The 57,671-nt window shown below is 69.1% G+C and carries 45 protein-coding genes (2 of these 45 running past the window's edge); 15 read left to right on the forward strand and 30 right to left on the reverse strand.

Features of this window, described 5'->3' with window-relative positions; translation table 11 throughout:
- From BMY69_RS14695 to BMY69_RS14715, 5 genes are all read right to left on the reverse strand, one after another.
- On the reverse strand, positions 1-50 hold the 5' portion of the coding sequence (locus BMY69_RS14695; RefSeq protein ID WP_090057352.1) for a PA2169 family four-helix-bundle protein. It extends 385 nt beyond the left edge of the window; the window shows 50 of its 435 coding nt (coding positions 1-50); the start codon lies at positions 48-50; its stop codon lies off the left edge, out of view.
- 66 nt (positions 51-116) lie between these two features.
- Positions 117-872, reverse strand: coding sequence for a DUF2884 family protein (locus BMY69_RS14700; protein ID WP_090179639.1), 756 nt, complete (start codon positions 870-872; stop codon positions 117-119).
- Positions 873-933: 61 nt separating this feature from the next.
- On the reverse strand, positions 934-1,476 hold the full coding sequence (locus tag BMY69_RS14705) for a hypothetical protein (RefSeq protein WP_090179641.1): 543 nt from the start codon (positions 1,474-1,476) through the stop codon (positions 934-936).
- A 2-nt stretch (positions 1,477-1,478) separates the two neighbouring features.
- Positions 1,479-2,006: a peroxiredoxin gene (locus BMY69_RS14710; protein ID WP_090057358.1), complete on the reverse strand. Its 528-nt coding sequence runs from the start codon at positions 2,004-2,006 to the stop codon at positions 1,479-1,481.
- Positions 2,007-2,301: 295 nt separating this feature from the next.
- A complete protein-coding gene (locus BMY69_RS14715; protein WP_090057361.1) occupies positions 2,302-2,754 on the reverse strand; it encodes a hypothetical protein in 453 nt (150 codons plus the stop codon).
- 218 nt (positions 2,755-2,972) lie between these two features.
- Here BMY69_RS14715 and BMY69_RS14720 point away from each other — a divergent pair, with 218 nt between their 5' ends.
- Positions 2,973-3,386 carry a universal stress protein gene (locus BMY69_RS14720; protein ID WP_090057363.1) on the forward strand — a complete coding sequence of 138 codons (414 nt, stop codon included), beginning with the start codon at positions 2,973-2,975 and terminating at the stop codon, positions 3,384-3,386.
- Between the two features lie 72 nt (positions 3,387-3,458).
- Complete coding sequence (locus BMY69_RS14725) at positions 3,459-4,280, forward strand: ferritin-like domain-containing protein (protein WP_090179644.1); 822 nt, start codon at positions 3,459-3,461, stop codon at positions 4,278-4,280.
- 36 nt (positions 4,281-4,316) lie between these two features.
- Here the strand turns inward: BMY69_RS14725 and BMY69_RS14730 are convergent, their stop codons facing one another.
- Entirely contained in the window at positions 4,317-5,024 is a 708-nt protein-coding gene (locus tag BMY69_RS14730; RefSeq protein WP_090179646.1) for a hypothetical protein, read from the reverse strand.
- Positions 5,025-5,135: 111 nt separating this feature from the next.
- Between BMY69_RS14730 and BMY69_RS14735 the strand changes: the two genes are divergently transcribed.
- The 4 genes from BMY69_RS14735 (at position 5,136) to BMY69_RS14750 (ending at position 8,900) form a co-directional block, all read left to right on the forward strand.
- Positions 5,136-6,395, forward strand: coding sequence for an MFS transporter (locus tag BMY69_RS14735; protein WP_090179649.1), 1,260 nt, complete (start codon positions 5,136-5,138; stop codon positions 6,393-6,395).
- Between the two features lie 62 nt (positions 6,396-6,457).
- Positions 6,458-7,762, forward strand: coding sequence for a thioredoxin family protein (locus tag BMY69_RS14740; RefSeq protein ID WP_090179651.1), 1,305 nt, complete (start codon positions 6,458-6,460; stop codon positions 7,760-7,762).
- A gap of 44 nt (positions 7,763-7,806) precedes the next feature.
- The gene (locus BMY69_RS14745; protein WP_090179654.1) at positions 7,807-8,478 is read left to right on the forward strand and encodes a glutathione S-transferase; all 672 of its coding nucleotides are present in this window, start codon (positions 7,807-7,809) and stop codon (positions 8,476-8,478) included.
- Between the two features lie 98 nt (positions 8,479-8,576).
- On the forward strand, positions 8,577-8,900 hold the full coding sequence (locus tag BMY69_RS14750; RefSeq protein WP_090179655.1) for a hypothetical protein: 324 nt from the start codon (positions 8,577-8,579) through the stop codon (positions 8,898-8,900).
- 67 nt (positions 8,901-8,967) lie between these two features.
- Here the strand turns inward: BMY69_RS14750 and BMY69_RS14755 are convergent, their stop codons facing one another.
- The 3 genes from BMY69_RS14755 to BMY69_RS14765 form a co-directional block, all read right to left on the reverse strand.
- A complete protein-coding gene (locus BMY69_RS14755; protein WP_090179658.1) occupies positions 8,968-9,300 on the reverse strand; it encodes a DUF4377 domain-containing protein in 333 nt (110 codons plus the stop codon).
- A gap of 123 nt (positions 9,301-9,423) precedes the next feature.
- Entirely contained in the window at positions 9,424-12,117 is a 2,694-nt protein-coding gene (aceE, locus tag BMY69_RS14760; protein ID WP_090057380.1) for a pyruvate dehydrogenase (acetyl-transferring), homodimeric type, read from the reverse strand.
- Between the two features lie 288 nt (positions 12,118-12,405).
- Positions 12,406-14,706, reverse strand: a complete 2,301-nt coding sequence (locus BMY69_RS14765; RefSeq protein ID WP_090057383.1) for an NADP-dependent malic enzyme — start codon at positions 14,704-14,706, stop codon at positions 12,406-12,408.
- Positions 14,707-14,931: 225 nt separating this feature from the next.
- On the opposite strand from BMY69_RS14765, the gene BMY69_RS14770 reads away from it, so the two are divergent.
- Together BMY69_RS14770 and BMY69_RS14775 are read left to right on the forward strand one after the other, a co-directional pair.
- Positions 14,932-16,779, forward strand: a complete 1,848-nt coding sequence (locus BMY69_RS14770; protein ID WP_090179659.1) for a reprolysin-like metallopeptidase — start codon at positions 14,932-14,934, stop codon at positions 16,777-16,779.
- A gap of 99 nt (positions 16,780-16,878) precedes the next feature.
- A complete protein-coding gene (locus tag BMY69_RS14775) occupies positions 16,879-18,888 on the forward strand; it encodes a reprolysin-like metallopeptidase (protein WP_090179661.1) in 2,010 nt (669 codons plus the stop codon).
- An 8-nt stretch (positions 18,889-18,896) separates the two neighbouring features.
- Here the strand turns inward: BMY69_RS14775 and BMY69_RS14780 are convergent, their stop codons facing one another.
- Together BMY69_RS14780 and BMY69_RS14785 are read right to left on the reverse strand one after the other, a co-directional pair.
- The gene (locus BMY69_RS14780) at positions 18,897-20,177 is read right to left on the reverse strand and encodes a flavohemoglobin expression-modulating QEGLA motif protein (protein ID WP_090057391.1); all 1,281 of its coding nucleotides are present in this window, start codon (positions 20,175-20,177) and stop codon (positions 18,897-18,899) included.
- A 31-nt stretch (positions 20,178-20,208) separates the two neighbouring features.
- Complete coding sequence (locus tag BMY69_RS14785; RefSeq protein ID WP_090179664.1) at positions 20,209-20,955, reverse strand: FAD-binding oxidoreductase; 747 nt, start codon at positions 20,953-20,955, stop codon at positions 20,209-20,211.
- Positions 20,956-21,037: 82 nt separating this feature from the next.
- On the opposite strand from BMY69_RS14785, the gene BMY69_RS14790 reads away from it, so the two are divergent.
- Genes BMY69_RS14790 through dbpA form a run of 4 tightly spaced genes read left to right on the forward strand, consistent with a single transcriptional unit; the run spans position 21,038 to position 24,894 of the window.
- Positions 21,038-21,970, forward strand: coding sequence for an ABC transporter ATP-binding protein (locus BMY69_RS14790; RefSeq protein WP_090057396.1), 933 nt, complete (start codon positions 21,038-21,040; stop codon positions 21,968-21,970).
- On the forward strand, positions 21,967-22,740 hold the full coding sequence (locus BMY69_RS14795; RefSeq protein ID WP_090057399.1) for an ABC transporter permease: 774 nt from the start codon (positions 21,967-21,969) through the stop codon (positions 22,738-22,740). The genes BMY69_RS14790 and BMY69_RS14795 overlap by 4 nt, the downstream gene beginning before the upstream one ends.
- Positions 22,741-22,750: 10 nt before the next feature.
- Positions 22,751-23,470 carry a pseudouridine synthase gene (locus tag BMY69_RS14800; RefSeq protein WP_090179667.1) on the forward strand — a complete coding sequence of 240 codons (720 nt, stop codon included), beginning with the start codon at positions 22,751-22,753 and terminating at the stop codon, positions 23,468-23,470.
- Positions 23,471-23,517: 47 nt separating this feature from the next.
- A complete protein-coding gene (gene dbpA, locus BMY69_RS14805) occupies positions 23,518-24,894 on the forward strand; it encodes an ATP-dependent RNA helicase DbpA (RefSeq protein WP_090179670.1) in 1,377 nt (458 codons plus the stop codon).
- A gap of 20 nt (positions 24,895-24,914) precedes the next feature.
- Here the strand turns inward: dbpA and BMY69_RS14810 are convergent, their stop codons facing one another.
- From BMY69_RS14810 to BMY69_RS14940, 17 genes are all read right to left on the reverse strand, one after another.
- Entirely contained in the window at positions 24,915-25,835 is a 921-nt protein-coding gene (locus tag BMY69_RS14810; protein ID WP_139206118.1) for a hypothetical protein, read from the reverse strand.
- A complete protein-coding gene (locus tag BMY69_RS14815) occupies positions 25,832-27,085 on the reverse strand; it encodes a hypothetical protein (protein ID WP_143070487.1) in 1,254 nt (417 codons plus the stop codon). The genes BMY69_RS14810 and BMY69_RS14815 overlap by 4 nt, the downstream gene beginning before the upstream one ends.
- 177 nt (positions 27,086-27,262) lie before the next feature.
- Positions 27,263-29,773, reverse strand: a complete 2,511-nt coding sequence (gene hrpB / locus BMY69_RS14820; protein ID WP_090179676.1) for an ATP-dependent helicase HrpB — start codon at positions 29,771-29,773, stop codon at positions 27,263-27,265.
- Positions 29,774-29,811: 38 nt separating this feature from the next.
- Positions 29,812-32,022: a type II secretion system secretin GspD gene (gene gspD, locus BMY69_RS14825; RefSeq protein ID WP_090179679.1), complete on the reverse strand. Its 2,211-nt coding sequence runs from the start codon at positions 32,020-32,022 to the stop codon at positions 29,812-29,814.
- Positions 32,023-32,059: 37 nt separating this feature from the next.
- Entirely contained in the window at positions 32,060-32,830 is a 771-nt protein-coding gene (locus BMY69_RS14830; RefSeq protein WP_090179681.1) for a hypothetical protein, read from the reverse strand.
- Positions 32,827-33,423, reverse strand: a complete 597-nt coding sequence (gene gspM, locus BMY69_RS14835) for a type II secretion system protein GspM (protein WP_090179683.1) — start codon at positions 33,421-33,423, stop codon at positions 32,827-32,829. Before gspM ends, BMY69_RS14830 begins: the two co-directional genes overlap by 4 nt.
- Positions 33,410-34,669, reverse strand: coding sequence for a PilN domain-containing protein (locus BMY69_RS14840; protein ID WP_090179685.1), 1,260 nt, complete (start codon positions 34,667-34,669; stop codon positions 33,410-33,412). Before BMY69_RS14840 ends, gspM begins: the two co-directional genes overlap by 14 nt.
- Entirely contained in the window at positions 34,666-35,523 is an 858-nt protein-coding gene (locus BMY69_RS14845) for a type II secretion system minor pseudopilin (protein ID WP_090179688.1), read from the reverse strand. The genes BMY69_RS14840 and BMY69_RS14845 overlap by 4 nt, the downstream gene beginning before the upstream one ends.
- Positions 35,520-36,185 carry a prepilin-type N-terminal cleavage/methylation domain-containing protein gene (locus tag BMY69_RS14850; RefSeq protein WP_090057428.1) on the reverse strand — a complete coding sequence of 222 codons (666 nt, stop codon included), beginning with the start codon at positions 36,183-36,185 and terminating at the stop codon, positions 35,520-35,522. Before BMY69_RS14850 ends, BMY69_RS14845 begins: the two co-directional genes overlap by 4 nt.
- Positions 36,182-36,604: a prepilin-type N-terminal cleavage/methylation domain-containing protein gene (locus tag BMY69_RS14855; protein WP_090179690.1), complete on the reverse strand. Its 423-nt coding sequence runs from the start codon at positions 36,602-36,604 to the stop codon at positions 36,182-36,184. Before BMY69_RS14855 ends, BMY69_RS14850 begins: the two co-directional genes overlap by 4 nt.
- Positions 36,601-37,041, reverse strand: coding sequence for a GspH/FimT family pseudopilin (locus BMY69_RS14860; protein ID WP_090057433.1), 441 nt, complete (start codon positions 37,039-37,041; stop codon positions 36,601-36,603). The genes BMY69_RS14855 and BMY69_RS14860 overlap by 4 nt, the downstream gene beginning before the upstream one ends.
- A 26-nt stretch (positions 37,042-37,067) precedes the next feature.
- Complete coding sequence (gspG, locus tag BMY69_RS14865) at positions 37,068-37,493, reverse strand: type II secretion system major pseudopilin GspG (RefSeq protein WP_090179692.1); 426 nt, start codon at positions 37,491-37,493, stop codon at positions 37,068-37,070.
- Positions 37,494-37,519: 26 nt separating this feature from the next.
- Positions 37,520-38,737, reverse strand: a complete 1,218-nt coding sequence (gene gspF / locus BMY69_RS14870) for a type II secretion system inner membrane protein GspF (RefSeq protein WP_090057438.1) — start codon at positions 38,735-38,737, stop codon at positions 37,520-37,522.
- Positions 38,738-38,749: 12 nt separating this feature from the next.
- Positions 38,750-40,447 (reverse strand): type II secretion system ATPase GspE, encoded by a 1,698-nt coding sequence (gene gspE, locus BMY69_RS14875; RefSeq protein ID WP_175472881.1) that lies wholly within the window; start codon positions 40,445-40,447, stop codon positions 38,750-38,752.
- A gap of 228 nt (positions 40,448-40,675) precedes the next feature.
- A complete protein-coding gene (locus BMY69_RS19700; protein ID WP_177191192.1) occupies positions 40,676-47,473 on the reverse strand; it encodes an ESPR-type extended signal peptide-containing protein in 6,798 nt (2,265 codons plus the stop codon).
- Positions 47,474-47,702: 229 nt separating this feature from the next.
- Positions 47,703-49,670 carry a PA domain-containing protein gene (locus BMY69_RS14935; RefSeq protein WP_090179695.1) on the reverse strand — a complete coding sequence of 656 codons (1,968 nt, stop codon included), beginning with the start codon at positions 49,668-49,670 and terminating at the stop codon, positions 47,703-47,705.
- Positions 49,667-50,104: a post-PEP-CTERM-1 domain-containing protein gene (locus BMY69_RS14940; protein WP_139206119.1), complete on the reverse strand. Its 438-nt coding sequence runs from the start codon at positions 50,102-50,104 to the stop codon at positions 49,667-49,669. Before BMY69_RS14940 ends, BMY69_RS14935 begins: the two co-directional genes overlap by 4 nt.
- Before the next feature lie 582 nt (positions 50,105-50,686).
- On the opposite strand from BMY69_RS14940, the gene BMY69_RS14945 reads away from it, so the two are divergent.
- On the forward strand, positions 50,687-51,472 hold the full coding sequence (locus BMY69_RS14945; protein WP_090179698.1) for a TatD family hydrolase: 786 nt from the start codon (positions 50,687-50,689) through the stop codon (positions 51,470-51,472).
- Positions 51,473-51,511: 39 nt separating this feature from the next.
- On the opposite strand, the gene BMY69_RS14950 is transcribed toward BMY69_RS14945, so the two are convergent.
- A complete protein-coding gene (locus BMY69_RS14950; protein ID WP_090057451.1) occupies positions 51,512-53,170 on the reverse strand; it encodes a Na+/H+ antiporter in 1,659 nt (552 codons plus the stop codon).
- Positions 53,171-53,632: 462 nt separating this feature from the next.
- Between BMY69_RS14950 and BMY69_RS14955 the strand changes: the two genes are divergently transcribed.
- Positions 53,633-54,307 (forward strand): response regulator transcription factor, encoded by a 675-nt coding sequence (locus BMY69_RS14955; protein ID WP_177191193.1) that lies wholly within the window; start codon positions 53,633-53,635, stop codon positions 54,305-54,307.
- On the opposite strand, the gene BMY69_RS14960 is transcribed toward BMY69_RS14955, so the two are convergent.
- Positions 54,280-55,674 carry a sensor histidine kinase gene (locus BMY69_RS14960; protein WP_090179702.1) on the reverse strand — a complete coding sequence of 465 codons (1,395 nt, stop codon included), beginning with the start codon at positions 55,672-55,674 and terminating at the stop codon, positions 54,280-54,282. The two genes, BMY69_RS14955 and BMY69_RS14960, sit on opposite strands and share 28 nt — an antisense overlap.
- 211 nt (positions 55,675-55,885) lie before the next feature.
- Between BMY69_RS14960 and BMY69_RS14965 the strand changes: the two genes are divergently transcribed.
- Positions 55,886-57,671, forward strand: partial view of a YadA-like family protein gene (locus tag BMY69_RS14965; protein WP_090179704.1) — the 5' portion only. It continues 629 nt past the right edge of the window; the window shows 1,786 of its 2,415 coding nt (coding positions 1-1,786); it begins with the start codon at positions 55,886-55,888; its stop codon lies beyond the right edge, outside the window.

The raw sequence follows: 57,671 nt of genomic DNA on the forward strand, positions 1-57,671 counted from the left end.
ATCACTCGCCTGATCAGGCCATTTACCACTCGGGTCGAAGTGCGTTCCATGGGCCAGACCTTAGACCCACGGCACTTAGCCGGTCCTAAACGTCAGGGATTCCGGTCAGCGGGCGGTCATTCACCGAGTTCGAGTAACTGCAACGGCCGACCCGACGCATCTTTCAGGCCCGACTGCAGGTCCACCAGTTCCTGGATCGACGGGCACAGCGCCTGGATACGAGGCTTCAGCGCCGCCTGCAGCCTGGCGACCACGCGAGCCTGACCGCCCGTCGATACCGAGGCCACGCGATCGCGCAAGGCGGCCGCGCCTTGCAGGTCGCCGCTCATGGCCAGCTGCATCGCCTCGCTGCCCACGTCCTGGGTCAGCACGGGGCCGACGTCCGCGACGATCTCCTGCGCGTAGGCGCGCATCGCGTCCTCCTGCCAGTCGCGGGTGCTCTGACTCGCGGCGATGCGGCGCTTGATGTCAGCCACGCGCGTGTCGAGCACGCGGTCGAGCTCGCCGCTGGCCACCGCGTTCGGAGCGGCCGTCGCCGCCTCGTCGCGCACGGCGCGGGCGGCGAGATCGACCCCGTCGTTCGCGATCGCCTTCGCCCTGGGAACCAGGGCGCGGACGCGGCTTTCGAACATGCCCACGCGATCCTGCTCGTCCGGACGTAACGTCACCGCACGGCCGTCGGTGCGCAGGGCGCCGTCGTGCATCGACACGCTGCGGGGCGCGCCGTCGGCGCGGTCGAAGAGCAGGGCCTCGGGCTTCACGGTCAGGTCGTAGGTGCTCGCCACACGGCACGTCGTGGCGAGATCCTGGGCGGAAGCGGCGCACGTGGCGCCGATCGCGATGGCGAAGGTCAGCAGGCGGCGTGCGTTCATGGATGCCCTTCCGGAAAACCCTTCGATAGCGGCCGGCGCGCGAATAGGGGCTGAACCGCGCTCAGAGGGAAGGTGCCGCGAACTGCTGACGGACGCGGAGGGTGCCGAGCACCCATGCGAGCCAGGCGAGCACCGGTATCGAGACGAGTTTCAGCACGACGCCGGCAAGCAGGATCGTCCGGCGGCGCGTCCACTCGGCCAGGTCGTCCGCCGAAAGCCCCGCCTGGGCCAGCACCGCGCCGACCTGCTTCCACTGGCCGAACTCGATCCAGGCCGTCCAGGCGAACCAGACGGCGAGCACGAGCGCGATCACGCGCAGGACGGAACGGCTCCAGGCGCGCCAGCGCAGCGCCGACAGCGTGACGGCGATCGTGACGAACGCGGCGAGCGCATAAGCCAGCGACCACATCAGCCGCACGCGCGGGTCGGGCACGCCGGCCGCCAGCGCCTCGGTGCTCACCGCCCCGATGGCGCCGGCGCTGACCACGGCCGCGAACGCATGGATCACGAAGCCGACCGCGGCGAGCAGCATCATGATCCATACGACGATGCGCCAGAGCGCGAAGGGCCGCGTACGCTTCGGCCCCCAGATGGCGACGGGCACGATCAGGCACCCGCCTTCTTGAGGGCCGCGATGTCGGCGAGCACCTGGCCGGAGTTCTTTTCCGGATCGACGTCCTTGTAGACCTTGACGATCTTGCCGCTGGGGTCGATCAGGAACGTCTCGCGACGGGCGTACTTCTTGCCGGTCGGGGTCGTGGTCAGCACGTCGTACTTCACAGCGACCGCGCTGTCGGCGTCGGAGAGCAGCGGGAACGGCACGTGGTACTTCTCGGCGAATTCGGCGTGCGACTTCACGTCGTCGAGGCTGACGCCGAGGACCACCGCGCCGGCCTTGTGCAGCTTGGCGGTGTCGTCGCGGTAGGTGCAGACCTCCGTCGTGCAGCCGGCCGTGAAATCCTTCGGGTAGAAGTAGAGGACGAGCCACTTGCCCTGGTGGGTTTCGAGCGTATGCCAGTCGCCCTTCTGGTCCTGGAGGCGGAAATCGGGGGCCTTGTCGCCCACGGCGGGGCCGGCGGCCCAGGCCGAGACGGTGACGAGGGACAACGCGATGAGGCTGAGGAGGCGACGCATGGGGAACCTCTGGACGAGTGGAATCGCGTGAGTGTACTCGCCGTGGCGACGATGGGATGGCGCGCACGAAAAAGCGCCCCTGGGGGCGCTTCGGTGATCGGTTGGAGCGGACCCGGCCGCGATCGTCGAGACACTAAAAGCTATCGCGGCCAGGTCCGCTCCTACACGTAAGGCGCCTTTGGCGGGTTGGCGCGGCCTGAAAGCAATCGTTCAGTGGCGCGATGTCGGTCCTTGAATGCTTCGCTAAAGCTATCGCGGCCAGGTCCGCTCCTACACGTAAGGCGCCTTTGGCGCCTTACTTGAGACGCTCGATCTCGAACTTGCTCAGGTCGACGCCGAGGTTGAAGCCGCGGCCCGTGCCGGTGACGGCCAGGGACACTTCGCCCTTGGTCATCGCGGCGCTCTCGGCCGACTTCACGATACCGGCGTTGGCGCCGCCGCTCGCGTATTCGCCGTAGATCTCGCTGATGCCCTTGACGTTGGTGAACTCGCCCTTGCCGCCTTCGATGCTGAACTTGCCGGCGGTGAGGCCGCCGCCACGCACGTGGATGATCACGTCCGCGCTCTGCCCGTTATCGCAGCGGACATGGCCGCGGCCGTCGGCCTTCTTGTAGATGGCGGCCCAGCCCGTGGTGCTGAACGTCATGTGGCACTTGGTCGCGGCCTCGGCGGCAGCCGACGGCTGGGCGGCGAAGACGCCCGCGGCGGCCAGGACGACGGCGGCGATACCCGTGATGCGCTTGATCATGTGTGGTTCTCCCTGCTTTTGAGGTGACGACGAATGGCGCGGCATGGTGGCTCGCAACCACTTACGGGGCGGATTCTCCGCTCACGAATGTGAAGAAACACGGAGCGTCGCGAGGGCCGTTCAGCGAACGAGAGGGTTTGTCGGACGGTTCGTGAAGCGCCCTCGCCGACACTTCGGGCTCGGCCTAAGATCGACCCAACCCCCAGGAGGCCATCCCCATGCCCAAGAACATCCTCGTCGGCTACGACGGTTCCGCGACCGCCCGCCGGGCCTATGGTTTCGCCCTCGAACTGGCGGCCTGCGCCGGGGCGAAGGTCCACGTGATCCGGGTCGAACAGCTGGAGAACGGGGCGGACGTCTCCGCCCTGCTCATGACCGACAACAGCGACGATCGGCTGCGCGCGCTGCGGGACGAGGTCGCCGGCCTCGCGCAGGGTGGCGGGGTGCCGGTCGACGTCGAGCTGCTCCAGGGGAGCCCCGGGGATGCCCTGCTCTCCTATGTCGCCCGGCACGGCGTGGATCACATCGTGATCGGCCACAGCGAACGGGGCGCCCTGGCCCGCTGGCTGGTCGGTTCGACCTCGACGGACGTGCTCGCGAAAGCCCATGTGCCGGTCACCGTGGTGCGCTGACGGCCCGCCTTTGTCACAATCCGGTCATTGCCCGAAGGGGGCGCACGACCAAGTGATCGAGGAACACCCGCAGTGAGCTATGCCGCCACCTTGCCATGGACGCTCGAAAAACTGGACCTCTCGCGCATCGAGATCGAGAAGGTCAGGGCCAACGAAGACCTTTTCCTGCTGCTCTGCAGCTCGTCGTTCGTCGAGAGCGGGTCCGATCTCTACACGCACAACCTCGTCGACCATTTCGCCGGCGACGACGAACTGCAGGGCTGGCTCCGCGATCATTGGGAGCACGAGGAACTCCAGCACGGCCGCGCCCTCGCGGCCTACGTGAAGCACGTCTGGCCCGAGTTCGACTGGGATACCGGCTTCCGCAACTTCTTCGCGCATTACGGCTCGGTGTGCACCGCCGAGGAGCTGGAGCCCAACCGCGGCCTCGAGCTCGCGGCGCGCTGCGTCGTGGAGACGGGCACCGCGAGCCTCTATCGCGCGCTCAACGACGTCACCGACGAACCCGTGCTGCGCGAGCTGACCAACCTCATCAAGAGCGACGAGGTGCGTCATTACAAGCATTTCTACCAGCACTTCCGCGTCTATCGCACGCGCGACCGCATCGGCCGCCTGAGCACCTTCCGCACGCTGCTCAAGCGCCTGCGCGAGATCAAGAACGAGGACAGCGACATCGCGCTGCGCCACGTGTTCAACGTGCGCTATCCGGAAAAGGCGCACGACGACGCGGAGTTCCGCCGGATCACGGCGCGCGCGGAAGGCCTGCTCAAGCGGCACATCCCCGCGGAGATGACCGTGAAGATGCTGCTGCGTCCGCTGGATCTTCCGCCGAAGCTCAACGCGATGCTCGAGTGGCCGCTGACGCGGATCACCGAGAAGCTGTTCCTGCACTGATCGTCGTACCGGCCCTCGCCGGTGCGACGGTGCGGGTCATTTCTTCTTCGGCAGCGCCGTCCACTTGTCCGGATCGAACCCGCCGGTCTCGAACGTCAGCGTGGTTTCGCCGCGGCTGATGGTGACCACGTCGATGGTCAGGCGTTTCGTTTTCGCCAGGTCCTTCAGGAACTGGGCGTCGTTGCGGAACAGCAGCGCCGGTTCGCCGGTCGGCGGCCGGAACGCCTTGATCGTCTTCGTCTTGCCGTCGAACGTCGCCTTCAGCGAGCAGTCGCCCTTGCAGACGAAGCCCTTCCCGCTCGTGGCATAGAGGAACACGCTCTGCCCCCAGGCGGTGTGGCGGCGCAGGATCAGCCGTACCGTCTGGTCGCCGGTGGGCCGGCTCGACTGGATCGTCGCCGTGCTCTGCGTGCCGCCCTGCATGGGCGAGGTCTGGTAGAGCCACAGCGCCGCCAGGCGATTCTTCTCGCTCGTGGCCTTGTAGTTGGCTTCGAGCCCGTCGAGCGTCTTCTTCACCTCGGTCGCCGCCGGCGTGTCCGGATACTTGTCGACGATCTCGTGGCCGAGCTGCACCGCCGGGCCGTCGTTGTGCAGTTTGACGAGCTGCTGGTAAGTCTCGAGCTTCTTCGCCGCTTCCTCGGCCTGGTTGTTCGCGGCGGGCGCCTGCGCGGCCTGCTGGTCCTGCGGCGACGAACAGGCGGTGGCGAGCGCGGCGCTGGCGAGAAGGATGGCGATACGGCGCATGATCTTGCGAACCCCCGGCAGGAAAGGACCTAGCTTCGCCGATAGGGCCGCGCCGATCAATTTCGCGCGGCGGCCGGGAGTAAAATCGGGGATCGCCTCAAAGGAACGCCCATGCCGCCATCTTCCCCCGGAGCGGTGTCGCTGCTTCGCTATCGCGCCTTCGTGCAGTTCTGGTTCGCGAAGAACGCCTCCAGCTTCGGCTTCCAGATGATGTCGGTCGCGGTCGGCTGGCAGGTCTACGAGATCACCCACCGTGCCCTCGACCTCGGCCTCATCGGCCTCGCCCAGTTCATTCCCTCGGTGCTCCTCGCCCTCCCCGCCGGTCACGTCGCCGACCAGTTCGATCGCCGCCGCATCGTCACGGTCTGCCAGGCCGTCGAATGGATCGCCATCGCCCTGCTCGCCGGCTTCAGCCTGTCGGGGCACCTGAACGAAGCCGGCATCCTGGGGCTGGTCTTCGTCGTGAGCACCGCCAAGGCCTTCGAGTTTCCGGCGCTGCAATCGATGCTGCCCGCGCTCGTGCCGGCGACGGTGCTGCCGCGTGCGATGGCCGCGAACGCCGCGGCCGGCCAGGCCGCGATGATCGCCGGACCGGCCCTCGGCGGCCTGCTCTACGTCGCCGGCGCCGCGACGGTCTACGGCGTATCCGCCCTGCTCTACCTGGTCGCGCTGGCGCTGATGACGCGACTGGCGTACGACCACCTGCCGCCGCGCCGCGAACCGGCGACGCTGAAAACCCTCTTCGCGGGCGTGCATTTCATCCGCCATCGGCCGGCGGTCTTCGGCGTCATCTCGCTCGACCTCTTCGCGGTGCTGCTGGGCGGCGCCACGGCGCTGCTGCCGATCTTCGCGAAGGACATCCTCCACACGGGCCCCTGGGGGCTCGGCGTGCTCCGGGCCGCTCCCGCCGTGGGCGCCCTCCTCATGTCGCTCTGGCTGACACGCCATTCGCTGGAACGCCGGGTCGGCCCGATCATGTTCGCCTCGGTGGCCGGATTCGGCGTGGCCACGCTGGTCTTCGCCCTGTCCACCACCCTGTGGCTTTCGGTGACGGCCCTGTTCGCCCTCGGCGCGTTCGACATGGTCAGCATGGTCATCCGCGGCGCGCTCGTCCAGCTGGAAACCCCGGACGACATGCGCGGCCGCGTCAGCGCGGTCAACGCGATCTTCGTGAACACCTCCAACCAGCTGGGCGAGTTCGAATCCGGCCTGCTGGCCGCCGCCCTGGGCGCGGTCAACGCGACCCTGATCGGCGGCATCGGCACCCTGGTCGTGGTGGGCCTCTGGATGTGGTGGTTTCCCTCGCTGCGCCGCCGGCAAGGCCTGGTATCCGACCCGGAGCCGGTCGAAGGCGCCACCGGCACCATCTGACACGGACGAAAAAACGTGCTATTGGTTGGCCGTCTATACCTCCAAAAGGGGACGGTATCACCATGAAGCGCCTGCTCGTCGCCATTCTCGTTCTCACCGCCGCGCCCGCGTTCGCGGCGCATACGTCGCCCGCCAGCCTCGACGCCGCGCTCGCCCAGGGCAAGCGCGAGAACAAGCCGGTCCTCGTCGATTTCCAGGCGGTGTGGTGTTACTCGTGCTACTTCATGGCGAGCCACGTGCTCAACGGCAAGGAGTGGGACGACCTCAACAGCAAGGTCGTGTTCTACGAGGCGGATGCCGACAAGCCGGCCGACAAGGCCTGGATGACGAAGTGGAACGTCCACTTCCTGCCCACCTATGTCGCCATCGGCCCCGACGGCGAAGAGCTCGGCCGCATCCTCGCGGAGCGTCCGCGCGACACGTTCTACAAGGAGGTGGCCGGCATCCTGTCCGGCGACGCGCGCCTGTCGAAGCTGAAGGCGGATGCGGCGAAGGGCTCGATGGCGGCGGTCGCCGACGTGCTCGATACCTACCAGCTGCACTATGCCGGCAAGGAGGGCATGGCCTGGTTCGCCACCCTGCCGCCGATGGTGCGGAACGTGTCCGACAAGGACAAGCGCGTGGCGTTGGCGAAGCAACGCCTCCTGCTGCTGCAGGCGAAGGACGCGAAGGACGACAAGGGCATCGTCGATGCCGCGACGAAGGTGCTGGCCGGCGACATCGGCTGCGAGCGTCCCTACGTGCTCGACGACCTCGTCGGCGCCAGCAAGTCGCAGCCGGACGCCGATCGCAAGACACTGCTCGCGCCGCAGAAGGCACCGTACGAATCGTTCCTGTCCACCCAGGTCTTCACCGCCGCGCCCGCGTGCGCCGATCAGCGGAGCGCGGTACTCACCGCCGCTGACCTCGACGCGGCCCTCGGCGATACCGCCGGGGAGCAGGCGGTCCTGCGCAAGGCCATCGATCTCAGCCGCGAGAAGCTCCACGGCGATCTCCGCAGCGACCGCAACCTCGCCGACAACCTTCGGGTCTACCTCGTCCGCGCGAAGGCCGGCGATGAACTCGACACGCTGGAGAAGCAGCTGATCGCCGCCTGGCCCGACGACTACGTCTACAACTATCGCTACGGCAGGCGCCTGGTCGAAAGCGGCAAGGCGGCCGAAGCCCTTCCCTATCTCGATGCGGCCGCGAAGAAAGCCTACGGTGCGAACCGCATCGTCGTCGCGACCTACCAGGTGAAGGCGCTGCGTGCCACGAATCGCGACGCGGAGGCGAAGAAGGTGGTCGCCGCCACCACGGCCGCCGAAGGCAAGGCGTTTCCGGATCAGGTGAAGAAACTGCAGGCATCGTTGACGTCGGCCGGCTGACCGCACCTGTTACGCTGCCGGCTCCCTCATGAGAGAGCCGGCACATGATCGTCGTCCACCACCTCAACAACTCGCGATCGCAGCGCGTGCTCTGGCTGCTGGAAGAACTCGGCCTCCCCTACGAGATCGTCCGCTACGAGCGCGACCCGAAGACGATGCTTGCGCCGAAGGCGCTGCGCGACGTCCATCCGCTCGGCAAGTCGCCAGTCGTCGTGGACGGGGACGTGACGGTGGCCGAGTCCGGCGCGATCGTGGAATACCTGGTCGACCGCTACGGCGAAGGGCGGCTCAGGCCCGCGGCCGGGACGCCGGAAGCGCTTCGCTACCGCTATTTCCTGCATTATGCGGAAGGCTCGGCGATGCCCCAGCTCCTGCTGAAGCTCGTCTTCACCCGCATGGAGACCGCGCCGGTGCCGTTCTTCGCCAAGCCGATCGCGCGCATGCTCGCGCGCGGGGCGCAGAAGACCTTCGTCGACCCCCAGCTGAAGCTGCACCTGGATTATCTGGAATCGCAGCTCGCCGACGCGGACTACTTCGCGGGAGACACCCTGACCGCGGCGGACATCCAGATGAGCTTCCCGCTGGAGGCCGCCGCGAGCCGTGCCGGGCTGGACGCCTCGCGGCCGCGCCTGAAGGCGTTCCTCGCGCGGATCCATGCGCGTCCCGCCTATCGCGCGGCGCTGGAGCGCGGCGGCGAGTACGCACTCGCACGCTGAATGCCTGTTCAATCCGGCTTCCCACGTTTACATCGTACTCACGGCAGCGAACGCAAAGTCGGGACCCGTCAGTAACGAGCTTCACAGGGAGCCTTCCGATGAGCAGAAATCGCGAATTCGCACGTCAGGTGGAGAGCGCCGTCAACGGCGTTTCCGGCCGCGTCCGTCATTACGCCGACGAGGCCACGGGTGTCGGCAGCGACCTGCTGGAACGCAGCCGGCGCGTCACCAACAAGCTCGCCAGCCGCGGAAACGGCAAGCGCGTCCGTTACCTCGCCGAGGACTTCGCCGACGAGGCGACGTACCAGTACCGCAAGCTGCGCAAGCAGGTGCGCCGCAATCCGGGTGTGACCATCGGCATCGCCGCCGCGGCGATCGGGACGTTCCTGCTGATCCGCCACGCGCTGCGCGACGACGATTGAAGCCTCCTGCAGGGCAGGGCGAAGCCGGGAGCGATCCCGGCTTTTTTTTGGCCTCGCGAAACGCGCGTCAGGGAACGGGGTGCTGCTCGACCACCTTGTCGACGTGCCATGTCACGCGGGACGCGTCCGCAGGCGCGTCGCTGGCGTGCACCTCGGTGATCTTCAGCAGGTACTCGTTGCCCTGCTTCCATTCGAACCCTTCCACGGGCGCGTAATTGAGCTGCCAGGGCTGCGTCGGCTCCTCGCGGTACTGCAGGCATTCCGTCTTCATCACACCGTTCGTGCACGGCGCCTTGGTCGATGCGATGTAGAGCAGCCGCGAGCGCGAGCCATGCTCGACGGGACCGGTGGCACAGGCGGTGATGGCGAGAACGGCGATGGCCGGAAGTGCGATGCGCATGACGGAGCGACCCTTGAATCGTTGTGGCACAGGTAATAGCAGCCGCAGTATGGACGAGGCGTGATGCGAAAACGACGAAGGCCGGATCGCTCCGGCCTTCGTCGCGTCAGCATTCGATGGCGGTCAGACCGTCATCGGGTTCGGCTTGTCCATGTCGAGCTTGTATTCCTTGATGGCGCGGCTGACGTCCTTGGCGTTGACCTTGCCTTCCTTCGCGAGGGCGGCGAGCGCGGCCTGGGCGATCCAGTAGCGGTCGACCTCGAAGTGGGAACGCAGGTTGGCGCGGGTATCGCTACGACCGTAGCCGTCCGTGCCGAGCACCGTGTAGCGCATGCCGTCCGGCATGAACGCACGGATCTGGTCGGCGAACTCGCGGACGTAATCGGTGGCGGCGATCGCCGGACCCTGGCGATCGGCCAGCAGGCCGGTGACGTACGGCACGCGCTGCGGGCTTTCCGGATGCAGACGGTTCCAGCGCTCGGCGTCGAAGCCTTCGCGACGCACTTCCGAGAAGCTCGGCACCGACCAGATGTCGGACGTGACGCCGAAGTCCTTCTCGAGCAGCTCCGCCGCGGCGATGACTTCGCGCAGGATGGTGCCCGAGCCCATCAGCTGCACGCGCGGCTCGTTCTTCTTCGCCTTGCCGCCGTCCTTGAACAGGTACATGCCCTTGACGATGCCTTCCTCGCTGCCCTTCGGCAGGTCGGGGTGGGCATAGTTCTCGTTCATGACGGTGATGTAGTAGTAGACGTCTTCCTGCTCCTGCATCATGCGGCGCGTGCCGTCCTGCAGGATCACCGCCAGCTCGTACGAGAACGTGGGGTCGTACGACACGACGTTCGGGATCGCGCCGGAGAGCAGGTGCGAATGGCCGTCCTCGTGCTGCAGGCCTTCGCCGTTGAGCGTGGTGCGGCCCGAGGTGCCACCGATGAGGAAGCCGCGCGCGCGCATGTCGCCCGCCGCCCAGCACAGATCGCCGATGCGCTGGAAGCCGAACATCGAGTAGTAGATGAAGAACGGCAGCATCGGCGTGTTGCTGACGCTGTAGCTCGTCGCCGCCGCGAGCCAGGCGCTCATGCCGCCGGCTTCGCTGATGCCTTCCTGCAGCACCTGGCCCTTCTGGTCCTCGCGGTAGTACAGCAGCTGGTCGGCATCCTGCGGACGGTACTTCTGGCCGAACGGCGCGTAGATGCCGATCTGGCGGAACATGCCCTCCATGCCGAACGTGCGCGCTTCGTCGGCGACGATCGGCACGATGCGCGGACCGAGCTCCTTGTCTCGGAGCATGAGGTTCATGCCGCGAACGAGCGCCATTGTGGTCGAGATCTCGCGATCGCCGGAGCCCTTGGTGATCTGCTCGAAGGCGTCGAGCGACGGCGCCTTGAACGACTGGTCGGCCTTGCGGCGACGCTGCGGCAGCGAACCGCCGAGCGCGCGACGGCGCTCGAGCATGTACTGCACTTCCTCCGAGTCCTTGCCCGGATGGTAGAACGGCACGTCCGCGAGCTTGTCGTCGGGCACGGGGATGTTGAAGCGGTCGCGGAACGCGCGGATCGCCTCGTCGTCCATCTTCTTGGTGTTGTGCGCCGGGTTCTGCGACTCGCCGGCGGCGCCCATGCCGTAACCCTTCACCGTCTTGGCGAGGATCACGGTCGGCATGCCCGTGGTGTTCACGGCCGCATGGTACGCCGCGTACACCTTGTGCGGATCGTGGCCGCCACGGTTGAGGCGCCAGATGTCGTCGTCGGACATGTTGGCGACGAGCGCGGCGGTCTCCGGGTACTTGCCGAAGAACTTCTCACGCGTGTACGCGCCGCCGAAGGCCTTGCACGCCTGGTACTCGCCGTCGACCGTTTCCATCATCAGCTGGCGCAGCTTGCCCGAGGTGTCGCGCGCCAGGAGCGGATCCCAGTAGCTGCCCCAGACGACCTTGATCGCGTTCCAGCCCGCGCCGCGGAAGACGCCTTCCAGCTCCTGGATGATCTTGCCATTGCCGCGAACCGGACCATCGAGGCGCTGGAGGTTGCAGTTGATGACGAAGATCAGGTTGTCGAGGCCCTCGCGGCCGGCGAGCGCGATCGCGCCCAGCGATTCCGGCTCGTCCGACTCGCCGTCGCCCATGAAGCACCAGATCTTGCGATCGGTCTTCGGCATCAGGCCACGGTGCTCGAGGTACTTCCAGAACTGCGCCTGGTAGATCGCCTGGATGGGACCGAGGCCCATCGAGACGGTCGGCGCCTGCCAGTAGTCCGGCATCAGGTACGGGTGCGGATACGACGACAGGCCACGACCCTTGCCGGCCACTTCCATGCGGAAGAGGTCCAGCTGGTCTTCGCTCAGGCGGCCTTCCAGGAACGAGCGCGCGTACACGCCCGGGGCCGAGTGGCCCTGGTGGAACACGAGGTCGCCCGGATGGTCGGCGCTCGGCGCGCGCCAGAAGTGGTTGAAGCCGACGTCGTACAGCGTCGCCGACGAGGCGAAGCTGGAGATATGGCCGCCGAGGTCGCCCGGCTTGCGATTGGCGCGCACGACCGTCGCCAGCGCGTTCCAGCGGATCAGGGAGCGGATGCGCCATTCGATCGCGGCGTCGCCCGGGCTGCGCGCTTCCATGTGCGGCGGGATGGTGTTGACGTACTCGGTGGTCGGATCGAACGGCAGGTAGCCGCCGGCGCGACGCGTGGAGTCGACCATGCGCTCCAGCAGGAAGTGCGCGCGCTCGGTGCCGTCGTGGTTGATGACGGCGTTGAGCGACTCGACCCATTCACGGGTTTCGGTGGGGTCGAGGTCCTGATTCAGGGAATCGTCGATCTGGTCCATGGATGCTCCGCTCGCGCGTGACGCGCGCTCATGGGGACTGAAGGAGGCCGCTGGGGTGGCGGGAAAACCTTTCCATGATAGCGCAACGTTTCCGGATACGCGGCCGTATGGCGGTTTGGATCGTGTCAAACCCTACCCAGCCGTGACCTTCGTAGGAGCGCGCCCTGCGCGCGACCGCTCTTCGCCCCTGTCCTCAAGGCCGGCGCGCCAGCTCCGGGCGCCGGCCTCGAAACATGTCGAGCGCAGGGCGCGCTCCTATCTGAGGAGCACGCCGGTCAGCATTTCAAATCAATCGGTTACGACGGTCCGGGGCTTGCCTGCGCGGATCTGGGCTTCGACGCACGCCACCGAGGTCATGTTGACCACGCGACGGACCGTGGCCTGCGGCGTCAGGATGTGCGCCGGCTTGGCCACGCCCATGAGGATCGGGCCGATCACGACGCCGTCGCAGAGGACGCGGACCATGTTGTAGGCCGTGTTGGCGGCATCGAGGTTCGGGAAGACGAACACGTTGGCCTTACCCTCCAGCCGCGAGTTCGGGAAGATCCGCTCGCGGAGCTCGGGGGTGAGCGCCACGTCGGCCTGCATCTCGCCCTCGACTTCCAGCTTGGGCACGCGCTCGCGGATCAGCTTGAGCGCCTCGCGCATCTTGCGCGAATTGCGCGTCTCGCGGCTGCCGAAGTTGGAGTTCGAGAGCAGCGCGATCTTGGGCTGGATGCCGAACAGCTTCAGGCGGATGGACGCCTGGAGCGTCGCCTCGGCGATCTGCGCGGCCGTCGGGTCCTCCTGCACGTACGTGTCGAGGAAGAAGAACGTGCCCTTCTCGGTGGCGACGGCCGCCATGGCCGAGGCCTCGGCGAGGCCCTCGTCCAGGCCGATGATGTCGCAGATGTAATCGAGCTTGCTCTGGTACGTGCCCACGAGGCCGCAGATCATCGCGTCGGCCTCGCCGCGCTCGACCATCAGCGCCGCGATCACCGTGGGACGCGAGCGGACCACGGCCTTGGCCGACGCGGGCGTGACGCCGCGACGCTCCATGATCGAGTGGTAGAGGCGCCAGTAGTCCTCGAAGCGCGGATCCGAGTGGATGTTGCACATCTCGAAGTCGACTCCGGGCTTCATGCGCAGGCCCGCCCGCGCGATGCGCTTCTCGATGACGTCGGGACGGCCGACGAGGATCGGGCGCGCCAGCCCTTCGTCGACGACGGTCTGCACGGCGCGCAGCACGGTCTCTTCCTCGCCCTCGGCGTAGACGACGCGCTTCGGATCGGCCTTCGCGCGATCGAACACCGGCTTCATCAGCAGCCCGGTGCGGAAGACGAAGCTCGTCAGCTTCTCGATGTACGCCGGGAAGTCCTCGATCGGACGCTCGGCCACGCCCGAGTCCATCGCGGCGCGCGCGATGGCCGGCGGCAGCTGGATCAGGAGGCGCGGATCGAACGGCTGCGGGATCAGGTAGTCCGGACCGAAGCTCGGCGGCTTGCCGCCATACGCGCGGGCGCTGACGTCCGACGACTCGCGACGCGCCAGCTCGGCGATGGCCTGCACGCAGGCCACCTTCATCGCTTCGTTGATGACGGACGCGCCGACGTCGAGCGCGCCGCGGAAGAGGTACGGGAAGCACAGCGCGTTGTTGACCTGGTTCGGGTAATCCGAACGGCCCGTCGCCATGATGCAGTCCGGGCGCACCGCCTTCGCGTCTTCCGGCAGGATCTCCGGATTGGGGTTCGCGAGCGCGAAGATGATCGGGCGCTCCGCCATCGTGGCGACCATCTCCGGCTTGAGGATGCCGCCGGCGGAAAGGCCGAGGAAGATGTCCGCGCCCTCGACGATCTCGGCGAGGGTCCGCTTGTCGGTGTCGCGCGCGTAACGCTGCTTGTCGGGGTCCAGATCGGTGCGGCCGCTGTGAAGCACGCCGTCGCGATCGAACGCGAGGATGTTCTCCTTCTTCATGCCGAGCGTCACCAGCATGTCGACGCAGGAGATGCCCGCCGCGCCCATGCCGGTGGTCGCCAGCTTCACGTCCTCGATCTTCTTGCCGGTGACGAGCAGCGCGTTGATGACGGCGGCGCCGACGATGATCGCGGTACCGTGCTGATCGTCGTGGAACACGGGGATCTTCATGCGCTCGCGCAGCTTGCGCTCGACGATGAAGCACTCGGGTGCCTTGATGTCCTCGAGATTGATCCCGCCGAACGTGGGCTCGAGGCTGGCGATGATGTCGACCAGCTTGTCGGGATCGGTCTCGTTGATCTCGATGTCGAACACGTCGATGCCGGCGAACTTCTGGAACAGGACGCCCTTGCCTTCCATCACCGGCTTGCTCGCCAGCGCGCCGATGTTGCCCAGCCCGAGCACCGCGGTGCCGTTGGAAATCACGGCGACGAGGTTGGACCGCGCGGTCAGGTCCGCCGCTTCGCGCGGATCGGCCACGATCGCGTCGCACGCCGCGGCCACGCCGGGCGAGTACGCGAGCGACAGGTCGCGCTGGGTGAGCAGCGACGTGGTCGGCGTGACCTTGATCTTTCCCGGACGGGGAAGGCGGTGGTATTCGAGAGCGGCTTGCCTCAGTTCCTCGGAGATGGCCATGGGATCCTGTGGGACGTGATAACGGAAGGAAGAGCGCTGGCGGGCCGTCGGGCTCCGCGCAAGCGGCCATGGTAGCACCGCCCCACGCGGGCTCCGCCCTCGACGTTGTGATGCATTGCGACAAGCAGTGATATCGAAAACGACCTTTCGAAAGGACGCGTGCCGGCATTGCGCGACCGTGCGGCTGCGTACGCTCGCCGGCTCCTCTCGCAAGCACGAGCCGTCATGCGCCGTTTCGCCCTGCTCCTCACCCTCTTCGCCGTCATCGCGTCACCCGCCGCCGTGGCGGCCGACGCCTCGTCCGACGCCCTGCGCGACGCCCTGCTCGCGCTGCCCATCGGCGCACCCGATTCGGGCGTGCCGGTCGAGTTGCCTGTCGGCGACGGCGCCTCGTCCACCTTCGAGCTGCGCGATTCGCGCACCGTGCCGCCCGGCCTCGCGCGACGCTTCCCGGGACTGCGGAGTTTCCGGGGCGTGGATCCGCTCGACCGCACGGCCCGCCTCGATCTGGCGAACGACGATCTCCGGCTCGCGGTGCGCGACGGCGCGAACGAATGGGTGGCGCGTGCCACGAAGGGGGGCGGATGGACGGCGCCGGCGTCGGCGAGCCCGGCCGACGCGAAGGTGGTGCCGCCAGTCCCCGGCGCCGGCAAGGCGGATTCGCGCAAGGGACACGCGTCCGGAGCCAACGCCCGTGCCCAAGGCGGCGTGCGTTACGACTTCCGCCTCGCGGTCGCCACGGACAGCGGGTACGCGACGAAAGCCGGAGGTACCGTCGCGCAGACGCTCGGCGAGGTGGTCCACCTCGTCAACCGGGCGAACGAGGTGTTCGAAACGGACATGGGCGTCCACTTCACGCTCGTGGAAGACAGCGACCGGTTGATCCCGATACGGGCACGCCAGGATCCGTTCCTGCGTGGCGATCCCGTCCCCACGGCGGTCGAATGGATCGACGGCATCGTCGGTGGGGCGAACTACGACATCGGTCATGCGCTGCTGGACATGTCGGGCGGACAAAGCGAGGTCAGCACCTCGTGCAGCGACGCCCGCGACGCCGACTTCATGGCGACCCACAAGGCGGCCGCATGGAGCGGAACGAAAGAACCGGCGACGTCGCCGCAGGGCCTCGACTTCTTCATCCACGTCCTCGGGCGCCAGCTCGGCGCGTGGCCGACGGCCGCGGGGTGCCAGCGCGACGCGCTAGGCGATCACGCGGTCGAACCTGGCAGCGGGAGCACGGCGATGGGATACGCGTCGGCGACCTGCGCGCCCGCCGCGACGCTGCAGGCGCGCGCGGATCGCTACTTCCATGCCGTGAGCATCGGCCAGATGCACGACTGGCTTTCGTCGCTCGGCGGCCGCTGTGCGACGAAGCGGCTGAACGGCGCGACCGCGCCGTGGATCGACCCACGCCAGCTCGACGAATGGATCGTCGTGCCCGCGCGCACGCCCTTCGCGCTCGAGGCGCTCGCCACACCCGGCGAGCGCGGCCGCCGGTTGACGTACGCGTGGGAACAGGTGGGCGCGTATGGCGGCGCAGGTGCGGACACCGACGGCATCCTGTTCCGCTCATGGCCGCCGACGACGTCCGGCCGGCGCACGTTTCCGCGCATGGCGGACGCGTTGCGCGGTCAGGACGGCGGAACGGGCGAGCGCCTGCCCACGGGGACGCGCACGCTGGCTTTCACGCTGACCGTCCGCGACAACGCGGGCGAGTCGTCGACGCTCGCCCAGGCGAACGCGCGCGTGCACGTCGTCGATACCGGCCAGGCTTTCGCCGTCGACGTTCCCGCGACGGCGACAGCCGGCCAATCGATGCCGCTGCGCTGGAACGTTGCCGGCACCGATGCCGACCCGATCGCCTGCCACTTCGTCGACGTCGACCTGTCGCTCGATGGCGGTGACGACTGGACCACGATCGCCGTGGACGAACCGAACGACGGCGACGCGGCGCCGGTGTTGCCGGACCACATCGCCAGCGATCGTGCGCGCGTGCGGGTCCGGTGCGACAGACGTCCGTTCTTCGCAGTGACCACGTCGGACTTTTCCGTCGTGAAGCGCGCGGCGCGCTGACATTGACTACGGGTGACGCCGACAGCACGACCGCCACCCCGTCTGGCCTCATGGGCGCCTTTCCGGCTCCCGCCGGTTCTCACCAGGAAGGTCCACTCCATGCGCCTGAAAACAACGCTCTCCTTCGCCATCGCGGCGTGCCTCGGCACCGCCTCCATGAGCGCCACCGCCGCCTCGCTGTGGCGTGACGGCCCGACGGTCTCGACGACCGCGGCCCGGGCCGCGGATACCGACATGCCGTCGCGCTACCGCAGCGTGATCCTCGACCGGGCCGGGCTGGCGGCGACGCGCTCCGCTCGCGGCGCGGCTCCCGCGCGCCTCGAACTGCCGCTGCCCGATGGCGGGCAGACCGTGTTCGAGCTGGAGGACGCGAACGTCCTTCCGGCCTCCCTCGCGGCGAAATACCCGAACCTGCGAAGCCTCAAGGGCAAGGACGCGGCGGGCCGTAAGGTCCGCCTCGACATCGCACGCGACGGCGTGCACGCCATCGTCCGCGACGAAGCCGGCGACTGGATGCTTCGCCCCGAATCCGCGGGCGGTAGCCGCGCGAAGGGCGCCGATCGCCACATCGTCTTCCGTCGCGCCGATGCGCCCATGTCGGCCTGGACCGAAAGCGCGGGCATCGGCAGCGCGGCCACGATCGCCCCAGGCGCCGCACCGTTCCGCCGTGGCGCCGCTCCGGAGGGTACACCCGTGCTGCGCACGTTCCGCCTGGCCATGACCGCCACATCAAGCTACACCGCGAAGATGGGCGGCACGATCGAGGACGGGCTCGCCGGCATCGTTCGCACGGTCAACCGCGTCAACGCGATCTTCGAGAACGATCTCGGCGTGCACTTCGTCCTCGCGGAGAACAACGACCGTCTCGTTTTCCCGAACAAGGCACTCGACCCGTTCGAGCTCGCAGCGCCGGGCGCCGGCCTGTCCGACTTCGACGCCGCCACCATGAACGTCCTCGTCACCCGGGAAAAGCTCGGGGAAGACGCGTTCGACGTGGGCCACCTGCTCGATGGCCGGCGGGATGCCGGCGTGGCCGGCCAGATCGGGAACACCTGCATGCCGTGGTCGGGTGACGAGGCACGCCTGCACCAGGCGAAGGCGGCCGGCATGACGGGCAGCGCGCATCCGTTCGGCGACGCGTTCCACGTCGACTTCGTCGCGCACGAACTCGGCCATCAGTTCGGCGCACACCACACGTTCAATGGCTGCACCGGCGATCACGAGGACACCGACTCCAACGTGGAGCCGGGCAGCGGTTCCACGATCATGGGATACGCGGGCATCTGTCCCCGGAACAACCTGCAGGCCCATAGCGACGCCTACTTCCACGCCGCCAGCATCGAGCAGATCGGGACGTGGCTCGACGGCATCGGTGGCGAGTGCGCCGCCACGCGACCCAATACGGCGCCGGTGCCCGTCATCGATACCACGGGGTGGAACAAGCCGGTCCTGGTGCCCGCACAGACTCCTTTCCGCCTGCAGGCGGTGGCATCGTTCGCCGATCCGCGCGCGAACATCACCTATACGTTCGAGCAGATGGACAAGGGGCCCTTGCAGCCCGCGGATGAGGATCTGGTGGACCTGAGGCGCGGTGCCCTATTCCGCTCGCGACCGCCGCAGGCCCGCGGCGAGCAGACCTTCCCTGCCATGGACGTTCTGCTCGGCAACGAGCCGGAGGGTCTCGGCGACGCGCTGCCGCAGTACGACCGCAACCTGCATTTCCGCCTGACGGCACGCGACAACCGCGACCACCGGTCGCATGTCGTGAGCGCCGACCGCACGGTACGCGTGGTCGACACGGGCGAGGCGTTCGCGATCGAGGCGCCGGCCGCGGGCACCGTGCTGAGGCGCGGCAAGGCACGACAGGTGCGCTGGAATGTGGCCGGCACCGCCGTCGCTCCCATCGGTTGCCCCAAGGTCGACATCGATCTCTCGGTCGATGGTGGCAAGACGTTCCTCGCCACGCCACTCGCTGTCGCCGTGGCCAACAAGGGCCGTGCCACCGTCACCCTCCCCGCGGAGATGACGCCGACCCGGAACGCACGCCTGCGTGTCGAATGCGCCGACGGTCGCTTCTTCGCGCTGTCGCCGGAGATCGAGATCCGCTGAGCGAACGGTCAGAGGCCGAGGGAAATTTCCTCGGCCTCCACCCCCGCCATGTGGATGTGATTGACGAACAGGGAAAACGCGAGCTTGCCGGCCAGTCCATGCACGTGTTGCATCCATGGCGGCAGGTACCGCGGTTCGGCGATGTCGCCGGCGACGAAGTGCGATTCGAGGCTCAGCACATCGTGCAACGCGAGCTTGCCGGCGAACAGGTTGCGCAGGAGATCGAGCCGACGCTGGCGGAGCGCCCAGCGGAAGAACGTGTGCACGGCGAGCAGGCCGCTCAGGTAGACGTTGTCCTTGGCGAAGGCCGAGCCGCCGGTCAGCGGCACGCCGCGGAACACGCGCTGCGCGGAGTGGAAGCTGTCGGGGACGTTCTGGCCGCATTCGCGGAAGTAACGGAACACCTCCACGAAATCGGCGCCGTTGAGCGCCATGTCGATCGCGAGGATGCGGAGGCTGATGCGTTTCAGGCGCGAGATGTCGATGGCGCCCGACATCAGTTCGGCGAACACCGCCAGGCCTTCCTGTGTCGCCGTGACGCGCGGCGACGTGCGTGCCAGCGATGCGAGCACCGGCTGTTCCCTGCCGTTGAGCGCCGTGAGCGAATGCACGAAGGCTTCGTGCGCCAGCAGCTGGTGACGGTCGTACTCCGTGAAGCGCACGCCACCGCGCAACCGGATGCGCGTCGCGCCGGCCGCGGCCTTCGCGGTGAGCTCGGGATCGACCTCGACGGCGATCGTGCCGGGCGCGAAGAACGCGTCCAGCCGCTCGGTCATGTCGCGGCGCAGTTCCTCGGCCGGGATCGTGCCGGTCGCGTCCTCCGTTTCGAGATCGGCGCCGAGTTCGTCCGCCAGGTCGACGAAGTAACGCGCCGCGTCCAGATTGCTGCGATTGCTGCCGGGAATGGCGTCGCCAGGCTTCCCATAGAGCGCCACCGAGGCCTGCGTCACGCCATCGGTGCCCGCCGCGTCCAGCATCCCGGTCGCGACGCGCCAGGATTCCGCCGTCCGCCGGAGGTATTCGGCGATCGGGTGATCTTCGTCGGCCTCGGCCTCGATCGCCTCGAGTTCGGCGCGCGTGTCGCCGAGGTCCGGCGGCCTGTAACGGATGTCGGGCAGCGAGAGCCGGCCGGCCCCGAATTCGGCGATCAGCCGCTCTTCGACCGACGCCGGCCACGAGATCGTGGGCAGGATGCGGATGGTGCGGACCGCCGCGAGCAGGCGCTGGTCGAGCGCCGCGTAGCGCTGCATCTCGGGCGAGAGGTGGAACGGGGCGGCCTGGGCGTGCATGGTCGGGAAGTATAGGCCGATGGCCCCGGGATCACCGCGACGAGATGTACTTCTCGCGACGGATGTGCTGCACGGCGAGCCCGTGCTCCTTCAGTGCCGAAAACGCGGCATCCACCATGTTCGGGTTTCCGCACAGGTAGGCGATATCGCCCTCGGCGCTCGGCTCGAGCTCGGCCAGCATGTCCTGCACGTAGCCCAGGCGATCGTGTGGACGCGGATTCGGACGCGCGCCCCGCGAGAGGCAGGCGTGGAAATCGAATCCCTCGTGCTCGCGCGCGAACGCCTCGAATTCCTCGCCATAGAGCAGTTCGCCCTCGTTGCGCGCGCCGTAGAGCAGCACGAAACGGCAGCCGCGGCTGGCGATCAGCGCCTCGATCTGCGGCAGCATGGCGCGGTACGGCGTCACGCCCGTGCCGGTGGCGATCAGGATGTAGCGCCGGTTCGTGTCGCCATCCATGAGACAGAAGCGGCCGTAGGGGCCGCTCGCGTCGATCGTGCCTCCGTGCTCCAGCTCCCCGAGCAGCTTCGTCGCGGCCCCGCCCTCGACGTAGCTCACGGCGATCTCGATGCGGTCCACCGGGCCCTTGCCGTCGCCCACCGTGCCCACGGAATAGCTCCGCTTGGTGGCCTTGCCATCGTCGTAATGGAAGTGGACCTGGAGGAACTGGCCGGGCACGAAGGCCAGCGGCTGGCCGTCCACCCGCTCGAAGGACAGGTGCCGCACCGTCGGCGCCAGCATGAAGCTGTCGGCGAGGCGGAGCTGGAATTGTTCGGCCATGGAAAGTCTCTGTTGACGCCGGGGAACGGGGCGGCCCGGCAAAGCCCGGTATAATAGGCGGCTTGTCATCCCGGCGCAGCCCATGACCACTCCCGCTTTGCACGTCAACGATTTACGCAAGACCTACGGCAACGGGGTCGAGGCCCTCAAGGGCATCTCCCTGACCGTCCAGCCCGGCGATTTCTTCGCCCTGCTGGGCCCCAACGGCGCCGGAAAGTCGACCCTGATCGGCATCCTCTCGTCCCTGGTGAACGCCTCGTCGGGCGACGCCGAGGTGTTCGGCGTGTCGATCCACCGGAACCGCAGCGAGGCCATGCGGCTGATCGGCCTGGTACCCCAGGAGATCAACTTCAACCAGTTCGAAAAGCCTTTCGACATCTGCGTGAACCAGGCCGGTTTCTATGGCATCGGCCGGGCCGAGGCGTCGGAGCGCGCCGAGAAGTACCTGAAGGAGCTGCGCCTGTGGGACAAGGCGCACCACCAGGCGCGCATGCTCTCGGGCGGCATGAAGCGCCGGCTGATGATCGCGCGCGCCATGATGAACGAGCCGAAGCTGCTGATCCTCGACGAGCCCACGGCGGGCGTCGACATCGAGATCCGCCGTTCCATGTGGCAGTTCGTCAGCGGCATCAACGAGGCCGGGACCACGGTGATCCTCACCACCCACTACCTCGAGGAAGCGGAGCAGCTCTGCCGCAACATCGCGATCATCGACCAGGGCCGCATCGTCCAGAACACGTCGATGAAGAGCCTGCTCGCCACCCTCGACGTCGAGACCTTCGTGCTCGACGTCTCCGGCGTGCCCGCCGACATGCCCAGCCTGCCCGGCGTCGTGCTACGCGCGCTGGACGACCATACGATCGAAGCCGAAATGTCCCGTTCGCACGACCTCAACTCGCTCTTCGCGGCCCTGTCGGCGCACGGCGTCACCGTGACGTCGATGCGCAACAAGGCCAACCGCCTGGAGGAACTCTTCGTGCGGCTGGTCGAGCACGGCCGGGAGAACGCGGCATGAGCGCCTCCACCAACCTCGTCGCGCTGGGCACCATCGTCCGCCGCGAGATCGTCCGCATCCTGCGCATCTGGACGCAGACGCTGATTCCGCCGGCGATCACGATGACGCTCTACTTCGTCATCTTCGGCAAGCTGATCGGCAGCCGCATCGGCACGATGCACGGCTTCACGTACATGCAGTACATCGTGCCGGGCCTCGTCATGATGAGCATCATCACGAACAGCTACGGCAACATCTCCAGCTCCTTCTTCGGCGCCAAGTTCGGCCGTTTCGTCGAGGAAATGCTGGTGTCGCCGATGCCGAACTGGGTGATCCTCCTCGGCTACGTCACGGGCGCGGTGACGCGCGGCGTGATCGTCGGCGCGCTGGTGCTGGTGATCGCCCTGTTCTTCACCGACCTGCACGTCGCGCACCCGGTCACCACGTTCCTTTCGGTGGTGCTCGGCGCCACGGTGTTCTCGCTCGCCGGTTTCGTCAACGCCGTGTTCGCGAAGAAGTTCGACGACATCGCGCTTGTGCCGACCTTCGTGCTCACTCCGCTGACGTACCTCGGCGGCGTCTTCTATTCGGTCGACCTCCTCGGCGAGCCGTGGCGCAGCATCTCGCTGGTGAATCCCATCCTGTACATGGTCAACGCCTTCCGTTTCGGCGTGCTCGGCGTGAGCGACGTGCCGATCGCCACCGCGTTCGTCGTGATGCTCGTCTTCGTCGTCGGACTCTCCGCGGTCGCCCTGCGTCTGCTCAAGCGCGGCGTCGGCCTCCGCTCGTAACGGAACCGCGATGCGCGTCAACAAGTACATCAGCGAAGCCGGCCTCTGCTCCCGCCGCGAGGCCGACGAGCTCCTCGTCGCCGAGCGCGTCACGATCAACGACGAGGTCGTCGGCATGGGCGCCAAGGCGCTGGACGGCGACGTCGTCAAGGTCGACGGCGAGGTCGTCGTGGCGCGCACGCTCGTCGCCAGCCCGGCGAAGAGCCGCGGCGTGTACATCGCGCTGAACAAGCCCGTGGGCATCACCTGCACCACCGACACCACGGTCAGCGGCAACATCGTGGATTTCGTCGACCATGCCCAGCGCATCTTTCCGATCGGCCGCCTGGACAAGGATTCCGAGGGCCTGATCCTGCTGACCAGCAACGGGGACATCGTCAACGAGATCCTCCGTGCCGAGAACAACCACGAGAAGGAATACCTCGTCGCGGTGAACAAGGCGGTGACGGACGACTTCCTCACCGGGATGGCGCGCGGCGTGCGTATCCACGGACAGATGACGAAGCCCTGCAAGGTGCGACGCATCGCCAAGTTCGGCTTCTCCATCGTGCTCACGCAGGGCCTGAACCGGCAGATCCGCCTGATGGCCGCCGCGTTCGGCTACCGCGTCACGCAACTGCGCCGCGTGCGGATCATCAACGTGAAGCTGGGTCATCTGAAGGTGGGCCAGTGGCGCAACCTCACCGAGGCCGAGCTGAAGGGCCTGCTGCCCGACCGGACGCGCTGGTAGCCGGGCGTGATCGCACGCCGTCTTTCGCGGCATGCGATCATGGGCGGATGAACGATTTCCAGACCCTCGGCCTCGATCCGGCCCTTCTCTCCACCGTCGAGTCCCTCGGCTACGGCGGCATGACGGCCATCCAGCGTGAAAGCCTGCCGGCCATCCTGCAAGGCCGCGACGTCATCGCGCAGGCCCGTACGGGCAGCGGCAAGACGGCGGCGTTCGGCCTCGGCCTGCTCCAGCGCATCGACGTTTCGCAGATCCGCCTGCAGGCGCTGGTCCTCTGTCCGACACGCGAGCTCGCCGACCAGGTCAGCAAGGCCATACGCCGGCTCGCGGTCAACATCCCCAACGTCAAGCTCCTTACGCTCTGCGGCGGCATGCCGCTCGGTCCGCAGCTGGCGTCGCTGGAACACGATCCGCACATCGTGGTCGGCACGCCCGGCCGCGTGCAGGAGCACCTCAAGCGCGGCAGCCTGCACGGCGGCGGCATCAAGGTGCTGGTGCTCGACGAAGCCGACCGGATGCTCGACATGGGCTTCGAGGAAGCGATCGACGACATCGTCGGCCGCATCGCGAAGCACCACCAGACGCTCCTGTTTTCCGCGACCTATCCGGATGCGATTCGCGCGGTGAGCGGGCGGGTGCAGAAGGATCCGCTGGAGGTGACCGTCGAGGAAGGCCACGACGCCACCACGATCGAACAGCGCGTGGTCGAGGTGGAACCGCCGGTGAAGGTCGACGTGCTCGCCCGTATCCTCACCCAGGAGAAGCCGGAGGCCGCACTGGTCTTCTGCAACATGCGCAAGGACACCGAAGCCGTCGCGGCGGAACTGGACCGCCGCGGCTTTTCCGCCCTGGCCCTGCATGGCGACCTCGACCAGCGCGATCGCGACGAGGTGCTCGTTCGCTTCGCGAACCACAGTTGCGGGGTGCTCGTGGCGACCGACGTCGCGGCGCGAGGCCTCGACATTGCCGGGCTGCCGCTCGTCGTCAGCTTCGACGTGGCGCACGATCCGGACACGCACACGCACCGCGTCGGCCGCACGGGCCGCGCGGGTGCGAGCGGGCTGGCGATCGTGCTCGCCGGCTCGCGCGAACTGAACAAGCTGCGGGCGATCGAGGAACGCATCGGCGCGCCGCTGCCGCGCCATCCGGCGAAACCGGCCAACGAGGCACGCAAGGTGCTGAATCTCGCCCCGATGAAGACCCTCGTCATCGATGGCGGACGCAAGGACAAGATGCGGCCCGGCGACATCCTCGGCGCGCTCACCGGCGATGCCGGTCTCGACGGCAAGGACATCGGCAAGATCGACGTCTACGCCACGCGCGCCTATGTCGCGATCCGGCGGGACCTCGCGAACAAGGCGCTCGAGCGCCTGCGCGCCGGAAAGATCAAGGGCCGCAGCTTTCGCGTGCGGCCCCTGGGCTGAGCGGACGTCCGCGGCGGAAGCTACCGGTTCGTGCACATCGACGTGGAGGCTTCGTCGGTGGACTCGACCTCGGAGCTCATCCTCACGACGTTGACCGGCGGAGCGAAATGCGTGGTCAGTTCGTCCGCGAGGACGTTCCGCAGGTTGCGGATGACCGCGAGTGCCGGCGTCATCGTTTGCGGCGAATGCGGACTGCCTTCGACGTAGTTGATGTGCACGTCCGCCCGGGCTTCCACCGAGAACTGCTGGAAGGCGGCATGGCAGGAGGGGCATGGCTGCTGGCTGACGAACCCGAGGAGGCGTCCGCCCGCCGGGATCAAACCGCTGGATATGTCCCGCATGATCGCCTGCAAGACCTTGATCTCGGCGTCGTTGGCGCGGTTCGGCGTGCCGGGCGTCACCGGTTGCGGCGTCACGTCCGACCAGGTGGGCGCGCCGACGGAACCGAAGCTGACGACGTTGTCCTCGTTGAAATAGTTCCTCGTCGGCATCGGCGGCACCTCGAGGTGTCGCGCGCCGCGATAGGCCGTATTGATGAGCTCGGAAAAGGGGCGGCCCGATACACCCAGATAGATGCGCGCGTGTTCCACACCCTCCACGGTATAGGTGTACTGGAAATGCGAGAAGGTGGCGCGGCGGATCTGCTGCTGGAAGCGCAGCAATTCGGCCGCGTCGGCGGCGCGTCCGCCGTGGCCCGCGAAGGCTTCCTGCAACCATCGCCGCATGCCGAAGGCATAGCGGCGCATGGGCACGGCGAGCCATGTCTGCATGAAGTACTCGTCGTCGTTCGCGACCGCCAGCATGGTGACCCTGCCGTCCCCGCCTGCTTCCGCGTGGCGCGGCAGGCCTCCGACAACGAGCGTGGCGAGCATCGCCGCGCCCAGCATGCGGCCCCGGAAAAGGGACCTCCGGCGCCAGGAGGGAATGGTGGACGGCATCATGGCGTCCTCCCGCACTGTTTCATCGAGACGTGACGCAGCACCATGTCGCCTTGTCGCATGGACATCTGGCCGACCGATACCAACCGGTTGGCTGCCTTCGCCTCCGCCATGTCCAGGGTGACGATGCGGTCCAGCTGGCCGTCGAGTGGAATGCCGAGGTGCCCCAGGCTGCTGGATTGCAGGGGTGAGGCAAGGTTCTGAAGCGAGGTCGACAGGCTCTCGCCGGAGATGTCGCCGACAGCCAGCACTTCATCGATGATCGCCTGCCCGTACCACCGGTGGATCGCGCGGTCGGTCGCGTCGGCGAGGCACAGCGGGCGAGGATCCGCGCCGCCCATGCCGGCCTTCGCGGGGTCGTGCCTGCCGTTCGGCAGGCAGGCGTCGGTGCCGCCCGGCATGCCCTCCCGATACGCGGCCGCGATTCGCGCCAGTCGCAGGTTGGCAGGCAGCGCCGGGAACCCGTATCGATTGGTGGCGCTCGTCGCGCGCCAGGTCGAGAGCTCGCCGTCGAGCAGCTGGATCAGATAGTGCATGTCGGACCGGTGCGGCTGGCCATGACGCGCGGGATCGAGGAAGCGTCCGATGACGTCGCTGCGCAGACCTCGCTCGTACCAGGCGTCCCGCGGCGTGTCGAGCAGCCTCTCGCGCAGCACCTGCAGGGCCATCGCGTAGTTGGCCTGCATCGCCGGCCGGCCGATATCGAGTATGCCGCGCATGCACGCTTTGTAGATATCCGCATCGACACCCGCCTTCAGGATGTGGGGAACGCCCCACGCGCCGTCGCGCAGGTCGTCCGGCACAGGCGCTTCACGCATCGCGGTGGCCTTGGTGTAACCGAGGTCGCGGACTTTCCAGTCATGCAACTGCCGCTGCGTCATGGCTTCGCGGCCTTCCGCGACGAGGTACATGGCCTCCCGCGTCGGTTCGTCGACCGGTGAGAGCGAGACGTTCTCCCTGAGTTCGGCATAAGGCGTCTCGTCGCCGCCGAACACCCATCGCGAGTAGGAGGCATCGGTCGACTCGTTGATGTAGGCATGCGTCTGCCCCGCCGCCGCGTACTCCCGCAGGAGGGCGAGCACCGCGTCCTTTCGCCAGAACACTTCGGACGGCACAGGCTCGGTCGAGTATCCGAACCCCTGATCGAGCGTCGCGGCGGCGACGGTCGTGCCCGGCAATGCGAGCGCGACGGCAAGTGCGTACCGGATGCGCGGCGAAACGCGAGGCCTCCCTCGTCGGGGCGCGCTGGCCATAACCCTTACTCCTGAGATCATGATCGTCCTTGTCAGACCGCGTGGATCGCGGCCCGGCCATTCTTGGCTCCGTAGCCCGCGAAACGTAGCGTCGTCGTCGGTCGCGAGCCGTCGGGCTCCGCCCGACCGTCGGGAGGGTGCCGAACGACGAGGCGCTCCGGGCGGACGCCCGGACGTTCAGGTGCCTCGTGGTTTCGCCCGGTGCGTCGCCGTGGCCGTCCAGGGATCGTCCGGCCACGGATGCTTCGGATAGCGGCCCTTCAGTTCCTTCTTCACTTCCGGATACGTGCGATTCCAGAAGCCCGCGAGGTCCTGCGTGACCTGGATGGGACGCCCGGCGGGCGAAAGGAGGTGGAGCATCACGGGCACCCTTCCGTCGCCGACGCGCGGCGTGTCGGCGAGACCGAAGAGCTCCTGCAGCTTCACGGCGAGGATGGGCGGAGCGCCGGCATCGTCGTCACGCGTGCCATAGGCGAGCCGGCGCGTCATGCCGCTGGGGACTGTGAGCGCCTCCGGCGCGTGGGCGTCGAGCGCCCTGCGCTGGTCGTAGTCCAGCATCGACGCGAGCGCCTCGCCGAGCTCCGAGGCCTCGATGGCTTCCAGGCGCCGCTTTCCCCGCAGGTACGGGGCGAGCCATGCCTCGAGCGTTCGCAGCAACGCGTCGTCGCCGACATCGGGCAGATCGAGTTCCGGTCGCCACAGACGGAGCGCACCGATGCGCGCGCGGAGGACGCGCGCGTTGTCGCTCCAGGGCAAGGCTTCGATGCCACGTGTCCGGATGGCCGCCAACAACAGAGGCAGGGCATCGGCCGGATCGAGAGGAACCGCACGGCGTTCGACGAGCAAGGCATCGAAACGGCGTTCCTCGAACGCCTCGGCGATCTGGCGGTCCTCATCCCATCGCAATACGCGTTCGGTGACGAAACGGTCCGCATGGTCGCGTGCGAGCACGTCGGCGTCGAACGGCGCCCCGGCGAAGATCAGGCTGTCGCGTGCGTCGAGGCGAAGGTCGAGGACGACCAGCCAGGGCTCGCCGTGAAGCGCGCTGGCCTCGTGCAGACGAGCGCCGCGACCGTTGGCCAGCGCGTACCTCGACGGATTCGCATCGTCGCGCTTCGCGACGCGGTCGGGAAACGCGTGAACCAGCAGATCGCCCACCGCATGAGCGGTTGGCACGCCGCTCGCCGCGGTCCTCGCATCGAGGCGGCGACGCCAGCCCGCCGATGCTTTTTCGATCGCCGCCAGCGCGCCGACGTCGGCGCCACCGTTGCGCGCCGCACGGGCCCCGCCGTCGCGCCAGAGATGCAGCGCGGCGAGCCGCTGGCGAAAGTCGTCGGTGCGCCCTTGCTCGCCTCGCAATGGCGAACGCGCTTCGATGAGCGCCAGAAGGTCGGCGACGAGTGCCCGCTGTGCTACCGGAGCGCGCAATGCGGCAGCCGCGAGACGCGGCGTCGCGCCGAGCGCGAGCATGTCGCGCCCGAGGCGCGTGATCGACGAGGCGTCGTCGATCGCGCCGAGTCGACGAAGGAGATCGCGGGCCTGACCCATCGCGCCCGCCGGCGGCGCGTCCAGCCATGGCAGGTCGTCGCTGCCCCACCCGGCGAGCTCCAGCGCGAGACCGGATAACTCCGTGTGCTCGATCTCCGCGCTTCGCGAGGGCTCCAGCCTCCGGCTCTGCGGCCACAGGCGATAGGCGACGCCCTCGGCGACGCGGCCCGCGCGGCCGGCACGCTGGTCCGCCGACGCCTGCGAGATCGTCACCGTCTCGAGGCGCGCGAAGCCGGATCGCGGATCGAAGCGGGGCTCGCGCGCCAGCCCCGAGTCGACCACCGCGCGGATGCCCGGGAGCGTCACGCTCGACTCCGCGACGTTCGTGGCGAGGACGATGCGGCGCGTGCCCGGATCGGCCGGCGTAAGCGCGAGTTGTTGTTCCGCGAGCGAGAGCTCGCCATGCAACGCGACGACTTCGACGCTTTCGGACTGGCGTTCCAACATGCCGCGCGCCCGCTCGATCTCGCGACGTCCCGGAAGGAAGGCGAGCACATCGCCGTCCGTTTCGCGCAACGCCTGCCCGATCGTACGCACGAGATGCTGCTCGACGGTTTCCTGCGGCCGTGCCGGTGGATGGTCGATGCGCACGGGAAAACTTCGCCCCGGACTGCCGATGCGCCGGGCTCCGAACCACCGCTCGATGCGCTCGCCATCCAGCGTCGCCGACATCACGACGAGACGGAGGTCGGGCCGCAGGCTCGCCTGCACATCGAGCGCCAGCGCGGCGCCGAGGTCGCCCGCGAGGTGCCGCTCGTGGAATTCGTCGAACAGGATGGCGCCGACGCCGTCGAGCGACGGATCGTCCTGGATCATCCGCCCAAGGATGCCTTCCGTCACGACCTCGATGCGCGTGCGCGGCCCGACACGCGACTCGAAGCGGATGCGATACCCCACCGTTTCGCCAACCTCCTCGCCCCGCTGCCGCGCCATGAACGCGGCAGCGGCACGGGCGGCGATCCGTCGCGGCTCGAGCACGAGGATGCGACCGTCGGCGAGCCAGGGCGCGTCGAGCAGCGCCAGCGGCACCTGTGTCGTCTTGCCCGCACCGGGCGGTGCTTCGAGCACGAGTCGCGGGTGGGCCGCCAGCGCATCGACGATGTCGGGGAGAAGCGGAGTGATGGGAAAGACGGTCTGCATGTCCCCGCTATGGTACGCAAGGGCGGACGCCGCCGCTCTCAGCCCTCGCGTTCGATGTCGTCTCCTGCGGGCGAGGGCTTCCTGTCCGCGGCCGTCACGTCGAAGGGGCGCAGGGACTGGAACGCGCGCCGATAGTCGTCCGAGACGCGCTTCGCGTCGTCGCCATTGGTGATCACCCGCGGCGTGATGAGCACCACGAGCTCCGTGCGGTCGCGCGATTCCGAGCGCTCCGAGAAAAGGATGCCAAGGCCGGGGATACGGCCGAGGAAGGGAACGCCGCTGCGGTGTCTGGCCTCTTTCTCGCCGATGAGGCCGCCGAGCAACACCGTCTGCCCGCTCTGCACCGCGACCTGCGTCGTCAGCTTGCGCTTCGATATGGGAGCGTTGCCGATCAGGCCCTCGACATCCGCGTTGCTGACCTCCTGCGCGACGTCGAGGTAGACCAAGCCGCCCGGATTCACGCGCGGCCGGACGTCCAGGATGACGCCGGTGTCCTTGTATTCCACCTGGCCGACCGTGCTGTTGCCGCCCTGCCCCGTGTTGACGAAGGTCTGCGTCACGGGAATCTGGTCGCCTACCTGGATGCGTGCCTTGTGGTTGTTCACGACGACCAGCGACGGCGCGGAGAGCGTCTTCGTGTTCCCGTCGCGCTCCATCGCACGCAGCGTCACCTGGAGATCCTTGTTGACGAACGAGTAATACAACGTGTTCGTACCGCTGGCCGCCGCCGTTCCACCGCCGAGCGCCCACTGCTGCTTGTTGCCGGGCTGAGTGACACTGCCATTGCCTCCGGCGAGCCCTTCCAGGTACCACTGCACGCCGAAACGGAACGAGTCGCGCAGCTTCACCTCGAGGATCCGCGTCTCGATCTGCACCTGCAGCGGCACCGCGTCGAGGCGTTCGATGGCCTGGCGCACCTCGGCCCACTGGGACGGTCGCGCACGCACCATGAGCTGGTTGTTGGCGTCGATCGCCGTGATGCGCAGGTCGGAGGCGCCGGAGGCGGGCGGCGACGAAGACGCCGGCGCCGACGGCGCCTGGAAGAAGTCGGATTGTTCATCCGCGGGGGCGCCGGCAGCGGCCGCGTCGGCGTTCGCGCCATCCAGGCCGCCCGCGCTTGCCACGGTCGCGGGCGTGAGCCCCGGTGCGACCCGTGCGCCGCCGTCGCCCGACACGGCGCCGCCGAACACGTTCGCCACGTAGCGCGCGACGTCGGTCGCCAGAAGGTTGCGTACGTCGTAAACGAACAGCCGTGGCTCGTTGCCGCCGCCACGGTCGATGCGATCGATCCAGTCGCCGACCTGATCGAGGTGCGACGAGCGCGTCGCGATGACGACGATGGCGTTGGTCCGTTCGATGGGTATGAACCTGAGCAGGCCCGCGATGGGCGTGTTGCTCGATTCGCCGAACGTCCCCTCGATCGCGGGGAGCAATTCGCCGACCGTCGCGTTGCGCAGACTGAAGACACCCACGGACATGCCGGCGACCCAGTCGACGTCGAAGGTCTCGATCGTCTCGCCGACGCGTGCGAGTTCGTCGCGCGTACCGGCGACCACCAGCACGTTGCGGGACGGATCGGTGAGCAGCAGGGCGTCGGGCTTGACGAAGGGGCCGAGCAGCTTCGCCATCGCGGGCGCGGACACATGGCGCAGCGGGAAGAGGCTCGCGCTCAGGCCCGCGGCCGGCTTCGTCGCGCGCAACGTCGGTGAAAGACGGCCGGCGACCGCCTGGTTCGCCGGCAGGACGCTGAAGCGGCCGTGTTCCTTCACCAGCGCGTTGCCCGTCCACGAGAGCAACGTCTCGAGGATCGGCAGCGCTTCGGATTTCGCCACGGGCCTGGCCGTCGCGAACGAGATGGAGCCCTGCACCCCAGGAGCCACCGAATAGTTCGCGTCGAGCAGATCGCCGAGGATCGCCTTGACCACCGCTTCCACGGGCTGGTCTTCGAAGTTGAGCGTGACCGCGTCCGCGCCGCTGGCCACGGGTACGGCCCGTTCCACGCCCTGCGGTCGGATGAACTGCCCGGTGCCACGACTGATCTCGCGCGCGACGGACTCCTGCGCCGGCCGCGGGTCGTCGACGGACGGGTCCGCCGTCCGCGCGAGGGGAAGGCTCTCCGGTACCGGCCGTTCGACGCCGGCGAGCGCTTCGCGCTGTAGCCTGCCGTCGTCCTTGCGCGCTTTCTGCGGGGCGCAAGCCACCGTCAGCAGAGCCGTCAGGACGGCCATGCCGAGCATGCTGCGTTTCATGGTGTTGCCTCCTTCCCTGGGGCGCGTCGTGCGCCCTCTACCTCGAATCCATTTCCTGCTGCCGCTGCTGTTGTTGCTCCATGCGGCGTTTCTGGACAGCCTGTTTCAACGCCTCGACACGCGCCCTCTGCAGGGCGTCTTCGTCCTGGCGCGGCGGCGGCGTGCGGGCGGCATCCGTGGGCGGACGCGGCAGCGCCGGGCCCGTCATGCCCTGCCCCGCCTGCTGCTGCACCTGCACGCCGTTGCCCGCGGGCGTCGACGGGCGTGCCGTCGGCTGCCCCGGCATGGCGGGCTGGCCGGGTTTGGCGGGCGTCCTGGCGAGCGCTTCGGGCGCGGCGACCTTGAGCGTGAGTTCGCGATGCTCGCCACCGTTGTCGAAGACGGCGCTTCGCGGCGTGAGCGACGACAACGTCCAGTGGCCGTCGGCGAGCGCCGTGCCCTCCTTGACGCGAACCGTGCTGTCCTTGCCGCGGTCCCGGAGCAGCGCCATGCGCAGGCCGGGCGTCATGATGATGCCGGTGAGTTCGAGATCGCCGATGTTGCTGGACGTGTCGTAACCCTCCGCCGCGGCGACCGGCTTGCGATCGGCCATGAACAACGGGCGCTGCCAGACCTCGGCGAAGCGCGCCAGCGGTGTCGGCGGCGGCATGGAAAGCTGCCGGACGGGAGGGAGGGGCTCGGGCGTGCCCGGGTCGTCCCACTGGACGCCGCGGCCCACACCAAGCACGAACGAGGCGCACACCGCAGCGAGCAGCGCCGCCGTGATGGCGAGAACGGGGGTGAGGCGACGCTGACCGGCGGCGTTCACGAGGACACCTTCGCGTCGCGCGCGGCATGGATGTAACCGGACACGGTGAACTGCACTTCCATGGGCGCGTTACCGCCGGCGCGCGCGGCGACGGGATTGCGATAGATGCTGAAATCCTCGATGAAGAGGTAAGGCGTCTCGTCCTCGATGTCGTGCAGCACGGCCGTCATCGGCTGCATCTGGCAACGCAGGCTGATGTTGACCGTGACCTTGCGATACGGATCGCCCGCCTTCTCCTGGCTGGGCACGGGCATCTTCTGCACGACGTCGCATGCGCCGTCCTCGCGGTGGGCGGCCGCGACGTCGACGATGCGCTGCATGAGGCCCGCCGCGGCCGCGTTGGCGTCGTCGCCCGGCAGGAAGGCATCGCTGTGCGTCTGCCCCTGCTCCAGCGCGGCGAGGCGCTTCTCCAACTGCGGCCGTTCGGCGATGGCCGCGGCGAAACGGCGCTGCGTGTCGCGCAGATCGTCCATCTCGTCGGCGATCGTCAGCTGCGGCGCGACGAACCACCAGTGCACGAGCGCGAAATAACCTATCGCCAGGGCGAGCACGAGCAACAGCACGGCGGCGATGCGGGACTCAGCGGGTTTCATTCGCACGAGCGCCCTCCTTCGTCCCGTTGCTCGTGCCGGACGCCGCCGGCGAGGCGACCGGTTTTTCGGCGGCCGCGCGCGATGATGTGGACGCCGTGGCGGGCGCGGTCTTCGCGCCGGCGGCTTCGGGCTTCGGCATCTGCGCTTTCGCCTGCATGTAGAAGCGTTCCTTGCCGGACGTGGGATCGGTCTGGATCGTTCCCTGGAAACTCGGGTCGCCGATCGTGGACGCGCCCTTCAGCGCATCGATGAGGCGCGCGGCTTGCGGGCTCTGGCCCTGGAAGCCGATCTGGCCCGTGGCATTGAGCGTGAAACGCTCCAGCCAGGTGTCGTCGGGCAGGCGGCGTGTCAGGTCTTCGAGCACCGGCAGGATGGACGGCGCCTCTGTTTTCTTCCGTGCGAGGAAGCCGGATGCACCCGCGCTGTCGGTGAGTCGCTGACGCAGCTCCTTCACCCGCTGCGCGTCGCCGCGCATGGCCTCGACCTCGTCGCGCATCGCCTGCAGGGCGACGCCCCGGTTGTGCAGCCACGCGGCCATGCAGGCGACCGCGAGCAGCACGATCGCGGCCACGAGCACACCGTTGAGGCGACGCCGCCGATCGACGCGCCGCGGCACGCGCGCGGGTGGAAGCAGATTGACGCCGGCCAGCGCGTTGCCATCCGCCACGTCGACGCGGTCGGGTTGGATGCCGAGCGCGGCCAGTTCGTCGAGCAGGGGATCCAGACCCGCGCGGGGTGTCGCCGCGAGTTCCGCGACGAAGCGGCCTTCCGGACCGCCCTCGCCGAGTTCGCGCACGCCGAAGTGGATGTCTTCCGCGCGGAACGGCGTCTGCCTGTCGAGGTCGTAGCCGACCACCTGACGCAGGTTGTCGCGCGCGGCCAGTGGCAGCACGAGGCGACGACGCAGGACGGCGGCCGGCGGAAGCACCAGCGCCACGCGGCGATCGGACGGATCGGCATCGGCGAAGGCGCGCGCGAGCGACGCGGCGCGGTCTTCCGTCGCGCCGCCGTCGGATGCTTCCGCGACGGCGTACGCCTCGCCCGCCCGGCGCACGCGCCAGGCGTCGCCGTGCCGTTCGATCGCGTACCAGCGTTCGCCACCGGCGAACACGGCGCGCCAGCGCACGGGCACGAACGCCTGTAACTCGCCACCCCACCAGCGCAGGAAGCCCGGCAGCGCGCTACCGCGCCAGGCACGGCGCAGGCGATCGAGCTGCAGCTGCGATGCGTCCTGCCATGTGGTCATTCAGTATCTCCTTCGCGCCAACGCAACACTGCGTAGGGCTGATTTCCGGATCTTATCCCACGGAGCCGGATCGTCGATGTAAGGGAACTCCTGGTTCCGTCGTCAAGGATCGCCTCAGCACGTATCGTGTGCGTGACACCGTTGCCGCCCGCCATCGCACCGCCGCCGCCCTGCGCGCGCGTGGCGAGCACCGCTTCCGCGCCCGCGCCGCCGAGGCCGGGAATCGCGGCGAGGGCCAGGGGCTGCGCGTGCTCGGTGTTGGGGCGCTCGCGGCCGGACCAGATGGTCAGCGCGGGCGCGACCGTCGCCCATGTCGCCGCGTCCATGCCGAGCACCATGCGCGCTTCCTCGACGCTGGCGAACGGTCCGTTCCTCGGCCCGTATGCGAGACCCGCCGCCTCGTACTGCGGTTTCTTGGCGCCGTTGGGCGACGCCGCGTCGCCCGGCCGCCGCCAGTCCTGGATGGCCGACGACAACCTGCCCGCGCGGTCGTCCTGCACGCCTGCCGCCTTGAACAGTCCGGTCAGGACGTCGCCCGACGCGGCATTGAGGTCGACCTTGCCGTCCTCGTCGACGATGGTGATGTCGACCTTCGCGTCGTCGAAGGCGAACACGTAGACGCGGCCGTCCGCGATCCAGCGCGACGACGCATCCGGTGTCTGCAGCGCCGCGATGGCGCGCATCACGCCCGCCTCGGCCGCGTAATGGGCGCGCGTCTGCGCGAACTGGTAGCGGGCCTGCAGCCCTTCCGTGCGCGCGAGCGCGGCGAATCCGCCGAGCATGATCGCCAGCAACGTGCAGCCCCAGAGGACGATGAGCAGGGCGACGCCCCGGGTGTGTCGACCGAACATCATCGTATGCCCGTCGTTCGTCGCGTCCGCGACAACGTGAATCCATTGCGCGATGCCGAGGCATCGATGCGCAGGGGCGCCACGAGCGTCGGGAAAGCCACGTTGCCGCCGACGTCGAGCGCGATCCGCACCAGCGATGGGGTGCGCCGGTTGTCCGTCCACGCGTCCTGCCAGTCGCCCGGCTTGCCCTGTTCGTCGAGCCCGCGGAACGCGAAGGCGCCTTTGCGAATGCCGCGAAGCAGCACCTCCGGCTCGCCCAGCGGTTGCGGGTCGCCGCCGTCGGGCGGCAGCAGCGCCAGGGCGACCTCGAGGCGGTAGCCATCCTTCCCGTCGCCGACCAGCGAAACGGTCTGCAGTTGCGGCCCGAGGCGCGAAAGATAACCTGGCATCGGCGCGACGAAGCGAAGCGAGTGGTCGTCGCCCGAGAAGACGATGGGATCGCCGTCGTCGTTCTCGCCGAAGGGAATGACCAGGGCCTGCGCCAGCTCGGTGCGCAGATAGGATTGCGCCGAGCGGATCTCGTCCATGCGCTCGATCGCCGCGCTGCCGCCGCGGACGATGCGCGTCGCCGTCGAGATGCCGGAGTACACGCCCAGCAGCACGATCGTCAGCAGAGCGAGCGCCGCGAGCACCTCCATCAGGCTGAAGCCGCGTGCGTGCCTCATGGCACGTTGCCCCCGCCGGGGCCAGCGAGGCGCAATGTGGAAAAGCGTGCATGACGTTCGCTGGAGGGATCACCCCAGATGACGTCGAGATCGATCCGGAACATGCCGCCGGCGTCGCTCGCATCGTCGCGCGAGGCATCGTCGGGCGGCCGATAACGCGCGACGTTCATGCGCCAGCGATACGTATCGTCGAACCGGCCCTCGCTGGAACCTTCCCGCACGGGGTCCATGACGAACGCGCCGTCGAGCAGCGTGCGTGCCCGCAGCGCGGCCTGGGTCCGCTCGTTGGCCCTCGCGGTCAGGCTGAGCGAGCTGCCGGCGACCTGCATCAGCGCGGCGAACGCGATCGCGAGGATGGCGATGGCCGCGATCACCTCGAGCAGGCTGAAACCACGCTGGCGGGCTGGTGCGCGCCTCATCGCGTGTCCACCACGCTGACCGCGCCGGTCAGCCAGCCGACGTTGACGTGCCATTCGCGATCGCCACGCTTCAGCGTGACGCGTCCGCCCGTCGAGCTGCCGTCGGGAAAGAAGCGGATGCGGCCGGTGGTGGCGTTCGCCTGGTCTTCGCGGGCGCTGGTGATGGAGACGCGCATGTCCTTCGGCAGTCGCACGTCGCCCTTGCCCGGCGGCTTGTACGTCGCCGCGGCCGTGTCGACCTCGAGCGCGAGGCTCTCGCCGCGAACGATGGATTGCGCGCGCGTCCAGCGCAGCGCGGCGGCGAGCTCACCGCTGGCCGCGTTGACGCGGGCACTGGCGAGTCCCTGCGTCACGGGGATCGAGACGGCGGCCGCGGCGATCCCGATCAACAGGATCACCGCGAGCATCTCGAACAGCGTGAAACCGCGCGCGCGCATGCAGGATCATCCGGCTCCGGAGGCCCTTACTGCCAGTTGCCGACGTCGGCCGAATAGCCTTCGCCGCCGGCCTTGCCGTCCTGGCCGTAGAACACGACGTCGAAGCTGCCGTGCTCGCCCGGATAGCGGTAACCGAACGCGTGGCCCCAGGGATCCTTGAGGTCGGATTCCTTCGCGTACGGCCCCTGCCAGTTGCTGGCGTCGGCGGGCTTCGTCGTGAGGTCTTCCAGCGCGTGCGGCGGCGTCCCGTTGTCGAGCGCGTAGTTCTCGATCTTCTGGCCGAGCGTGGTCAACTGCGCCTTGCCGGCGCCGTACTTGCCCTTGTCGACGTTCTTGCCGACCTGGGTGACGACGATGGCGCCGATGATGCCGATCAGCACGATGACGGCCAGCATTTCAAGCAGCGTGAAGCCGCGGGCATGGCCGTGGCGAAGGGTTCGGTTGTCACGCATGGGTACGACTCCTTGGAACGATTCGGTCAGTTGATGTTGCTGGTGAGGCTGAGCAGGGGCAGGAGGATCGCCGCCATGATGAAGGCGACGAGCACGGTCATGACGATCGTGAGGGTGGGCACCAGCGCGGCGAGCAGGCGGTCGATCGCGCGCTTCGCCTCCACGTCGAAGGTGTCGGCGACCTTCAGCAGCATCGTGTCCAGCGCGCCGGCTTCCTCGCCCACCTGGATCATCTGCAGCGCGAGGCGCGGAAAGCGTTCGGTCTGGCCGAGCGACGAACCGAGGCCCGCGCCACCCTTCACGCGTTCGGCGGCCTGCTCGAGCGCGAGGTCGAGGGCGCGGTTCCCCGTCACCTGCCGGGCGATGGCCAGCGACGAGAGGAGCGGCACGCCGTTCTTCAGCAGCGTGCCGAGCGTGCGTGCGATGCGCGCGGTCTCCACCTTGAGCAACAGGGGGCCGGCGACGCGCATCGTCAGGAGGCGTCCGTGGAACGCGAGCTTCGTCTCGGGATCGCGCAGGCGGAGGCGCAGCAGCACGACGGCGACGACACCGAAGGCGAGGATCGCCCACCACCAGTCGCCGATGGTCGTCCCGATACCCAGCACCACCTTCGTGATGAGCGGGATGGGCACCTGCATGTCCGCGAAGATCGGCACGAACTGCGGCACGACGTAGGCCAGCAGGAGCACCAGCGACCCGAGCACGCCGACCATCAGGAACGCGGGATAGATCAGCGCGTTGATGATGCTGCCGCGCAGGGCCTGCGCGCGTTCGAGGTAGTCGGCGAGGCGGCGCAGGGTCTCGTCGAGCGAACCGCCGGCCTCGCCGGCGCGCACGAGGCTCACGTAGAGACGCGGGAACACCCCGTTCTCCTCGTCGAGCGCGGTCGACAGCGTCGTGCCGCCGCGCACGCGGTCGCGGATGCGCTCGACCATGTTCTTCGCGCGCTCGCCCTCGGGCAGGTCGAGCAGGATCCCGAGCGCGCGGTCGAGCGGCTGGCCCGCGCCGAGGAGCGTCGCGAGCTGGTGCGTGAACTGCGCGAGCTGGTCGCCCGTGAACGGCCCCTTGCGAAAGAGCGCGGCGAAGCTGCCGCCCGAGGCGTCGCCATCGGCGGGCACGGCCTCGATCGGCGTGTGTCCCTGGTCCTGCAGACGGGCGACGACGTCCTCGATCGACGCGGCCTCCATGCGACCCGTGAGGGCTTCGCCGGCGGCGCTGATGGCGCGGTAGCGGAACTGGCTCATTCGCGGGCGGCCTTACGATTCCTGCGTGACGCGCAGGACTTCCTCGATCGTCGTGACACCGGCCACCGCCTTGGCGAGGCCGTCCTCGTACATCGTGCGCATGCCTTCGGAGCGCGCCTGGCGCTCGATCTCGCCGGCATCCGCGCGCTGCATCACGAGCCGCCGCAGCGGATCGCTCATCACCAGGAATTCCATGATCGCCCGGCGCCCGCGGTAGCCCGTGGGGTTGGCGGCGCTGCTGCCCGGCTTCCACAGGCGGATCGGGCGCTCGTCCGTGTATTTGTGCAGCTCGAACTGTTCGATCACTTCCGGCAGGGCCTCGTAAGGCACGGCGGTTTCGGGATCGAGGCGGCGCACGAGTCGCTGGGCGAGGATGCCGTTGACCGTGGAACCGAGCAGATAATCCTCCACGCCCATGTCGAGCAGACGGGTGATGCCGCCGGACGCGCTGTTGGTATGCAGCGTGGAGAGCACGAGATGGCCCGTGAGCGCGGACTGGATCGCGATGCGGCAGGTTTCCAGGTCGCGCATTTCGCCGATCATGATGACGTCCGGATCCTGGCGGACGATCGAGCGCAGCGCGCCCGCGAAGTCGAGGCCGATCTGCGGCTTGACCTGGATCTGGTTGATGCCCTCGATCTGGTACTCGACCGGGTCCTCGACCGTGATGATCTTGACGTCCGGCGTGTTGATCTGGGACAGCGCGGTGTACAGCGTGGTGGTCTTGCCCGAACCGGTCGGGCCGGTGACGAGCAGGATGCCGTGCGGCCGGTCGAGCACCTCGACGAAGCGGTCGCGGAAGTGGTCGGTGAACCCGAGCGACGCGAAGTCGAACACGATGGATTCGCGATCGAGGATACGCATCACCACCGATTCGCCGAAGCTGGTCGGCACCGTCGAAACGCGCAGGTCGAGTTCCTTGCCCTGCACGCGCAGCTGGATGCGGCCGTCCTGCGGCAGGCGACGCTCGGCGATGTTCAGGCGCGCCATGATCTTCACGCGGGAGATCACCGCCGCCGTGGAACTCGACGGCGGCGCCTCGACCTCGTGCAGCACGCCGTCGATGCGGTAGCGCACCTTGAGCCGATTCTCGAACGGCTCGATGTGCACGTCCGACGCGCGCTGCTCCACCGCGCGCTGCAGGATCAGGTTCACCAGGCGGATGACGGGCGCTTCCGAGGCGAGGTCGCGCAGGTGCTCCACGTCGTCTTCCACCGCGGCGCTGCCGTCGAGGCTCTCGACGATGCTGCCCATCGCGGAACGGCCCTGGCCGTAATAACGTTCGATCAGGTCGTCGATTTCCGAACGCAGGCCGACGCGGAGCTGGACGTCGCGCCCGGTCGCCAGGCGCACGGCCTGCAACGGATAGGGATCGGCCGGGTCGGCCACGAGCAGCGCCAGCCCCTCCTCGCCCTCGCGGACGGGAACGACGTGGTACTGCTTGAGGAACCGGGGCGAGAGTTCGACGTCGGCCGGCGGCAGCTCCGGGGCGTCCTTGGCCGCGAGCAGCGGCAGGCCGAGCAGATCGGCCCACGCGTCGGCGAGGTCGCGTTCGGACACGAGCCCGAGGCGGGCCATCAGCGCCGTGAGCGTTCCTTCCGGTGCCTCGTCGTGCAGCCGGCGCGCCCGCGCCAGATCGGTATCCTTGAGCCGCCCATGCGCCACGAGGTGCGCACAGACCTGGGCTTCTCCCGGTTCCCCGGTAAGCATGTCCCTTTGCTCGGTCATCGCAGACATGCCATCTCCACACGCTGTCCGTTGGTTACGTCGTACCGCCCGGTCGTTCCTGACCGGATGGGGCGCTATTGGTAGCACATACGGTGCGTCGACGGCGACCGTGCGCGTGACGATCCGCGACGTGGCGCAACAAGAAAAGCCGGCGTCGCCGCCGGCTTTTCAGGCACCTGGCGGCGGCTTGTCGGCCGCCGCCGGACTCGTTTACCAGCCGATACCTACGCCGACGCCACCGGAGGACTCCCCGCCGCTGACCGCCGCGCCGAAGGTCAGGGCGGCGTTGGACGAGATGCTCCGCGAGTAGCCCACCGACAGCGCGCCCTGCCCCTTGTATCCGCCGACGCCCACGCCAAGCCGGTTGTCGCCGTTGACGCCCTGGGCGCTGAAGGCCATCTGGGACATGGCGGCGCCCATCGCGCCCACCTTGTTCAGGCGGTCGTTGAGGTTGCTGAAGCGGCGGTCGACGGTGCGCTTGTACTCGTCGAACGCCCCGCCGCTCACCACGTCGCCGAACCGCTGGTCGGTGTACTGCTTCGCGCTGTTCAGCGTCGCCGCGTCGCCCTGGTCGGCATACGACTTGGCCGTGGTCAGCGCCTGGTCGACCTGGCTGACGTTGGCGGCGTCCGTCGGCGCCACGCCGGGGGCCACGTTCGTGATCGGGGCGTTGCCGCCGTCGATCGCGGCCGGCGCGATCGGAACCGCCGCGGCCGCCACCGGGCTGCCGGCGGCGACGGGCGCCGCGACCGCGGCCGCGACTTCCTGCGGCACGGCCGCCGTCGTCGTGGCCTTGGCGGCGATCGTGGCGGTGCTACCGCCGCGCGGCGGCGTGCCGCCCGGGATCGTGCTGCCGCCGGTGCCGGACTTCGACTCGAGGGCACCCACGCGGTTGTTGAGCGACCCGAGGGCACCGTCCAGCGCACCCACCGCGTCGCCGACGGAACCGTACTGCGCGCCCTGCACGCGATAGGTCGGACCGACGAGGCCGTTGGCGCCCATCGTCGCGCCGCCGCCGAGAGCCATCGCGACGGCATTGCCGGCCGCATTTGAGGTACCCGAGAAGGCGCTGCTCAGGGCCGAGTTGAGCTGGCCCAGGTTCACCGCGTCGGTGTTCTGCGTACCGGCCGCCACGTTGGTGATCTGGCGGTTGCTGGCCGCCGTGCCCACCGACACCGTGTTGGCGCGCGTGGCCAGCGATCCGCTGCCCAGGGCCACCGAATTGGCGCCCAGCGCGCGGGCGCTGTCACCGATCGCCGTGGCACCGGCGGCACCGGCGTTCGCCGAGGCACCGATCGCCGTCGCCGATTCCCGACTGGCCGTGGCGAACGCGCCGATCGCCGTGGACATGTCGCCGCTCGCGCCGCTGGCGGCACCCGTGGCGGTCGCGAACGCGCCGGTGGCGCTGGCGTCGTCCGAACCGTCGCCGGCACCGTTGGCGGCCACGTAATGCTGCGCGCTGCCGACGCTGTCGGACAGGGCGGTCAGCTGGTCGACGTTGACCGCATCGGTGCCCTGCGTGCCCGCGGCGACGTTGGCGATCTGCCGCGTCCCGGTCGTCGATCCCACCGAGACGGTGTTCGCGCGGTTCGCCACCGAGTTGGTTCCCAGCGCCACGCTGTTGGCCGCCGAGGCCGTGGCGTCCGCGCCGACGGCGACGCTCCGGCTGCCCGTCGCGGTCGAGTAGTCGCCGACCGCCACGCTGCTGGCACCCGAGGCCCAGCTGTTGATGCCGAGCGCCGTCGCGTTCGCCCCCGGCGCATACGCGAAGTAACCGACCGCGGTGCTGCCGACGCCTTCGGCGCCCGCGATGGCACCCAGGGCCGTGGCGTAATCCGCCGTCGCCTGCGCACCCGCACCGAACGCCGCGGCGCTGTCGCCCGTCGCTCCGGTATAGATGAGGCCGACGCCGGGCAGGTTGCTCGGTCCGCCGACGGCAACCGAGCCGGCACCCGAGGCGGTCGTGGCCGTGCCCACCGCCGTCGCGTAGTCGCCCGTGGCGTTGGCGACCGCACCGAGGGCCGTCGACTGGTCGCCGCTGGCGAACGCGCCGACGCCGACCGACGTGGCGGCGAAGCCACCGGCCTGCGCGCTCGCGCCGACCGCCGTGCCGCCAACCGCGGCGGTCGTCGCACCGGTATCCACCGGATTGCCGTTGCCGTCCGCGATGAGGGCGTTGCCGTCCTCGTCGACGGCGTTGCCACCGACGGCCACGCTACCCGGTCCGTTCGCCTGCGAACCGGCACCGTAGGCCGCGCTGTTCTGCCCCAAGGCGACCGCGCCGTAGCCCGTCGCCGTGGCCTGCTGACCGGTCGCCACCGCGCCGCTGCCATAGGCGCTGGCACCTTGCGCGCCGGCGAACGCGCCGGAACCGGAAGCGGTGGCCTGATCGGCGAGTGCCTGCGCGTCGTCGCTGCCGTCGTTCAGACCGTTCGCCTTGAAGTAGCGCGTGGCGTCCGTGACGCTGCCCGATACCGCATCGAGCTGTCCCTTGTTGACCGCGTCCGTCGCTTCCGTGCCTGCCGCGACGTTCGTGATCTGCCGCTCGCTGCCGACATCGCCCACGGAAACGGTGTTCGCGCGGTCGGCCAGCGACGACGCGCCCAGCGCGACGCTGTTCTCCGCCGACGCGTACGACAGGCTGCCGATCGACGTACTGTTCGCCCCTTCCGCGTAGCTGTTCCAGCCCAGCGCCGTGGCGTAGTCCGCCGTCGCCCACGCACCCGCACCGAGCGCCGTCGTCGCGTAGCCCGACGCGAGCGCCGGGATGAAACCGAAGAACGTCGTGCCGCCGAGCGCGACGCTCTCGTCGCCCGTGGCCTGCGCGCTTTCGCCGACCGCGACGCTGCTCGCGCCCGTCGCGGCGCTCTGCGTGCCCACCGATGTCGAGTAATCACCCGTGGCATTGGCCACCGCACCCACCGCCGTCGCCTGCGCGCCGCTGGCGTAAGCACCCACACCCAGCGAGGAGGACGCGAAACCCGACGCCTGCGCGCTCGCACCGATCGCCGTGCCACCGATCGCCGCCGTCGTCGCACCGGTGTCGACCGGCACGCCACCGTTGGTGATCAGCGCGTTGCCCTCGTCGTCCACCGCGTTGCCGCCCACCGCGACGCTGCCCGGGCCATTGGCCTGCGAGCCCGCGCCGTACGCCGCGCTGTTCTGTCCCGTCGCCACCGCGCCGTATCCGCTCGCCGTGGACTGCTGGCCCGTCGCCACGGCACCGCTGCCGTTCGCCGTCGCGCCCGTCGCACCGGCGAACGCACCGGCGCCGGACGCGGTCGCGTAATCGCCGACCGCCTGCGCATCGTCGCTGCCGTCGTTCAGGCCGTTCGCCTTGAAGTAACGCGTGGCGTCCGTGACGCTGCCCGATACCGCATCGAGTTGTCCCTTGTTCACCGCATCCGTCGCTTCCGTGCCCGCGGCGACGTTGGTGATCTGCCGCGTGAACGGCTCATGCACGACGCCGCTGGTGTCCATCCACGGCTCCGACGCGCCGACCGACACGCTGTTGTCGCGCGTCGCCAGCGAATTGTTGCCGAGCGCGACGGAACCGGCGCTGTTCGCGTACGCGTTGGCACCGAGGGCTACCGCGCCCTCGAACACGGCGATGCTATGCGGACCGATCGCGATGGTGTTGGCGTTCGCCGTTCCGGCGCGGTAACCGAACGCGATCGAGTTGTCGCCGTACGCCGTGGCCTCGCCACCCACGCCGGTCGAGTTGGCGCCGTACGCGATCGCGAACTCGCCGAGCGCGGTGGCGTTCTCCTGGTACGAGAGCGCGGACCAGCCCACCGAGGTGGCGCGCGTCGCGCCCGCCGTCGCGAGCAGGCCGACCGCGGTGCCGTAATCGCGGGCGAACGAGCCCGCGCCGACCGCCGTCGAGCCGTAACCGTTCGCCTCGGTGTTGAAGAGGATGCTGTATCCCGTGCCATAGAGCGCGTTGGCGGGACCGCCGATGGCGACACTGGATTCGCCGTTCGCGATGCTGTCGTTGCCCACGGACGCGGCGTAGTCGCCCACGCTTCGCGAGCTCGCGCCCACGGCCGTCGATCGCTGTCCGGTCGCCTGTGCCGCGCTGCCGAACGCCGAATTCTGCGCCGCCGACGCCACGGCGTCGGACCCGTGCGCCGTGCTCCGGTCGCCGGTCGCCTGCGCGTTGGCACCGGAAGCGGAGCTTCCCTCGCCCGTCGCCACGCTGCCGTAACCGGATGCCGTCGCGTTCACACCCGTCGCCACCGCGCCGCTGCCATAGGCGCTGGCACCCTGCGCGCCGGCGAACGCGCCGGAGCCGGAAGCGGTCGCGTAATCGCCGATCGCCTGCGCGTCGTCGCTGCCGTCGTTGAGGCCGTTCGCCTTGAAGTAGCGCGTGGCGTCGTTGACGCTCGCGTCCAGCTGTCCCTTGTTCACCGCGTCCGTCGCTTCCGTGCCTGCCGCGACGTTCGTGATCTGCCGCTCGCTGCCGACGCCGCCCACCGAGACGGTGTTCGCGCGGTCGGCCAGCGACGACACGCCCAGCGCGACGCTGTTTTCCGCCGACGCGTACGACAGGCTGCCGATCGACGTGCTGTTCGCCCCTTCCGCGTAGCTGTTCCAGCCCAGCGCCGTCGCGTAGTCCGCCGTCGCCCAGGCGCCCGCACCGAGCGCCGTCGTCGCGTAGCCCGACGCGAGCGCCGGGATGAAGCCGAAGAACGTCGTGCCACCGAGCGCGACGCTCTCGTCGCCCGTGGCCTGCGCGCTTTCGCCGACCGCGACGCTGCTCGCGCCGGTAGCCGCGCTCTGCGTGCCCACCGATGTGGAGTAATCACCCGTGGCGTTGGCCACCGCACCGACCGCCGTCGCCTGCGCGCCGCTGGCGTACGCACCGACGCCCAGCGAGGAAGACGCGAAGCCCGACGCCTGCGCGCTCGCGCCGATCGCCGTGCCACCGATCGCCGCCGTCGTCGCGCCGGTGTCGACCGGCACGCCACCGTTGGTGATCAGCGCGTTGCCCTCGTCGTCCACCGCGTTGCCGCCCACCGCGACGCTGCCCGGACCGTTGGCCTGCGAGCCCGCGCCATACGCCGCGCTGTTCTGTCCCGTCGCCACCGCGCCGTATCCGCTCGCCGTCGACTGCTGGCCCGTCGCCACGGCACCGCTGCCGTTCGCCGTCGCGCCCGTCGCACCGGCGAACGAGCCCTGCCCGACGGCGGTCGTGTAATCGCCACTGGCCAGGCTGCTCGCGCCCACGGCCGAGGCGCCCGTGCCGGTCGCCAGCGCACCGTGTCCGTTCGCGGTGGATTCGTCGCCGAAGACCGCGCTGTTCGCGCCGATCGCGGTGGAGCCGCTGCCGGTGATGCTCGTGTTCGCGCCGACCGTCGTGGTGTCGTCGCCGTCGATGTTCGTGGCGCTGCCGAGGCCCGTCGCGTTGTCGCCCCAGATGAAGCTGTTCGCACCGTAAGCCGACGCGCCTTCGCCCCAGACGAAGGAATTCGTGCCGACGGTCGTCGTCTGCCCACCGATGGCGGCGCTGCGGAAACCAACCGCCACCGCGTCGACATCGAGCGCGCCGGCCAGCGCACCGACGGCCGTCGCGTTGAGCTGGTTGGCCGTGCTCGACCAGCCGACGGCCGTCGTGTAATCCGCCGATCCCCAGGCGCCGTTGCCGAACGCCGACGATCCCACGCCACTGGCGAGCGTCGGGATGAAGCCGTACGCCGTGCCACCCACGGCGACGCTTTCCTCGCCCGTCGCCTGCGACGACTCGCCGACCGCGACGCTGCTCACACCGACCGCCGCGCTCGCCGTGCCGACGGCGGTGGAGTAGTCGCCGATGGCGTTCGCGACCGCGCCGACCGCCGTACCTTGCGCACCGCTCGCATACGCGCCCACGCCGAGCGACGAAGAGGCGAAGCCACTGGCTTCCGCGCTGGCGCCGATCGCCGTGCCGGCGACGCCGGCGCTGGTCGCTGCCGTTTCGACCGGCTCGCCACTATGCGTGACCAGCGGATTGCCGTCGGCACCCACCGCCACGCCGCCCACGGCGACCGACGCCGGGCCGGTGGCCTGCGCACCGGCGCCGTACGCCGCGCTGTTCTGTCCCGTGGCGACCGTGCCATAGCCGGTCGCCGTCGCCTGCTGCCCCGTCGCCACCGCGCCGCTGCCGAACGCGCTCGCACCCTGCGCGCCGGCGAACGCGCCGGAGCCCGAGGCGGTCGCCTGCTCGCCGACCGCCTGCGCGTCGTCGCTGCCGTCGGCGAGGCCGTTCGCCTTGAAGTAATGCGATGCGTCGCTGACGCTGCCCGCCAGATCGTCGACGCGCGTGGAGACGCCATCGACACGGGTCGACAACGCGTCGACCCGAGTGGACACACCACCGACCGAGGTCGACACCTTGTCGAGCTGCCGCTTGTTCACGGCGTCCGTGTCCTGCGTGCCGTCGGCGACGTGGACGAGCTGGCGATCCTCGTTGACCTTGCCGATCGACACCGTGTTGGCGCGATCGGCGATCGAGCCGTCGCCGAGCGCGACGGAATTCTTCGCGGTAGCGCGCGAGTCCGTGCCGAACGCCGATGCGGCCGAACCGCTCGCGTACGACGATTCGCCGATCGCCACCGCGCCCGTGCCGCTGGCACGCGCGTTCTGGCCGACCGCCGTCGACCATGCGCCATCGGAGCGGGCGGCCTGGCCGAGCGCGACGCTGTACATGCCGCTGCTGTCGGCGGCGGTGCCCACCGCCGTGCTGTAGTCGCCCGCGGCCTTGGCCGAGGTGCCGCATGCGAACGCGTCGGCGCCCTTCGCGACCGGCGACTTGCCCTGAATGCCCAAGAGGTAACCGCCGCAGATGTTGCCGGCCTGTGCCGGCGAGCTGCCCAGCGCCAGCACGATGCCGGCGGCCAGGGGCAGCGCGGCCATCGCGGCGCGCACGCGTCGGGACGCACCGCCCTTGCCGTTGGCCCGTGCCAGTTCCGAGGCGACGACCAGGATGCCGAGCGATTTGTTCCAGACCTTGCTGTAGATGGTATTCACGTCAACCTTCCTCCCGGAAATGTCCGCATGTGGGCGATCGGAGCGCGGGTGCGCGGCGCGCTGCCCGTCACCGGTCCGTCGCGACCGCGGCGGACGATGTGTGTGTCCTGATGACCGGCGGCGACGCCGTCGGCCGATGAAACCGTTCGATGTGTCCCCTGCCCGCGAGGCGGGCCCCCTTGCCGAACGTCGAGGCCCCGGCGAACTGGGGCCTCTTCGTCGTCGTGCGTTACTGCGTGTACACGCCCAGCACCGAAACGCCGGAGTACGCCTTCACGCCCTTCACGGTCAGCGTCCAGACGCCCGCCGCCGGATTGCCGGCGGTGAAGGCCTCGCTGTTGCCGGGCTTGTTCGGCTGCGTCTTCACGGCGCCCTTCGGATCGGTCACCGAGATCGAGACGTCGCCCGACCCGCCGAACGTGCGCAGGCTGAGCGTCTTCGCCCGTGCCGGTACGTCGAGCGTGTAGACCACCGTCGAGCCCGCGGCGCCCTTCTGGTTGGCCAGCGCCTTGTTGTTGCTGAGCGCGATACCCGGAGGAGCCGGCGGCGGACCGAACGCGGCGTACTGCTTCTGGGTTTCCGCGTCGGAGAGGCAGGCGTTCAGGCTGGATGCCTGGCCGGCCGTGACCAGGCCGTCGCTGGCGAGCTTCGCGGCGTACGCCGTGATACCCGCACGGTACGCGCCCACGTCGGCCGAGTTCTCGGCGATGATCTTCGCGTTGGCGATCACGTTCGCACCGATGACGAGGCCGCCCGGGACGAGCCGCGGGATACCGGTGTCGCAGGTGAGCAGCGTCTGGTTGCTGCGATCGATGCCCCAGCCGATGTCCTGGAACAGCGCCGGGGTCAGATCGAGGTCGATCTCGCCGCGGAGGTCCTGGTTGATCGCGTACTCCATGATCGCGTTCGGCGTCAGGCGCGTGTCGTAGTGCGAGAAGGACGAGCCGGGCGAGAGCGTCGCCGGCGCGTAGATCAGCACACCGTCGGCGTTCGTGCCGGCGAGGCCGGTGCCTTTGCCGACGCTGCCCGTGAGGCCCGCGAGATTCGCCTTGAGCTTCGCGCCATCGACCTGGCTCACGAGGATCACGGGAATGTTCACCGGCGACGCCGGCGTGCCGCCCGGCGTGACGCCCGCCGCCTGGTTGTTCGCCAGGAGCACGGCCGTGGCACCGGCCGCCTGCGCGTTGAGCGACTTCACGGTGAAGTCGCACGAGCCACGATCGATCAGCGCGACCTTGCCGGCGACCGCGGACGCGTTCGTGATCGCGGCGCAGCCGTCGTTCGGCACGGCCTGGGCGACGCTGCCCGTGAAGTTCGACGCGGTGGCGGTCGGGCCGAAGCTGGCTTGCGCGTAGCCGTATTCGCCCACGGCGGCGGCCGGGGCGGTGACGCGATAGACGTCGGGCAGACCCAGCGCGAGCGGTGCCTCGGCGATCACCGTCGCGCCGGAGAAGGCGAGATGGCCGTCGTCGAGCGCGGCGCTGACGCGCTGTGCCGGGGTGAGGTCGTTCCAGAGCACGCCGTCGTGCTTGACGTAGGTGCCGTAGATGTTCGGATACGAACCGGCGCCGCCCGGGAAGTCCTCACCGGTGGAGAGGTCGGTCAGGTCGAGGAAGCCGAGACCGTGACCCATCTCGTGCAGCACCACGTTGAGGAAATCGATCTGTCCCGCCGGGACCTGGTGATCGAGACCCATGTACCACTTCGAGCCTTCGATGCAACCCGGCGAGCCGAGCGCGCCGTTGAACTGGCTCTGGATGTCGGCGTTACCCGGATCGAGGTCCTCGCCCGCGAGCGCGTCGGCGGTGGGACCCGCGTACCACGTATTGGCGAGCGCGCCGGCCGGCAGCGTGGCGCCCGCGTCGAAGGTGAAGACGGAAAGCGGACCGGACGAACCGAGCACGCCACCGGTGGCGTCGCATTCGAGCGGTTCGAACGTGGCGTTGTTGATGATCGTCACGTTGCTCTTGAGATAGGAGCCATGGATCTGCGCGGCGAACTTGAACACGTTCAGGGCCTGCTGGCCGAACGTCGTGCCCGGATTGCCGCCGACCGGGGTGGCCGGCGTGGGATCGTCGAGGCCCTGGCCGGTGCCGACGTCCTGGTTGACGATCTTGATCTCGGCGGCGTTGGCGCTGATCGCGCCGCACAGTCCGGCCGTGAGAAGGGCGGAGTAGAGAAGGCCGCGGCGGATCATCGGGTCGCCTCCGGTGCCTGCGGCGCGGCCGGAGCGGCTGCGTCGTCGTGCCTGATGGTGATCGTGCCGTCCGCGGCGCGCGTGGCCACGAGGCTCGTCATGCGCGACTGCGGAAGCCGCGCGCCCGTGGCCTTCACGCCGTTGCCGAGGGTCACCTTGCGCAGCGTCGTCTTCGCGTCGGCGTTGGTCAGCGGCTGGCCCGACAGCGCCGAGAGCCGTGCCTGGCGCGCCTGGAAGGCCTGGGAATAGGCCGCGCGTTCGGCGGCGGTCGGCTCGCGAAGCTTGCCGGTCGCGGGATCGATGGCCACCTGCACGCCGGCGGCGCGCGGCGCAGGCTGTGCCTGCGGTGTGTCGGCGGCGTGCGCCGCTCCCGCGACGAAGAACATGCCCGTCAGCACGAGGCCCATGGCCTGTGCCAGTGTTCGTGAAGTCATTACCAGTACCTCCCTAGTGCGGCGCCGGGACCCCTCCCTGCACGCCCACCGGCGAAGACCCCCTCGCCGGCGTAAACACTCGAGGATCGGACGTTCCCCACAACGTCAAACCCTGCCCGCCGCCGCGCCTCGCGCGACGGCGACGATTCATGACGTGGTGGGACAGCCGGCGAAACCGGCGGGGTGCGATGCGACGAACGGCCCGGGCGAACGGCCCGGAAGGTGCGAGCGGACGAACGCGCTCACGGTCGTACGGTTTACCATCTGCACTACCCCTTGCCCCGTGGTACTGCCTTCAGACGGCCACTTGCAGGCCGTCTTCCCTTTTGATGCCCGTGGCGGGCACCCCCTGCGAAAAGGTGTTTAAGCGCGGCGTCTTTTTGACGCCCGTCGTTGGAACGTAGCAGCACGAAAATGCGAACGTCAATCTTTTGACTCCCGATGTCGTGTCGTCCGAATGGCCTATGCGAAAATCCCGGCGAAACGCGTTTTCCAGGGGCAAAGGCGCGGCGATTCATGGCCTTGCGTCTCGATAACGCACGCCTCCTTCAGTCAACGAAACGAACCAAAGCGAAAGAAAACATGGACTTGATCGACATCGGCGCGAATCTCACCCACGAATCCTTTCGTCAGGATTTTGACGACGTGCTCGACCGCGCCAGCGCGCATGGCGTCGGGCGCATGGTGGTCACGGGCGCGTCGCGCGAGGGAAGCGTGCACGCCCTCGAGATCGCACGGGCGAGTGGAGGGAGGCTCTTCTCGACGGCCGGCGTGCATCCGCACCATGCGATCGAGTACGACGACGCGACCGACGCGTTCCTGCGCGAGATCGCCGTGCAGCCGGAGGTGCGGGCCATCGGCGAGACCGGCCTCGACTACAACCGCAACTATTCGCCCCGCGACGTGCAGCGCGAGGTCTTCGAGCGCCAGCTGCGAATCGCGGTGGACCTGGGCAAGCCCCTTTTCCTGCACCAGCGCGACGCGCACCACGATTTCCTGGCGATCCTGAAGCGCTATCGCGACCGGGTGCCCGCGGCCGTCGTGCACTGCTTCACCGATACCGGCGAAGCGCTGCGCGACTACCTCGACCTCGACTGCCACATCGGCATCACGGGCTGGATCTGCGACGAACGCCGCGGCGCCCACCTGCGCGAACTGGTGAAGCTCATACCGGCGGACCGCCTGCTCCTGGAAACGGATGCGCCCTACCTCCTGCCGCGCACGATCCGTCCCATGCCCAAGGACCGCCGCAACGAACCCATGTACCTGGCGCACATCCGCGACGAGGTCGCGCGTGACCGCGGCGAGTCGCGCGAGGCGCTGACGGAGTCATCGACGCGCGCGGCGGAAGCCTTCTTCGGACTCTGACGAACGGGTGGGAGCCGATCGTATCGGCGTGCCCACCGCTCACTCCGAATGCAGGCCGGTCAACGCCGCCTCCGCGAGATCCACTTCGCGCACGAGCGTGCGCAGGGTCTCGTCGTTGATGCGATGCGAGCGCCGCAGCTCGAACAGCTCGCGGCGTTCCGCGCGAAGGGCCGCGAGACGCATCGCACGCTCCGTGCCCGCTTCGGCGCGTGCCTTCTCCGGCACATCGCCCTCCTCGCCCGCGGCTTCCAGGCGCTGCTGGTAATCGCCCAGCACGCGCGCCGCGACACGTGACGCCAGGGCGATCGCGTTCTCGTCGCCGTCGGCCTCCACCTTTTTCTGCTCATCGGCGATGCCGCGCAGCGCCGCCTCGGCGGCCAGCGCACGCGCCATCCGCTCCTCCCGCACGCGTGGATCCTCGCCGGGCAGATTCAGCTTGCGCACGGAGAGCGGCAGGCCGATGGCCCCGAACGCCAGCGTGCAGAGGATCACACCCGTCGCCAGGAAGATCATCAGATCGCGCGTGGGGAACGGCACATCCGTGCTCTTCATCAACGGCAGCGAGAGCACGCCGGCCAGCGTGATCGCGCCGCGCACGCCCGCGAGCGAGGTGGTCCACATGAGTCGCGTGCCCACCTTGGGCCGCTGCTCGCCCCGATGCCACGCCCTCAGCAGCACGAAGCGCAGCGAGATCCACACCCAGACGAAGCGCAGGATCACCAGCGCGAACGTGATGGCGACGACGTAGGCCGCGAGATACCACAGCTCGCCTCCGCCGGCTTGCGCGAGGTCGAGCTTCGCGTTGCCGACGATGCCCGGTAGCTGCAGCCCTAGCAGAAGGAAGATCAGGCCGTTGAAGGTGAACTCCACCATCGACCAGACCGCCACGCTCTGCACGCGCGTCGCGACGTACGTGCCTTTCTGCATGTCGGTGTAGTTCATCGTCATGCCCGCGGCGACGGCGGCGAGGATGCCCGACACGCCGAAGTGCTCGGCGAGCAGGTACGCGGCGAACGGCAGCAGCAGGAGCAGGCCGACCTGGCTCGCCGGGTCGACTTCGCTGCTCCAGCGCACCAGGCGCCGGCGCACCACGCCGAACACCGCGCTGACGAACGCGCCGGCCAGCAGGCCGCCGAACGCCGTGACGGCGAAATCGCCGGTGGCGGACAGCAGTGAGAAATGGCCGGTCAGTTCGGCCGCGATCGCGAACTGCAGCGCGACGAGGCCCGATGCGTCGTTGAGCAGCGCCTCGCCCGAGAGGATGTGCATGAGGCGCGGCGGCATGGGCGACCGGCCCGTGATCGACGACACCGCCACCGCGTCCGTCGGCGACAGCACCGCGGCCAGCGCGAACGCGACCGCCAACGGCACCGTCGGGATCATCCAGTGCACGAAGTAACCGATGCCCAGGATCGTGAAGAAGACGAGGCCCACGGCCAGCGCGAGGATCGGACCGCGGAGCAGGAAAAGCTCCCGCTTCGGAATGCGCCAGCCGTCGGCGAAGAGGAGCGGTGGGATGAAGAGCAGGAAGAACAGGTCGGGATCGAATTCGACATGCATGCCGAAGGGCCGCGCGAGCAGCGCGCCCAGGCCGATCTGCAGCAAGGGAAGCGGCAGCCGCACGGGCAGGATGCGCACGAGCGCGCCCGACAGCGCGACGACGAGCAACAGGACGAGGATGGTGATGACGAGTTCCATGAGGAGGGACGCTAACGTCTGGGAGGGCCGGGCATCAACACCTCGGCGCGCGCCAGCTAGCACGTACTGCACGCCTCGTCATGAGAAAACGGCGCGACATCTCCGGTGAACCGAAAAACTGCGACCTCGCTCGCACCTTCCCGCGTAACGCGCGTTACTCAGAATCCTTCCATATCCGCGCGACCCGGCCATCCCTAGCCTCTGGTCCCGGGAACCAATCGTCGTTCTTGGCTCCTGCGCTTTGGCCGCTCCTTCGGGAGCGGTCCTTTTTCAGCCACGACTCCCGTCCTGCTCCGCATGGCAGGACACGCCCGCGACGCGCCATCGCGCGGGCGACCCCGGATTGCCGCCCGCTCCCACGGGCGGACCTTTTTCGTCCGGTCGCAGCTTCACTACCACCCTGCCGAATTCGCGTATGTTAGGGTCCCGACAGAACAGCAGGGGAAAGGGCCGGTGATCAGCGTGGCACTCGTCGAGGACGACATCGCCCTGCGCGATCGTGTCCTGCTGCCCAGCCTGCGGCGGGCCGGCTTCGACGTACGGCCCATGGCGCTGGCGGCGGAACTCCGCGAACACCTCTCTCACGAGACCGTCGACATCGCGGTGCTGGACGTGGGACTGCCCGACGGCGATGGCTTCTCGCTCTCGAAGCATTGTCGCGAGGCCCGGCCGGACATGGGCATCGTGATGCTCACCGGTCGCCGCGACACCGACGACGTGGTGCGCGGCCTGAACGACGCCGACGCCTACCTGACCAAGCCGGTGTCGGTCGACGTGCTGGTCGCGACGCTCGGCAGCGTCGCCCGGCGGCTCGGCCGCCTCGTCGCGCCGCCGCCCGCCGAACCCTGGCGACTCGTGGGCGGCCAGTGGACCCTGCGTTCACCCGCCGGCGTACGCATCGGCCTCACCGCGACGGAGCGCACGTTCCTCACGGTGCTGTTCGATCGCGCGGACGAGACCGTTCCGCGCGACGATCTGGTGCAGGCCATGACGGACAACGTGCACGATTACGACCCGCACCGCCTCGATTCGCTCCTGCATCGCCTGCGCCGGAAGATCGCCGCCGCGACCGACGAACGCTTCCCGCTGAATCCCGTGCACGGCAACGGCTACATGCTGGTCGCGACGGATACCTGATCGTCCGGCTCGTCCGCGTGCGGAAGGATCATGGCGATCGTCGTGCCCTGCCCCGGCACGCTCGTGATCCGCAGGTCGCCGCCCACGCGGCGTAGCATGCCGTAGACCGTCGACAGACCGAGCCCCGTCCCCTGTCCGCGGCCCTTCGTGGTGAAGAACGGTTCCGTGACGCGTTCGATGACGGACGGCTCGATGCCCGTGCCGGTGTCGCTGCACTGGATGGTCACGCACGCGCCACCGGTCACCGTCACGCTGAAGCATCCGCCACGGGGCATCGCGTCGCGCGCGTTCGAGGCGATGTCGAGGAAGGCGAGATCGAGCTCGTTGCGATCCACGCGTACGAAGAGCGGCTGCGACGGTGGCGCGACCTGCAGTCGCACGGTCGGCGGCAGCAGCTGGCGGAGCATCGTCGTCAGGCTGGCGCATACCGCCGCGAGGTCGACCACCTCGACGGCACCCGTGTCGCGACGACTGAAACCGAGCAGGCGTCCCGTCACGGCGGCACCGCGATCGGCGGCCTCTTCGATGCCTTCGAGCGCATCCTGCAGCCGTTCCACGTCGTCGCCCTGCGAGGCACGCACGGTCATGACACGGAACCGCTCGCGCGCGTAGCCCTGGATGACGCCGAGCACGTTGTTGAAGTCGTGGGCGACACCGCTTGCCAACTGCCCGACCGCTTCGAGCTTGCGCGTGTGCAGCAGCGCCGCCTGGCTGCGCTCGCGTGCCGCGACCTCCTGCCGGAGCGCGCGTCCGCGCGCCTCCGACTCGGACAGCGCCGAGCGCAGGCTGTAATTGAGCTGGTTGAGGAACAGCGTGATCGCCACGTACGACGCGCCGACGGACGGAAACTCGTTGTAGCTGCGCCAGAAGTTGGCCGACCAGTCGCCCGAGGCGATGGCGTCGCGGGTCATGGCGAGCAGCAGGCTGCCGCAGATGACGCCGAAGGTCGTCCACAGCGCGCGCTTGCCGAGCAACAGCGTCGCCAGCACCAGCACCTCCATGGCCGTCTCGTCGGTGGGCATCACCGCGTACCCGAACGTGGCGTACGCGAGCAGCATCGAACACCACATCGTGGCGAGGATGGTGATCGACGCCCCGCGGAAATTACCCCGGCGCACGAGGGCGAACGCCACCCATGCCGCGACGGTGATACCGGCGTCGGTGAGGTTGTCGACGAGGATCGCGTAGTTGCCGTAGTCCGGCGCGCCACCGAGCGCGCTGTCGACGAACCAGCGCCGGTAGATCTTGTTGAACGGAACGAACAGGCCTTCGTAGGCCAGCACGAGTTGCAGGAAGATGGCGCTCTTGCGCTCGATCGGATCCGCGATGGGCACGCTGGCGAGCCAGCCTTTCAACGACTTCCACATGCGTGACGCGAGACCTCCCCCAAGGCGCGCATCCGCTGCGTGAGTTTTCGTGAGTCCCCGTGAGTCCCCATGCGTGACAGCGTCCGCCGCCGCCGACTACGTTTCATCCACACGCGGCCGGGGTCGTCCCTCGCGCCGAGTCTAACGCAGGAAAGTCGTCTTCGACGCTTCCACGGGCAGCCCCGCGCTGCCGCGCCATCGGGGAAAATCCATGACTTCAGCAAGCCCAGGTCGGCTCCGTGCCGCTTTGGTGTTCGCGCTCGCCGGTATGGCGGGCACGCACACCCTCCATGCGCAGGACGCGGCCGCCACGTATTTCGCCGCCAACGGCGATCCGGATGCCACCGATCCCGCGCTCGCGTACGGCCAGTACGCCGTCGCGGCCGGGTCGCTCGCCTTCGCGTTCGGCACCGGCAGCGCCGCCTACGGGAGTCTCTCGGGCGCCATCGGCGAATTCTCGCTCGCCAACGGGTACGCCGCGCAGGCCAATGGCGACGACAGCATCGCGAGCGGCCACGACGCCATCGCGGACGGCCTCGGAAGCACCGCGATCGGCGGGCGGGCGCAGCGGATCGACGCGGCGACGAGCGTGCCGCTCGTGGACCAGAACGGAAACGCCATCGTCGACAGCACGTACGCGGGCGACCTCGCGGTGGCGATGGGCGCCGGCAGCCGAGCGGAAGGCGTGTCGTCCACCGCCATCGGCACCAGTTCGAGCGCGACCGGCGTGCGCGCCACCGCCGTGGGCTACGGCGCGACGTCCGCCGCGAACGGCGTCTCCGTCGGCGACTACGCGAAGGCGACGGGCCTGCGCAGCGTCGCGATCGGCGGGTCGCTGGACGACTACCTGATCGCCAGCACGCCGAACGGCGATCAGATCATCTACATCTCGATCCCCACGACCGCGAGCGGCACCGACGCCGTCGCGCTCGGCGGCGCCGCGAGCGCCCTCGCCGACCGTGCCGTCGCGATCGGTGCCTTCGCACGGTCGACCGACCTGGGCGCCGTGGCCATCGGCCCCGGCGCGGCGGCGGGCGCGGCGAGCGCGCTCGCCCTCGGCGACAACGCGCAGGCCGGCGGCGCCGATTCGGTCGCCATCGGCCATGGCGCAAGCACGGTCGACGCCACGAACAGCGTGGCGCTGGGTGCCGGGTCATTCACGTATGAGTCCAACGTGGTGACCGTGGGCTACGACGGCAGCGACGGCGGCGCACCGATCCAGCGGCGCATCACCAACGTCGCGGACGGCACGCAGGCGAGCGATGCCGCCACGGTGGGACAGCTGCAGGCGCTGGATGCGTCCGTCGCGCCGCTGCGCGATTACTTCGGCGCGAACGGCGACGCCTTCGACCAGGTGCAGGTGCTGGGTGCGTACGCGACCGGCGCGGGTTCCGGCGCGCTCGCCCTCGGTGAAGGTGCCGCCGCGTTCGGCAGCCTCGCCGCGGCGATCGGCGATCGCAGCGGCGCCGTCGGCTACGGTGCCGCGGCGTACGCCCCCGACAGTCTCGCGCTAGGGGCGTCGGCGCAGGCCATCGCCGAGGGCAGCGTGGCGATCGGCGCCGGATCGGTCGCCGACCGCGACGGCACGGTCTCCGTCGGCGCCGAGGGGGCGGACCGGCAGATCGCGCATGTGGCCGCGGGCGTCTTCGAGAACGACGCGGTCAACAAGGGCCAGCTCGACGCGCTGCTCGGCATGGGCAACGGTGGCGGCGCGGGCGGCGGTTACCTGATCCGCGGCACGGTGTACGACAGCGTGGGCGCCGCGTTCGGTGCCGTCGACGCGGCCTTCGGCGAAGTGTTTGGCCGTCTGGACGTCCTCGAGGCCAATCCTTCCGGTCCGTCGCAACCGGGCGCGCCGCTGGGCCGGGGCGAGGGACTCGCCATCGGCCAGGGCTCGGTGGCGACCGACGGCCGCGATACCGCGGTCGGCACCGGCGCCACGATCGGCGCCGACGGCAGCACGGCGCTCGGCAGCAACGCGACGATCACCGCGGCGG

This window comes from Luteibacter sp. UNC138MFCol5.1 (genome assembly GCF_900110505.1).
GTDB lineage: Bacteria > Pseudomonadota > Gammaproteobacteria > Xanthomonadales > Rhodanobacteraceae > Luteibacter.

Coding starts and splice junctions, on each gene's coding strand:
- BMY69_RS14700 (WP_090179639.1), bottom strand. CDS start 872: ATGAACGCACGCCGCCTGCTGACCTTCGCCATCGCGATCGGCGCCACG.
- BMY69_RS14710 (WP_090057358.1), bottom strand. CDS start 2,006: ATGCGTCGCCTCCTCAGCCTCATCGCGTTGTCCCTCGTCACCGTCTCG.
- BMY69_RS14715 (WP_090057361.1), bottom strand. CDS start 2,754: ATGATCAAGCGCATCACGGGTATCGCCGCCGTCGTCCTGGCCGCCGCG.
- BMY69_RS14720 (WP_090057363.1), top strand. CDS start 2,973: ATGCCCAAGAACATCCTCGTCGGCTACGACGGTTCCGCGACCGCCCGC.
- BMY69_RS14730 (WP_090179646.1), bottom strand. CDS start 5,024: ATGCGCCGTATCGCCATCCTTCTCGCCAGCGCCGCGCTCGCCACCGCC.
- BMY69_RS14735 (WP_090179649.1), top strand. CDS start 5,136: ATGCCGCCATCTTCCCCCGGAGCGGTGTCGCTGCTTCGCTATCGCGCC.
- BMY69_RS14740 (WP_090179651.1), top strand. CDS start 6,458: ATGAAGCGCCTGCTCGTCGCCATTCTCGTTCTCACCGCCGCGCCCGCG.
- BMY69_RS14745 (WP_090179654.1), top strand. CDS start 7,807: ATGATCGTCGTCCACCACCTCAACAACTCGCGATCGCAGCGCGTGCTC.
- BMY69_RS14750 (WP_090179655.1), top strand. CDS start 8,577: ATGAGCAGAAATCGCGAATTCGCACGTCAGGTGGAGAGCGCCGTCAAC.
- BMY69_RS14755 (WP_090179658.1), bottom strand. CDS start 9,300: ATGCGCATCGCACTTCCGGCCATCGCCGTTCTCGCCATCACCGCCTGT.
- aceE (WP_090057380.1), bottom strand. CDS start 12,117: ATGGACCAGATCGACGATTCCCTGAATCAGGACCTCGACCCCACCGAA.
- BMY69_RS14765 (WP_090057383.1), bottom strand. CDS start 14,706: ATGGCCATCTCCGAGGAACTGAGGCAAGCCGCTCTCGAATACCACCGC.
- BMY69_RS14770 (WP_090179659.1), top strand. CDS start 14,932: ATGCGCCGTTTCGCCCTGCTCCTCACCCTCTTCGCCGTCATCGCGTCA.
- BMY69_RS14775 (WP_090179661.1), top strand. CDS start 16,879: ATGCGCCTGAAAACAACGCTCTCCTTCGCCATCGCGGCGTGCCTCGGC.
- BMY69_RS14780 (WP_090057391.1), bottom strand. CDS start 20,177: ATGCACGCCCAGGCCGCCCCGTTCCACCTCTCGCCCGAGATGCAGCGC.
- BMY69_RS14785 (WP_090179664.1), bottom strand. CDS start 20,955: ATGGCCGAACAATTCCAGCTCCGCCTCGCCGACAGCTTCATGCTGGCG.
- BMY69_RS14790 (WP_090057396.1), top strand. CDS start 21,038: ATGACCACTCCCGCTTTGCACGTCAACGATTTACGCAAGACCTACGGC.
- BMY69_RS14795 (WP_090057399.1), top strand. CDS start 21,967: ATGAGCGCCTCCACCAACCTCGTCGCGCTGGGCACCATCGTCCGCCGC.
- BMY69_RS14800 (WP_090179667.1), top strand. CDS start 22,751: ATGCGCGTCAACAAGTACATCAGCGAAGCCGGCCTCTGCTCCCGCCGC.
- dbpA (WP_090179670.1), top strand. CDS start 23,518: ATGAACGATTTCCAGACCCTCGGCCTCGATCCGGCCCTTCTCTCCACC.
- BMY69_RS14810 (WP_139206118.1), bottom strand. CDS start 25,835: ATGATGCCGTCCACCATTCCCTCCTGGCGCCGGAGGTCCCTTTTCCGG.
- BMY69_RS14815 (WP_143070487.1), bottom strand. CDS start 27,085: ATGGCCAGCGCGCCCCGACGAGGGAGGCCTCGCGTTTCGCCGCGCATC.
- hrpB (WP_090179676.1), bottom strand. CDS start 29,773: ATGCAGACCGTCTTTCCCATCACTCCGCTTCTCCCCGACATCGTCGAT.
- gspD (WP_090179679.1), bottom strand. CDS start 32,022: ATGAAACGCAGCATGCTCGGCATGGCCGTCCTGACGGCTCTGCTGACG.
- gspM (WP_090179683.1), bottom strand. CDS start 33,423: ATGAAACCCGCTGAGTCCCGCATCGCCGCCGTGCTGTTGCTCGTGCTC.
- BMY69_RS14840 (WP_090179685.1), bottom strand. CDS start 34,669: ATGACCACATGGCAGGACGCATCGCAGCTGCAGCTCGATCGCCTGCGC.
- BMY69_RS14845 (WP_090179688.1), bottom strand. CDS start 35,523: ATGATGTTCGGTCGACACACCCGGGGCGTCGCCCTGCTCATCGTCCTC.
- BMY69_RS14850 (WP_090057428.1), bottom strand. CDS start 36,185: ATGAGGCACGCACGCGGCTTCAGCCTGATGGAGGTGCTCGCGGCGCTC.
- BMY69_RS14855 (WP_090179690.1), bottom strand. CDS start 36,604: ATGAGGCGCGCACCAGCCCGCCAGCGTGGTTTCAGCCTGCTCGAGGTG.
- BMY69_RS14860 (WP_090057433.1), bottom strand. CDS start 37,041: ATGCGCGCGCGCGGTTTCACGCTGTTCGAGATGCTCGCGGTGATCCTG.
- gspG (WP_090179692.1), bottom strand. CDS start 37,493: ATGCGTGACAACCGAACCCTTCGCCACGGCCATGCCCGCGGCTTCACG.
- gspF (WP_090057438.1), bottom strand. CDS start 38,737: ATGAGCCAGTTCCGCTACCGCGCCATCAGCGCCGCCGGCGAAGCCCTC.
- gspE (WP_175472881.1), bottom strand. CDS start 40,447: ATGCTTACCGGGGAACCGGGAGAAGCCCAGGTCTGTGCGCACCTCGTG.
- BMY69_RS14935 (WP_090179695.1), bottom strand. CDS start 49,670: ATGATCCGCCGCGGCCTTCTCTACTCCGCCCTTCTCACGGCCGGACTG.
- BMY69_RS14940 (WP_139206119.1), bottom strand. CDS start 50,104: ATGACTTCACGAACACTGGCACAGGCCATGGGCCTCGTGCTGACGGGC.
- BMY69_RS14945 (WP_090179698.1), top strand. CDS start 50,687: ATGGACTTGATCGACATCGGCGCGAATCTCACCCACGAATCCTTTCGT.
- BMY69_RS14950 (WP_090057451.1), bottom strand. CDS start 53,170: ATGGAACTCGTCATCACCATCCTCGTCCTGTTGCTCGTCGTCGCGCTG.
- BMY69_RS14960 (WP_090179702.1), bottom strand. CDS start 55,674: ATGTGGAAGTCGTTGAAAGGCTGGCTCGCCAGCGTGCCCATCGCGGAT.